The organism is Citrobacter braakii (assembly GCF_002075345.1).
In the GTDB taxonomy this organism is placed as follows: Bacteria; Pseudomonadota; Gammaproteobacteria; order Enterobacterales; family Enterobacteriaceae; genus Citrobacter; species Citrobacter braakii.
This window is the reverse complement of the sequence record NZ_NAEW01000010.1, coordinates 57,672-114,881: the sequence shown is the minus strand read 5'-3', so window position 1 is coordinate 114,881 and position 57,210 is coordinate 57,672. Positions and strand designations below refer to the sequence as shown.

The window sequence follows — 57,210 nt, the reverse complement described above, 5'->3', positions numbered from 1 at the left end:
GTAATCGGGTACGGATTGCCGTGCGGGATACGGGCCACGGCATCGATCCAAAAGTGATTGAACGGGTCGAATCCAATGAAATGCCGGGCAATAAAATTGGTCTGTTAAATGTGCATCATCGCGTTAAGCTGCTCTACGGCGAGGGCCTCCATATCCGCCGTCTGGAGCCAGGCACAGAGATTGCCTTTTATGTGCCTAATCAGCACTCGCCCGCAGCCGCACCGGCCACATTGTTGCTTTAACCAGGAGTGAAGTCGTGAAAGTCATCATTGTTGAAGATGAATTCCTGGCCCAACAGGAACTTAGCTGGCTGATAAAAGAGCACAGCCAGATGGAGATTGTCGGCACATTTGACGACGGTCTGGACGTGCTGAAATATCTCCAGCACAACCGCGTTGACGCCATTTTTCTGGATATCAATATTCCCTCGCTGGATGGCGTCCTGTTGGCGCAAAACATCAGCCAGTTCGCGCACAAGCCCTTTATTGTCTTTATTACCGCGTGGAAAGAGCACGCTGTTGAAGCCTTTGAACTGGAGGCTTTTGACTACATCCTGAAGCCGTATCAGGAATCACGCATCGTCGGCATGCTGCAAAAGCTGGAAGCAGCCTGGCAGCAACAGCAAACGGGAACCTCGCCTGCCAGTCAGGTGACCCGCGAAAACGATACGATCAATCTGATCAAAGATGAGCGGATCATCGTGACCCCGATCAACGACATCTACTACGCAGAAGCCCATGAAAAGATGACGTTTGTCTACACCCGGCGCGAATCGTACGTGATGCCGATGAACATCACTGAATTTTGCAGCAAATTGCCTGCTTTGCATTTCTTCCGCTGCCACCGCTCGTTCTGTGTGAATCTGAATAAAATCCGCGAGATCGAACCCTGGTTTAACAACACCTACATTTTGCGCTTAAAAGATCTGGAATTTGAAATCCCGGTGAGTCGGAGTAAAGTGAAAGAGTTCAGGCAGTTAATGCACTTATAGCGCAGAGAAAGAGCGATGAAAGAGCCAGGCCTCCCCGCAGACCAACAGTTTTTCGCCGATCTGTTCAGCGGCCTGGTATTGAACCCGCAGCGTCTTGGCCGCGTGTGGTTCGCGACCCATCCCCCCACGTTTCCGTCCGGCAGTTTGTGTATTGACCTTCCGCGCCTCGATATCGTGCTGCGTGGCGAATACAGTAATCAACTGGAAAAACAGCAGCATAGTCTACCTGAAGGCGACATGCTGTTTATCCCGGCGAAAGCGGCGAATTTGCCCGGCAGCGATAAACCCGTGATGCTACTGAGTCTGGTGTTTTCTCCGGCCTGGCTGGGGCTCTCTTTTTACGATAATCGAACGGCATCGCTGTTACGTCCTATCCGCCGTATTGAGTTACCACATCCGCAGCGCGGCGAAGGCGAGGCGATGCTCACCGCATTAACCCATTTAAGCCGCTCTCCTCAGGCCCAGGATATTATTCAGCCGCTGGTGCTTAGCCTGCTGCATCTGTGTCGTAGCGTGGTGAATACCCGCCCTGACACAGAGCGTCCGCGCGCTGAATTTCTCTATCACAGTATGTGTAACTGGGTGCAGGATAACTATGCCCAACCGCTGACCCGGGAAAGCGTAGCGCAGTTTTTTAATATCACGCCCAACCACCTGTCAAAAGTGTTTGCCCAGCACGGCACCATGGGGTTCATCGAGTACCTGCGGTGGGTCAGAATGGCGAAGGCGCGCATCATCTTACAGAAATACCATCTGTCGATTAGCGAAGTCGCACAGCGGTGCGGGTATCAGGACAGTAATTATTTCTGCCGCCTGTTCCGGCGTCAGTTTGGCCTGACGCCGGGAGAGTACAGCGTACGTTTTCAGTCAGCACGTTAAGTGAGACAACACCAACAGGTTAGTAATATCCGTTTGCATCGTTGTAAAATAACGGCATGTAGCTCCCCCTGCAGGCTTACTCAATAAAGTGAATATGCGATGAAAAACAGACGTGCACTCTCCCTGATGTGTTTTCAGATGCTGGAATCAGGTGCGGATCGTCAGACCGTGAAAAGAGCCCTTACCTCCCGCCGTGTTAAAGCTCGCCAGGCGGTGGTTCTGCTCTGTAAGCAAGAAATGACGCTCTTAAGAGCCGGGAAACTGCCGGTGCCAAACGCGCCACATTGATGATGTCGCTTTCCGGTCGCGTTCATCCAGCCTGCAACCAGATCGTCGCAGGCTGGAGAGCACTCTTTCAATGAAGCTTAAAACGTCAGTTCCGCCTCCAGCAACGCGAGAATACTGTCGGCATTTTCAGCGGCAAACAACGACTGGCGGAACGGCTTGTTCACCAGCTTACGCGCCAGCTGCGAGAAGACCTTCACGTGGTTAATGCCTTCATCAGCCCCCAGCGTCAGCATGATAACCAGTTCCACTTCGCCCATCTCTGACTGCCAGTCAACGGGATGAGCAAGCCGGGCAATACTGATGCTGGAATGGCGGATCCACTGGGACTTAGTGTGCGGAATAGCCACACCAAAACCGACAGCAGTGGTGACTATCTCTTCGCGCTGCCAGATATCTTCCTCCAGCTCAAACGGATGTTCAGTTCGCCCATTAACACCAAGATTGCCGCACAGAAACTGAATCACCTGCTCTTTGTTACTCAGAGATTCACCAACAAAGATGTTCTCCCGCGCCAGTAGCGGACGCACGTCTTTCTGCGGTGCAAACTGGTTTAGCAGATCTTCTATCTCTTGAGCGCTACGGCACTCACAAGCCCGTATGGCGAGTTCACGGCATGCCTGGCCCTCCAGTTGACGAAGCTGACTTTTCACCGCCGGAATACGTGGACTGCTCATGCTCAGCTCGTCGAGTCCTAAGCCCAGTAGCAGCGGTAAATAGCGTCCTTCGCCCCCCAGTTCGCCGCAAATGCCCACCCATTTACCGCGTTCGTGCGCCACGCGGACAATCTGCTGCAACATTCGCAGGAACGACGGCGTAATCGGGTTGTACAACGGCGAAACGCGCGGGTTATTACGATCGACGGCGTACAGGTACTGGGTCATGTCGTTTGAACCAATACTGAAGAAATCCACCTCATCGCAGAAATGGTCGATGATGTAACACACCGACGGCACTTCAACCATAATCCCCAATGAAATTGTCGGAGCATGGCGTAAACCGTCGGCTTTCAGTGCCACCAGCGCTTTTTGCAGTTCGCTTTTTACCCACAAAATCTGGTCAAGGCTGTGCACCATTGGGATCATCAGTTGCGCATTGCCGAAGGTTGCCGCACGTAAGATGGCGCGCAGTTGCGTGCGAAACAGTCCGGCAAACTCTGGATAAATTCGCACCGCGCGGTAGCCCAGGAACGGATTATCTTCCTGCGGAATATTGAGGTAACGGATATTTTTATCCCCCCCAATATCCATGGTGCGAAAGATAACCGGCTTGTCGCCCGCGGCCAATAAGACCTGCTGGTAGGCTTCAAACTGTTCCTGCTCGTCGGGAGCGCTGTCGCGGTCCATAAACAGCATTTCAGTACGAAACAGCCCAATCCCTTCCGCGCCATTGGCAAACGCCCCCGGCGCTTCCAGCGCGGTACCGATATTCGCTGCAACGTCAATACGCTGATTATCTTTGGTCAGCGCGGGCTGGGCGGCATCAAGCGCCTGCCGCCGCTGGCATTCATCGGCCAGCTTCTGCGCAATCGCGTAATAACCGCGAACCGCATCGTCTGGATTGATGGCCAGTACCCCACAGCGGGCATCCAGTACCGCATGCTGGCCTGCATAGCGGCTAATGGCCTCCAGCGGCAAGCCGCTAAGCACCGGTATAGCCGACGCGCGAGCGAGGATCAGGGTATGCGAGGTGCGCCCTGTTTTCTCCAGGATCATGCCTGACAGATGCTGCAAATTGAGGCTTAAAAACTGGCTGGGCGTCAAATCCTCAGCGACCAGAATCGTCGGCTTATTCAGCACCAGCGCATTGCGCGGACGTCTTTCAGGCCAGGTGATGTGCAGCAGCTGTTCGCTGATATCACGGATATCGCTAACGCGCTCGCGCAGGTAATCGCTACCGGAGGCCGACAGCTTGTCGCACACCTGCTCCATATTGGCGATAATCGCCGCCCCTAACCCCAGATGCTGCTCCAGCATTAAGCGACGAATATTCCCGGCAAACTCGTCGTCCTGAATCAGAGACAGATGGGCGCTGAGGATAGTTTTACTCTCACCCTCACGCTCGCGCAGTTGCTGATTGAGCTGTTCGGCAAGCGTCGCCAGACTATGCTCCAGCCGGGTATTGTCTTCCGCACTCGGCGCAATCGCGCGATAGCTTTCCAGATTATCGCTCTGCCAAAGCGTGAGCGAACCCGCCCCTACGCCCCCTGCAAGCACGGTGCCATAAAGAAGGTCTGGGTTGAGGCGAATCAGCGAACGCGGCAACGGATGCGCCGCCAGTTCCGCCGGCGTCGGCTGAACGCTGTCGCTGTCAATAAACCGGTGCAGGAGGTACTCCTCTAGCGCTCGTCGGGCCTGTTCTTCATCGCGACCGGTGATGGTTAAGCTACAACTGTCATTAAACAGCGTCCCGGTGCCAATCAGCGCCAGCGAGCTTTTCGCATCTGCCCTGGCATTCTGGCGATGGTTAAGAAATATCACCTCACTTTGCCACTGGCTGCACTGCTCTTTCAGCTCCCACGCCGGACGCGCATGTAGGCCATTGGGTAGCGGGCAAAGAAATTGAATCGTTAGCATAACAACTCCTGATTAGCGCGAAATCAGCACCTGAAATCCGTCAGATGAACCACGGTTTCGCACGTAAGATGTGAAAGAAGAGCCGACAACAACTGCTGCGTCTGGATGATGTCACGGCAGTCGGCAATCGATGCCGCGCAGTGTCCATGCCGCGTAGCTGGCCCCATGACAACCGTGGGGATCCCCGTGCCGCTTACGTGCACCGCCCCGCCGTCAGTGCCGCCGTTACTGAACATGTCAAGCTGCAGGGTAATGCCCGCATCGGTGGCCACGCTTTCAACCCACGCGGTCAGCTTTGGCGAGGCAATCAGCGATTTATCGCTTAACACCAGCATCGGGCCATTACCAATCTGCCGATGGTTGGCCGCACCATGATCAAAGTTTTTGGCCCAGCAGGCGGTATCCAGCACGATCGCCACATCCGGGGCGACCGCACGTGCTGCTGTTTGTCCTCCGCGCAGTCCCACTTCTTCACTGGAACTGGCCACCAGCCAGACCTCGCATGGGAGAATGGCGTTATGCCATTCGCGCAGCAGCGCCACCAGCAAATAACATCCAAGTCGATCATCAAAGGCTTTGCCCATGACTCGCTGGTGCGGCAAAACCTGAAACGTCGTGTCAAAGGTGACGCGATCGCCAGGGCGTACGCCGGCCTGAAGTACCTCGTCATAAGACCGCGCGCCAATGTCCACCTGCAGCGCACTGACGTCATTACCGCTGCGCTCTCCGTCGAGCAGACCGGGAATTTTGCTCTCTTCACGGGTGGTGATCCGCACTGGCTGCAATTGCCTGGCCGCCATACGCACATTGCCCACCGGCAATACATCGATCGCTCCTTCGCTGGAAATACTGCGCACGATAAATCCCACTTCATCCATATGCGCGCAGATCATTACCTTCGGACCGGTTGATTCATTCAGACGGATCAGCACCGATCCCAGGCCGTCAAAGCGCACCTCTTTATGCAAACGATCCGCCTCTTCAAGCAGGATCTGCCGCACTTCCTGTTCTGAAGAGGCGATCGCGTCCGCCTCACTCAGCGCCTTCAGTAGCGATAAGTCCATTACGCTTCTCCCGTGTGTAACAATGTCTTCGCCATGGTGTAGAGCACCTCGCCGCCGTCTGGCGTAACCAGCACCACATCCTCAATACGCACGCCTCCCTGCCCCGGCAGATAAATACCTGGCTCAACGGTGAGCAGCATGCCAGCCGCCAGAGGCGTCGCGTCGGTGGGGGAAAAACGGGGATTTTCATGCACCTCAATGCCGATAGCGTGTCCGGTATTGTGACCAAACTCATCGCCATAACCCGCCAGCGTAATGACCTGCCTGGCTGCGGCGTCAACCTCATGGCAACGCCGACCTGGTCGAATTGCTGCCACCGCCGCACGCTGCGCCGCCAGGACAATCTGATACACGGAAAACAGCGGGCTTTCTTCCGCTGGCTGGTTTGCGTCTGGGATGCGAAATGTTCTCGTCATATCCGAACAATAGCCCTGATACTGCGCGCCAAAATCCAGCGTGATGAACTCACCCGCCTCGACACGCTTGTCGCTGGCTTTACCGTGCGGCAGCGCGCCGCGCCAGCCGCTGGCGACAATGGTGTCAAAAGAGGGTTTGTCTGCACCGAGCGTGCGCATGTACCACTCCAGTTCAGCGGCGATTTCGCGCTCACTGAGACCAGGTTGAATAAAGCGGCGAATATGTTCAGCACTAAGGTCAGCTATCCGGCAGGCTTCGCGAATGCAGGCTATCTCCTGCGCCGTTTTTACCTGCCGGAGCACATCCGGCACGGCACTCACTAGTCGGGCACGCAGTTTGCCCGACCATCCATTCACCGTATTCCAGCTTACCTGCTCGCCTTCAAATCCCACCGTCTGCAGCTTTTCGTCAGCAATAATGTGATTCACCCGTGAATACAGCGTCTGCGCGCCATCAAGTAGATGGATCTGATAGCCCTGAGTACGCGTGGCAACATCGGTGTAGTAACGGGCGTCGACCAGAATATGCGCGCTTTGATGGCTGATAAACACAAACCCTGAACCGCTGGAGATCCCCATATGCGGCTGTTTATTCTGCCGCGATGACAGCAGCATCGCATCGAGATGTTGCGCCGTTAGCCAGTCACGCAGCGAGGCAAGTAAGCTCATGGTCACAATCCTTCTAATCAGAGGCTTTCAATCAGCAATTTGCCTTTGCGGTACATCATGTTGCGCAGGAACACCACCATCAGCGCCGTAATCACCGCACCTAACAGGATCCCCGCCATATAGACGCCGAGGTTAGTGACCAGCGGCCATGCCCAGATAGCCGATTCAGGGAACCACTGCACCGCCCCCAGCCAGACGGCAGCCGTCGATCCGACAATAGCGCCAACCATATAGGATGGAATTGCCGTGATGGGGCTTTCCAGCGCAAACGGGATTGCCCCTTCGCTGATGCCCATAAATGCGAGGAACATTGCCGTTTTCCCTTGCGGGTAGAGCTGTGCGCTGAACAGGCGTTTGCCGGTTAAGCGCCGATCGAGAAGCGTAGCCAACCCGAGGCCAATTGGAGGAATCACGATGGCAATAGAGCGTGCGGTTACCGGCAGAACGTGATCGGTAGTAAAGCTGAAGGCGACAAATCCTGCGGCTTTATTAATCGGACCGCCGAGGTCAATCGCCGTTGCCGCAGAAATCCCCATCGCGTACATCAGCGTGCCTTTCTCTCCAGCCGCCGTCAGCAGTGAACGAATTCCGCCGTTGATCCACCCGCCAAACGGCGTTATCACGTAATACATCGCCAACATGACGAAGATCGCGGAAAGAATGGGCAGTAAAAAGGTGGTTTTGAATGCCAGCAGGAAATCAGGCAACTGGATTTTTTGGTTCATCCACTTAACCAGATACCCGGCGACAATCGAGATAATCAGCGCGCCAATAAAGGTTGACGGGACGGGAGCACTGGTTGCCCATTGCAGCGTCGCTGGGTCAAAATTCAGTATCTGCGTGGGCTGAGTGGACATCAGTCCACCAATGAACCCAGCCGGAAACGCCAGCTTACCGCCGATAGAGTTGGCGACAAACGCGGCAAACATCGGAATAGCAAAACCAAACAGCACGCCGCCAAAAGATTGCGACAGCCAGGCAAACTTCAGTAATGAGAGATTAAAACCGCTGAATTTTCCGCTGTTCAGCGCATCCATGATGCCGGTGTCAGCAGGTATATCGAGCCAGCTATAGGCGATCAGTTGCGAGAAGGCGAGAATTACCCCGCCCATAATTAACGTCGGTACCATGCGCGAAATACCCGACATCACATGCTGCGGAAGTTCGCCCCAGAAGCTATTGTGGGAGGCCGGTGGATTTTTTATTGCCGCTGCCGCACCAGATGCACCAGGCACAACGGTTGCACTGCGTTTTTTAATGGCCATACGTAATTCCCTGTCGATGATTATTGTTGTTCAGCGGCAACCATCTCTTCGATCTCTTTGATGATGCCGGCTGCATTTTTTATCGCGTCCTGTAACGTAATTTCGTAAACGTCACGCGACTCAAAACGCTCGTTATCTTCCGGAGTAACGGCAACAGAATGGATGATCAATGTTGCCTCAGCGATATCCTGCGCCGTCAGGCGATTTTGAATTCCGTCCGCACCCTGGGTTTCAATTTTCACTTCATAACCCGCTTCAACCGCGGCTTCTTCCAGCGCCTGAGCCGCCATAAAGGTATGGGCCAGCCCCATTGGGCACGCGCAAACGGCAATCAGTTTTTTGCTCATAATCATTTCCTCGTAATAGTTAACGAGTGAAATTATGGTCCGGGGAAAGTAACGACCGTTATCAGACAAATAATGCTTTTACTGGACAAATAATCCCGCCATTCGGAAATGTGACGAAGGTCGGAAAGGCGGGCGGCAGGCATAAAAAACCGCGTAATAAACGCGGTTTTGCGGGATATATGTAAGCCGGATAAGCGCTGTGCACCGTCCGGCGTTGGCCTTACAAAATATGACCCAGCGTCTGGCGCAGATGCGCACCGGAACCAAGCAGGCCCGGGTTATCATGCACGATCAGATATACCGGAATATCCTGTACGTAGGCTTTAAAACGCCCCTTATCCTCAAAACCACCACGGAAACCCGAAGCTTTAAAGAAGTCGAGGAAGCGCGGTACGATGCCGCCAGCGATGTACACACCGCCAAACGTGCCCAGCGTTAACGCCAGATCGCCGCCAAAACGCCCCATGATGACGCAGAACAGCGACAGCGCGCGACGACAGTCGATACAGGAATCAGCCAGCGCACGCCCGGTGATATCCTTCGGCTGCAGATTTTCCGGCAGGCGCCCGTCTGATTTGACGATGGCGCGATACAGATTAACCAGCCCCGGACCTGACAGTACGCGCTCTGCGGAAACGTGACCAATTTCCGCACGCAGGACCTCAAGGATAATCCCTTCTTCTTCGCTGTTAGGCGCAAAATCCACGTGACCGCCTTCACCAGGCAGGCTCACCCAGCGTTTATCTACATGCACCAAATGCGCCACGCCGAGTCCGGTACCTGCGCCATAGACAGCAATCGGTTTACCTTCAACAGGTTCCGCACCGCCAAACTGGATCAAATGCTCTTTCTTCAGCATCGGGATCGCCATCGACACGGCGGTGAAATCATTGATGATTTCCAGATGGCTGAAGCCCAGATTTTTTTTCATCTCAGCAATAGAGAATGCCCAGGTATGGTTGGTCATTGCCACCCAGTCACCGGTTATCGGACAGGCAATGGCAATACAACCATCCTCGACGCTGACGCTATGCTCATCCAGGTATACGCGTACTACCGCCTCGAGGCTTGGGTAATCCAGCCCGGAATAGGTTTTTGCCTGCGAAATCTCGCCGCTGGCAATGTCGCACAGAGCAAGACGCGCGTTGGTGCCGCCAACATCACCTACTAAAGCATATTTTGTCATTCTTCCACTGCTCCGCTAAAGTCAGAATAAATCTTTGCCACACTGTAAATTCATGGGGGCATAACAACAACGCCCTGAAGGCTGATGCCCGTGGAAAATCGATCCAGATCACATAATTACTTTATCGTTTCAGCACCATTTGCAGCGATGCGGTTGCGCAGGCTGTGCAAACTATGTCTATGACTCTGTTTTAAGGAATAGAATATGCTTCATCCACGAGCCAGAACGATGCTCTTGCTATCAACTCCTGCGCTAATTATTGGTATTGCCTCCAGCCTGGTGTTGATCGTTGTGATGAAAGTGGCGTCCGTTTTACAGCAATTTTTGTGGGAACGCCTGCCCGTTAGCATCGGTATTGCCCAGGACTCTCCGCTGTGGATTATCGGCATGCTGACGCTCACGGGGATTATGGTCGGGTTAGTTATTCGCTACAGCCAGGGTCACGCGGGACCGGATCCTGCCTGTGAGCCGTTAATTGGAATGCCGGTCCCCACCTCAGCAATTCCGGGCTTGCTGGCAGCGCTCATCCTCGGCCTGGCGGGTGGCGTCAGTTTGGGTCCGGAACACCCGATCATGACCGTGAATATCGCACTGGCTGTGGCGCTCGGCAGCCGTATGTTTCCCCGCATTGCTAAGCTGGACTGGACCATCCTCGCCTCTGCCGGCACCATCGGCGCGCTATTTGGCACCCCCGTTGCCGCCGCGCTGGTCTTTTCACAAACGCTGAATAGCTCGGACAATGTTCCTTTGTGGGATCGCCTGTTTGCACCGTTAATGGCCGCCGCCGCGGGCTCGCTGACCACCAGTCTGTTTTTTCACCCCCATTTTTCACTGCCCATCGCGCACTACACGCAGATGCACGTGATCGATATCCTCAGCGGTGCGGTCGTTGCCGCCATCGCCATTGCCGCCGGGATGGTGGCTGTCTGGTGTCTGCCGCGTTTACACCATTTAATGCATCGATTGAAACACCCGGTCCTGATTCTTGGGGCTGGCGGCTTAATCCTCGGCATTTTAGGCGTTATCGGCGGACCGCTTACCTTGTTTAAAGGACTGGACGAAATGCAGCAAATGGCATTTAGCCAGACGCTGGGAGCATCGGATTATTTCATGCTCGCCGTGATCAAATTGGCGGCATTAGTGGTTGCAGCTGCGAGTGGTTTTCGCGGCGGGCGAATTTTCCCGGCAGTATTCGTTGGGGTCGCGCTTGGCCTGATGCTGCACGCCCACGTTGAAGCGGTGCCAGCGGCCATTACCGTCTCCTGCGCGATTCTTGGACTGGTGCTGGTCGTCACCCGTGACGCCTGGCTGAGCCTGTTTATGGCAGCAGTGGTGGTGCCAGATTCCACCCTGCTGCCGCTACTGTGCATCGTCATGCTGCCCGCCTGGCTGCTGCTGGCGGGCAAACCGATGATGATCGCCGAGCGTACCGATAAGTAGTTAGCCTCCGTTACGCGTTTCCAGCGCACGGGTCACCGTGCGCAATAGCTCAGGAAGATCGGCTTTCGGTAGCACCACCTCAATTAACGACAATCGTTGCGGATGGGACAAACGGGCCAGCACTTCTTCCAGTTGTACCGCCTGCTCCACACGCCAGCACTCCGCCTGACATTCACGACGAAACGCCTGCGGCACCTGCGTCCAGTTCCAGGCGGCGATATCGTTATAGCGCTGATTTGCCCCATGTATAGCCCGCTCCACGGTATAGCCGTCATTATTTAGCAGCAAAATAACGGGAGATTGCCCGTCTCTGAGCATAGAGCCCAGTTCCTGAATGGTGAGCTGCGCCGCACCATCGCCAATAATCAGGATCACCCGGCGGTCCGGGCAGGCGGTTTGCGCGCCAAATGCAGCCGGGAGCGCGTAGCCGATAGACCCCCACAGCGGCTGAACCAGCACCTCCGCTCCACCGGGTAGCATGAGCGCAGCCGCGCCAAATGCAGCGGTCCCCTGGTCGACGAGGATAATGTCATTGGGCGCCAGATACTGCTGCACCGTATGCCAGAAATTTTCCTGCGTCAGAGGTCCCTTCTCAACCTGAATACGCCTAACTGGCGGGCGTTCTGGCGGCAGTGAAAAGGACATCTCCAGACACAGCTCCCGCAAGGTGGTTACCGCCTGCTCCATCGGGACGTTAAACCAACGGTTTCCAATCCGTGAGGCATGTGGCTGCACCTCAATCGTGCGCTCCTGTGGTAACTGTTGCGTAAACCCGGCGGTCAAAGTGTCAACAAATTGTGTGCCAACACATACTATCGTGTCGGCATCTTCTATCGCCTGACGTACATAGTCGCTGCTGGCTCCAGCGCTGTAGGTGCCGACAAACGCCGGATGACGCTCATCGAATAGCCCTTTGCCCATCAACAACGTGGCGTGGGCCATCGGCGTTTCCGCCATCCAGCGTTGCAATACCGGCTGCAGGCCAAAGCGTTGCGCGAGAACGTCTGCCAGAAGCGCTACGCGCGGGCTGTCCAGTAACCGCTCGCGGGCATGGTAGCGAAACGCTTCTGCCACGCTGCTTTCTGGCTCGCTCAGAGGAACAATCAGGATGTCATTCGGCGGCGTGGTCCGCTGTTTTGCCACATCAGCAGGTAACATCAGATAGCCCGGTCTGCGTTCGATGAGCATTGTTCGCAGCACGCGGTCAATTTCATAACAGGCGTTTTGTTCATCCAGCACTGCGCTGGCCGTCGTCACCGCCTGCTGCATACGATAAAAATGCTGAAAATCACCGTCCCCAAGGGTGTGATGCATCAACTCCCCGCGACGTTGGGCACCACGACAGGGCGCGCCAACAATATGCAAAACAGGAACATATTCCGCATAGCTTCCCGCGATACCGTTAATCGCGCTTAACTCACCCACGCCAAACGTGGTGAGCAGCGCCCCCACCCCGGATACCCGGGCATAGCCATCCGCAGCATAAGCCGCATTCAACTCGTTCGCACACCCGACCCAACGTACGCTGGGATGTTCAATCACGTGGTCAAGAAACTGCAAATTATAATCGCCAGGCACACCAAAGAGATGGCCAACACCACAGCCTGCCAGCCTGTCCAGCAGATAATCAGCAACGGAATACGGGGTTTGCATGACAGCTTTCCTTCTGACGGTAACCTCATGTTGAGTATCGAAGAACTGTGATGACTGTCCAGGAAAGTCGCTGTGAAGGGGGTGGAAAGCAAGATGTACAGTTTTCATCCCTAAATTTAATTGCAGCTGGCCTTGTGTAAACGTATACACTCAAAGTCACACCTTATCTGACAGGAGGCTATATGGCTTATCAGGCTGCTGAAAATCGTTATCAGACAATGGAGTACCGCCGCTGCGGTCAGAGCGGCCTCAAGCTCCCGATTGTATCACTGGGGTTGTGGCACAATTTTGGTGATACCACGCAGGTCGAGAACAGTCGGGCGCTGTTACAGCGTGCATTCGATCTGGGGATCACCCATTTTGATCTGGCGAATAACTATGGTCCACCGCCGGGTTCAGCGGAGCGAAATTTTGGTCGCATCCTGCAGGAAGATTTTTTACCGTGGCGAGATGAGCTGATCATCTCCACCAAAGCGGGTTACACCATGTGGGAAGGCCCTTATGGGGACTGGGGTTCACGCAAATACCTGATTGCCAGCCTCGATCAAAGCCTGAAGCGTCTGGGGCTGGAGTATGTCGATATCTTCTACCACCATCGCCCCGACCCTGAAACACCGCTCAGAGAAACCATGCGTGCACTGGATCATATCGTCCGTCAGGGCAAAGCGCTGTACGTAGGCCTCTCTAACTATCCGGCTGAACTTGCCCGGCAAGCGATTGAAATACTCGACGATTTAGGTACGCCATGCCTTATTCATCAGCCCAAATATTCTATGTTTGAGCGTTGGGTCGAAGAGAGCCTGCTGTCGCTTTTACAGGAAAAAGGCGTCGGTAGTATCGCCTTCTCACCGCTGGCTGGCGGGCAGTTAACCGACCGCTATCTGAACGGTATTCCTGCGGATTCTCGCGCCGCAAGCACCAGCCGTTTTCTGAATCCGGACCAGATCACCCCACAAAAACTGGAAAAAGTTCGAGCGCTGAACGCACTGGCAGAGCGACGGGGACAAAAGCTGTCTCAGATGGCGCTCGCGTGGGTTCTCCGGGAAGACAAGGTCACGTCTGTGCTGATTGGTGCCAGTAAACCGGCGCAAATTGAAGATGCCGTCGGCATGCTGGCAAACCGTCACTTTACGCCTGAAGAGTGCGCGGAGATTGATGCCATTCTGAGTCGGTTGAAATAAAGACACATTTATTAACAAAAAGTGCTCTCACTTGCGATTTAAGAGTTGTGGCGATGAAACGGGGCTTTACTGCCCCGTAATATTACGTTAACAGGCCGGCTACGGCTCGATCGTGAAGGAGAGAAAACATGTTCAGGTCACTGATTCTGGCGGCAGTCTTAATGGCTTTTACACCGCTGGCCGCGAACGCTGGCGAAATCACCCTGCTGCCATCAATAAAATTGCAAATTGGCGATCGCGATAATTACGGTAACTACTGGGATGGCGGCCGCTGGCGCGACCGGGATTACTGGCACCATAACTATGAGTGGCGCAAAAATCGCTGGTGGCGTCATGACAACGGCTACCATCGTGGCTGGGATAAACGCAAAGCTTATGAACGCGGCTACCGAGAAGGCTGGAATGACCGTGACGACCATCGCGGTCGTGGGCGCGGCGGTCACGGGCATCGTCATTAAGAAAAGGAACCTGTGGTAACAGAGAATTTTTAACAATGGCAAAGGGTTCCGTTCACCGTATGTTCATTGTTTCTCTGAACCCCTCATTCCCGTAACGGGCAAGGGAGGCTCACCGTCTCCCTTGCCACCCAGGCTTCCGGCAGGAAAAATCGTCACTTCGTGATCCATTCGCCTTATGTCGTCTTCCTTCGGATCGCTTCAGTACGCTGACTTTCAGTTCAATCCGTTTCGCTTTAATAAAAAATACCTTTGCAGCTAATCAATCCTTAAGTGACCAGCATTAACCTGCAGGCTGCTTTTTTATGGTCAAATCCTGCGCTTTTTATTTTTCACTATTTGCCCTTGAGCAAAAATCTCCTGAACGTATCTTATCCTCAAGAGAATTCACGTCAGGATTAACTTATGAATGCTAATTTTAAGAATGAAATTCAGACATTCGGTCGATCGCTATTATTACCGATCGCCGTACTGGCGCCTGTGGGGATGGTCATGGGAATTAGCGCTGCGTTAGGGCAGAGCTATATGATTGATAAACTCCCCTTTCTGGGCAATGAAATTTTCAGAGCAATTCTCTCTTCTCTGGGATTAATCAGCAGCGTCGTTTTTAATAATATTCCTTTACTGTTCGCGATGGGTGTCGCCTACGGTATGTCTAAAAAAGAAAAAGGGATTGCTGTATTTGCGTCCGTCGTGGCTTACCTGACTCTGCTTATCGCCATGCATGTGCATCTTAAGCTGGCGGGTACGCTGGCGAAAGAGGATATGGCTTTGGTCGGACAGGGAATGGTATTAGGTATTCAGACGCTGAAAATCGAAGCGCTGGGCGGCATTATTGCCGGGCTGCTGGCAGCTAAAATAACCGACCGTTTTTACCGGCTGCAATTACCTCTCGCTTTCGCCTTTTTCAGCGGTAAAAAATCCGTCGCGATCTTAGCCATTGCTTTTTCCATTCCCGTCGGCTTGATCATTCCTTTTATCTGGGATCTGTTTACCGCAGGTATGCGCGCCATATCAACAATAATGATGGCACCCAACATTGGTGCAGGTATCTATATGACGCTCAATCGCCTGCTGATCCCGTTTGGCCTGCACCACGTCCTCAGTTCCACCGTGCGTTTCACCGCGGCAGGCGGTACGTACCTGATTGACGGGCAGACCTATGTCGGTATTTTACCCGCTATCAATAAAATCCTGTTTGAGCTTGGTCCCACCCATCCGGCCTGGAAAGAGTATATGCCGACGCTCACCAGCTATCTTGCCTCATCACAAATGCTCACGACGCTGTTCCGCGTTCCGGCGATTGGTCTGGCGATGTACCACATGGCCTATTTCAAGAATAAGAAATTTGCCAAAGGGATGATCCTGACCGTGGTGCTGACCGCCATGCTGGGGAATATTACCGAACCGCTGGAGTTCTCCTTCCTGTTTATCGCGCCAAAACTCTTTATTATCTATGCGGTACTCTGTGGCTTATTGACCATTCCACTGCAATTACTGGAAGTCTCCATCGGCTATATTCGCGGCACTATTTTTGATTTTGGTATTTTCGGTTTGATGTATGAACACACCCAATGGATTAATTTAATTATCCTCGGCGTGATTAACTTTGTTGTCTTCTATTTCGTCTTCCGCTTTGCGATCGGTAAATTTGATATTAAGACCCCAGGCCGCGAGAGTGAAATCGCTGACAGCACCTTACTGAACAATAAAGAGTACGACAAAGTCGCCGAACTGGTGATTCAGGGGCTGGGCGGGACAGAAAATATCAAGCGCGTTGAAAACTGCGTTTCACGGTTACGTATTGATTTGAAAGATCAGAAAAAAATGGACATGGCCATTCTTAAAGAATCTGGCTCGCTGGGAACCTTTATCCCCTCCAGCAACCATGTTCATGTGGTATTCGGCCCACACGTAGAATTTGTCCGTAACGCGGTAGACGACCGCCTCGTCGGTGCGAAATAAATTCAAGGAGATAGTAATGCGTGCACTGTATGATTCAAAAAGCAAAACGATCGACGATCGAGGAATGAAATCTCTGCTCGCGCAGCCAGCGCGGGTACAGTCATGGCTCGATGTTGAAGCCGCCCTGGCTCAGGCTCAGGCCGGACACGGCATGATCCCCGCCAGCGCTGCAGTCAATATTACCGCTAACTGCCACGTGGATAAGATTGACCTGACGGAAATGGAACGCCTGCTGCGCGAGATTGGTCACGGCTTCGTTCCGGTCATCAAAGTGCTGGTCAAAGCCTGTGACAGTGAAAGCGGAAAATACGTGCATTACGGCGTCACCACGCAGAATATTCAGCAAACAGCACAGCTTTATCTGGCAAAGCAGTTCGATACCATCATGCAGGGTTTTGTGGACGATATTCTGCGTAACCTGGCAAAGATGGCATCTGACCATAAAGCAACGATTATGGCCGGACGTACCCACGGTAAGCACGCGCTACCCATAACCTGGGGCTATAAAGCCGCCGTGTGGATTGATGAGTTACTGAGCGCCCAGCAGCGCATGCGGGAAGCGGAAAAACGCGTCTTTACCGTGATGATGGGGGGAGCCGTGGGCGCCTTCCACGCAACCGGTGAAACCGGCCGCCGGGTTCAGGATAGCGTTGCCCAAAAGCTGGGAATGCATTCAATGGCGATTCCCTCCCGCAACTCGCGCATTTACCGCACTGAATACATTAGTAATTTGTGCCTGCTGGCGACGACGTTACACAAAATAGCCGAAGAGGTTTATCAGACCTCAAGCGAAGAGTTTGCCGAAGTTTCAGAAGCCTTTACTAAAGGCACCGTTGGCAGCAGCACCATGCCGCAAAAAGTGAATCCTAAACTGGCGAAGGGGATCATCGCCAACGCGCAGAAATTGTACTCAGTAATGACCTCCTGCCTGTATGTCAGCCCACGTCCCTTCGAAGCAGACAGCTCCGCTTACTTTATCTTTGACGGTAATATCCAGGAGAGTATGGAGCTAATGGCTGAGATTGTGATGCGAGCCGAAGAGTTGACGCGAACGCTAGTCATCAATCCTGGGCGTATGCGCCAGAATGTGCAGTTAACGCATGGTCTTATTAATAGCGAAAAAATCATGATGCAGCTGGTGGAAAGGCTGGGCAAAGATGCCGCACATGAACGCGTCTACCAACTGGCAATGCGCAGCACGCATGAAGGCATCCCCTACGCTGATGTGCTGCGTGATGACCCTCTTATTCGCCAGCACTTTAGCGACTCAGAAATTAATACGCTGCTGGATCCTGCTCACTACATCGGCCTTTGCGTAGAAATCGCCGAGGAAACGGCCGCTCGCGTATGGGAGAAAGACAATGGCTGATCCCCTGCTTTCTCTGGCAAGTGAACGCATTGTCACCCCGAATGGAATCGAAAGCGGCTATCTGCATATTGAAAGCGGACGTATTTCTGGCCTCGACAGTACGCCACGCGGAAAAATCGTCGATTATCGCCATGCCATGCTGATGCCCGGTTTTGTGGATATTCACGTTCACGGCTGGGGGAGAGGGTCGTTTGCCTGGAGAGGTGAACGCCGTTCTTTGCAGGCGATGAGCCGGGATCTGGTTAACGCCGGGGTTACCGCGTGGCTTGCAACATCAGCCACCCAGCCGGAAACGTTCTTGCTGGAGAGTCTTTCCACCGCCGCGGACTGGATTGCAGACGCAAAAGCGGAAGATGGTGCCGAAGCGGTGGGTATTCATATGGAAGGCCCCTTTATTAACCCTGCATACAGCGGAATGCAGAGCAAGGACGCAATCCAACCACCCGATATCGAAGGGTTCAAACGCTATCAGCACGCCGCGAGGGGAAATATCCGTCTGATGACGCTCGCACCCGAACTGCCGGGCGCCCTGGCGCTAATCCGCTATTTACGCCAGTCAGGCGTCACCGTGTCAGCCGGTCATACCGACGCCACCTTTGATGAAACCACCCTCGCCATTGAAGCCGGTTTAACCCACTTTACCCATGCCTTTAGCGCCATGCGCGGGCTGCATCACCGGGAGCCTGGCGTGGTGGGGGCGCTGATGTACCATCAGAATACGTATGCCGAAGTGGCAAAGCAGAGCGGGATTACGTTGCGACCAGAAGTGTTCGACATTCTTTATCGGTTGAAAAAAGATCGCCGGTTGGTCATGGTCAGCGATTGTCTGGGATATGTGGATTTTCCCGAAGGATCAGAATTCCACCATTACCTGCGCCAGGAGACGTTTCGTATTCACAATCATTGTCTTGAAATCACCGACCACAGCGGAAAGACCCGAACGGTTTCACCCACGGAGTGGTCCGAAGTGTGCAAACTGGAGATGAGCTTTCTGGACTCCGTGAAAAATGTGGTCGACAGGCTGGAAAACGGCTGGGTTTCAGCCGCGCAGATTGCCTGCCTTAATCCGGCAATCCTGGCTGGTGTTGACGCGAGAAAAGGCAGCCTGACGTCAGGAAAAGATGCCGATATTCTCGTGTTGGGTGCAGAGTTAAACCTGGAAGCCGTCTGGTGTCGCGGCGTTTCGCAACCTCTGGCTAAATAAAAATATCACTGTAATGCGTATCAAGAAAAATTTTTAACGCCTCCTGGCTCATTCCCTGAACCTGCTGAATAAAGTCCTCAGCAGGTATTTTTTTGCGCGCGGAGGGAAGTCCATTTTCGCGTAATAACAGGAGATCGTCCTGCGTGAGCCAGAAATTCACTTTGACATAATCCAGCCCGGCGTAGCGGAGATGACTCGATATCTTGTTTGTAAAGGTAATCAGCAGGTCGAATTCGAGCTGCTGAAGCCGCGCAATCTCATTGATGTTGATGCAGGCGGGGATTTCAATATGGAAGCGGGAGAAAAGCATCTCTTTAAAATAGCCGACCTTACTCTCTGACGAGTTCGTCACAATAATGACCCGCTTTTTCTTATCGCCAACAACCCGATTTTTGAGCGCATACTTTTTGATAATCAGCACCAGGGTTGCCAGGTGAATAGCAGAAAAGGTCGTTTGCCAGTTATGTTCAATCTCTTTCACCGCATACTGGACATGTTCCCATAGCTCAGGATAGCGTCGCTGGACATCATGGAGCTTTTTATCATCGAACCAGAGATGAAATTTATTCTGGATGATGGCGGCATAGATAAAATTATAAATCTCCGCAAACCAGGCGTGCTGATTGTGAATGGTGTTTTCCAGACATCCGGCTAAAGCGTGACAGGTGCGCTTAACGTAAGAGACCAGCCGGGCGTCGTATAATGTGAAGGGGCGATGAGTAAACGTCAGTGAAGCAATCAGCAGATCCAGACAGATATTTTCATCCGCATCAGGCAATACGGCATAAGGAAAGGTTGTCAAAAACTCAGCCGCCGAACTCTCCGTAATTCTGTGTCCCCTGCGGATACGGTGCAGGGCAAGGCTAAGATAGACCAATAAGTATTTTCTGCCGTTATATCCCAGGGCGATGACTGGACTGATTTTATCTTCGTAATAGTCTGCCGCCTGGTTTATCTCTGCAGCACACTCATGAAGAAACTGTTCGGCAATTGAACGGCCTGTCGGCTCATTGGCCTGGTGGGCGATTAGTCGGTGATCCTCACCAATTTCGACCGTTTTTAGTATCGTCATGCACGCCGCCAGCCGCAGCTGGAACTCATCCCCCGCAAGCCGGGAGCCCTTACGCGGGATACTTTGCACAATCAGATCGCGTTCCTGCACCAGGCTCATCATGACGGGATTATCATTTTTTACCGTTCCCGCACTGACATAAAATTTTTTGTAATAATCATTTTTATTCACCACATCGTGCAAACAGAGCGCCACAAAGAGATCCTTCACCCTCTCTTCTGCCGTAGTAATATAGCGATTAAACTGGACGCGCGCTAAAAACTGTCGGTATTCGCTGTAGCCAATCCGGGTGGTAATAAACTGATTATCCTGATGTAGCTGGACATTTTCTGGCAGAAGTTCATTGAGCTCTTTCATTGTCCGTTTTAGCGTGGAGAGCGTTTTACCGAAACGCTCGACGGCCTCTTCAACGGGGAGCGGACTGTTGTCCTGGAGATATTTCAGGAAAGAGAGATCAAAGTGATTCATGAACGCCTGCCAGTTAATTATGCAGGGCACATAATAGAGGAAAACCTCAATTAAAACCGTGACCCGTCGCGAGTCACGGTTGATTATAGCCCCATCGCCGTGCCTGCCAGTAGCCAGAGATTGAGCGCCACGACCAGTATCACAATGACCCAGCCAATCTGTTTAACGCAACGACGATTGACCAGATCCCCCATCAGCTTACTGTCGCTGGTGAAGATCAGCAGCGGCACCAGCGCCAGCGCGATACCAAAACTGAGCAACACCTGACTCATCACCAGAATACGGGTCGGATCCAATCCCATCAGAATCACAATAAATGATGGCATCATGGTGACGGTACGGCGTACCCATAGCGGAATGTGAAAACGGATAAACCCTTGCATCACCACCTGCCCCGCCAGCGTACCGACCACGGTAGAAGAGAGTCCCGCAGCCACCAGGCTTAAACCAAACACCGTCGCTGCCGCGTGACTCAACAACGGTTCAAGGGTCAGATACGCCTGATCGAGATCGGCAATACCGGTATGCCCGCTAAAATGAAATGCGGCGGCAGCCGTCGCCATCATCGCCAGATTGACAAATCCGGCAATCGTCATGGCGATAGCCACATCCCATTTAGTGGCCGCATAGCGCTGTTGGCGTGTTCCGCCGTGCAAATGCTGAGTTAAGGAAGAGTGCAGATAAATGACGTGCGGCATGATAGTCGCACCGAGCACCCCAGCGGCCAGGAACACCGCTTCGGAATTAGGCAGGCTTGGGATCACCATTCCCTTACTAAGCTGCGCGAAGTTCGGTTGGGAAAAAACCAGCTCCACAATGTAAGCCGCGGCCACAAACAGCAGCAGGCCGCCAATCACCTTTTCCAGCGGTTTTTGACCGCGACGCTGCAGCATCAGAATTAAGAACGTCGCGATACCGGTGAGTACGGCCCCTTGCAATAAGGAGACGCCGAGGATCAGTTTGAAGCCAATCGCAGCGCCAATAAATTCAGCAAGGTCTGTTGCCATAGCGATAATTTCTGCCTGCACCCAGTAGAACCACACCACCGGGCGAGGATAATGATCGCGAATTTGCTCCGCCAGGTTTTTACCCGTAGCAATACCGAGTTTTGCCGACAGCACCTGAATCAGCATCGCCATCAGGTTTGCCCAGACCACCACCCACAGCAATTGATAACCAAAGCTGGCCCCTGCCTGGATATTGGTGGCGAAGTTACCCGGATCGATATAACCGATCGCCGCGATGAACGCAGGTCCCATTAATGCGAGCTTCAACTTGCGCGCTGCCCGCCCACTGCTACTCTCAACGCGATCGTTAGTCATTTTAATGCCTCAGAAACATAGCCTTTGCTATGTTTCAAGCTACGCCTACTGAGAATGATTATCAAATTCATTTTGATGGGTGACGTTGATTTCTCTGATAGCGTTTGTCTATGGATCGATAAGGATTCTGGAAATACCGGCGAGATGTTTAATTATTGTTATGAGAATAGCACAATGACATAACTTTTCACTTCCATACTAAACATAACGGAAGTGTATCACCGATCACTAATTTTGAATCTCGTCACAGGTCCTTATTATAGTGTGTGTTTGATCTCGTTTTCTTTATGGTTGTTACATAGAATGTGCACGAAAACTAAACCTGCCTCATATTTGGAGCAAATATGGACCGCGTTCTTCATTTTGTCCTGGCCCTTGCCGTGGTTGCGGTACTCGCACTGCTGGTAAGCAGTGACCGTAAAAAAATCCGCATTCGTTATGTTATTCAATTGCTTGTTATCGAAGTGTTACTGGCATGGTTCTTCCTGAACTCTGATGTCGGTCTGGGCTTCGTGAGAGGCTTCTCCGAGATGTTTGAGAAACTGCTCGGGTTTGCTAATGAAGGGACTAACTTTGTCTTCGGTAGCATGAACGATAAAGGCCTGGCATTCTTCTTCCTGAAAGTGCTTTGCCCGATCGTCTTCATCTCCGCCCTGATCGGTATTTTGCAGCATATCCGCGTACTGCCGGTAATCATCCGCGCGATTGGTTTCCTGTTATCCAAAGTAAACGGTATGGGCAAACTGGAATCCTTCAATGCCGTCAGCTCTCTGATCCTGGGTCAGTCTGAGAACTTTATCGCCTATAAAGATATTCTCGGCAAAATGTCTCGCAACCGTATGTACACCATGGCAGCAACGGCGATGTCGACCGTTTCCATGTCTATCGTCGGCGCGTACATGACCATGCTTGAGCCGAAATACGTGGTTGCGGCGCTGGTTCTGAACATGTTCAGCACCTTTATCGTGCTGTCGCTGATCAACCCTTACCGCGTTGATGCCAGCGAAGAAAATATCCAGATGTCTAACCTGCACGAAGGCCAGAGTTTCTTCGAAATGCTGGGTGAATACATTCTGGCTGGTTTCAAAGTGGCAATTATCGTTGCGGCGATGCTGATTGGTTTCATCGCGCTGATCGCTGCCCTGAACGCCCTGTTCGCCACCGTGACCGGTTGGTTTGGCTACAGCATCTCCTTCCAGGGCATCCTGGGTTACATCTTCTACCCGGTTGCATGGGTAATGGGTGTGCCGTCCAGCGAAGCGCTGCAGGTGGGCAGTATCATGGCGACTAAACTGGTTTCCAACGAGTTCGTTGCGATGATGGATCTGCAGAAAATCGCCGCTACGCTCTCCCCGCGCGCAGAAGGCATCCTGTCCGTGTTCCTGGTTTCCTTCGCTAACTTCTCTTCCATCGGTATTATCGCCGGTGCGATTAAAGGCCTGAACGAAGAGCAAGGTAACGTGGTTTCTCGCTTTGGTCTGAAGCTGGTGTACGGCTCTACGCTGGTGAGCGTACTGTCTGCATCTATCGCCGCACTGGTGCTGTAAGCGTAAGACAACATCGCAGTGATAAGACCGGGGAGATTCATATTCTCCCCGGTTTTTTTATGCCTGCGATTCAGCAAACCAAAGAGATAAAGAGTAAGAACTGGCAGGATGCAGAAACAAAAAACCCCCGCTTTTCAGCGAGGGTTTAAATTTTGGTGGAGCTAAGCGGGATCGAACCGCTGACCTCTTGCATGCCATGCAAGCGCTCTCCCAGCTGAGCTATAGCCCCACGATGCTTTTACGTACGTACCAAATTCATTGGGATTAAATTTGGTGGAGCTAAGCGGGATCGAACCGCTGACCTCTTGCATGCCATGCAAGCGCTCTCCCAGCTGAGCTATAGCCCCATTACGTAAAGCTTGTCGAGTTGACGGGCGGCATCATATGAATTCCCTTCGCGTGTGTCAACGGCAAAATTAACTCATAGAATTCAATCGCTGAAAAAGCAGTCAAATGAAGAACATTGCGTAACAACTCGCATTCAGTAGTTAAACGCGTCACGGTTTCTACTAAAATGGTGCTATAAAATGAACCACTAATTAACCCCACGACTATTCAGGGAATCGTTATGTTCAAGGAACGGATGACGCCAGAAGAACTTGCTAATCTGACCGGATACAGCCGACAGACCATCAATAAATGGGTGCGCAAAGAAGGTTGGGCGACATCACCAAAACCAGGCGTTCAGGGCGGTAAAGCCCGGCTGGTTCACGTCACCGAACAAGTTCGTGAATACATTCGCAGCGCTGAACGTTCAGCCGAAGGTTTATCAGATAACTTATCGTTATCCGGCGATACCTCTGTTGAAGCGCTGCTGATTAGGCTCGCTAAAGAAATGACGCCGACAGAACAGAAAATGTTTACCTCACTGATCCTGCGTGAAGGCATTACGGGTTTATTACAGCGTTTAGGGATCCGCGAAAACAAATAATATGAAAAAATTACGCAGCAAAATGACGACCGAAGAGCTGGCGGAATGTCTCGGGGTTGCCAAACAAACCGTCAATCGTTGGATCAGAGAACAAAACTGGACTACCGAAAAGTTTCCCGGCGTTAAAGGTGGTCGTGCCAGACTGATTCATATTGACTCCAGCGTCCGCGCGTTTCTGCTCAATATTCCCGCTTTTCGCAAAGTTCCTGAAGTTTATCAGGCTGAAGAACCGCTGGCAGAATACACCCATGTAGTACGCAGCCACGCGTGTCGCCAGATAATTAGCGCACTGGACAACATGTCCCCAACGGAACAAGAAAAGCTGGCGATGTATATTTCGCGCGAAGGTATTCGCACTTTTCTTACTCGTTTGGGTATTGATGAGTCTGAATAACAGGCAAAAAAAACGGCAGGATACGCTCCTGCCGTTGTTTCATCGGTCAATCAGTCTTATTGCTGGCTTTCACGCTCAGCAATAAACGCCAGCGCTTTATTAATACGCTCAATGCTGCGGGATTTACCAATCGCATGCACCGTAACGTCTAACGCCGGGGACTGACCCGCGCCGGTAACGGCTACGCGCAGCGGCATCCCGACTTTACCCATGCCAACTTCCAGCTCATCAGCCGTTGCCTGAATCGCATGGTGCACGTTTTCTGCCGTCCACTCGCTAATCGCTGCCAGCTTGTCGCGAACCACTTCCAGCGGCTGACGTGCAACCGGGCGCAGGTGTTTCTTCGCTGCATCAGCGTCGAACTCGGCAAAGTCTTCGTAGAAGTAGCGGCAGCTCTGCGCCATCTCTTTCAGCGTTTTGCAGCGCTCACCGAGCAGTTTAACCAGCTCTGACAGCTGCGGGCCTACGCGGGTATCGATATTTTCCTGCTCAATGTGCCATTGCAGATGGGTTGCTACATATTCCGGCGCCAGCGCATTAATATAGTGATGGTTCAGCCACTGCAGTTTTTCAGTGTTAAACGCACTCGCAGACTTGCTCACCGCACCGAGGGAGAACAGTTTGATCATCTCTTCACGGGTGAAAATTTCCTGATCGCCACTGGACCAGCCCAGACGCACCAGATAGTTCAGCAGCGCTTCCGGCAGGTAACCGTCGTCGCGGTATTGCATAACGCTGACCGCACCGTGACGTTTGGAGAGTTTTTTACCATCGTCACCGTTGATCATTGATACGTGTGCGTAAACTGGCACCGGCGCGTTCAGCGCTTTCAGGATATTGATCTGACGCGGAGTGTTGTTGATATGGTCTTCACCACGAATAACGTGGGTGATTTCCATATCCCAGTCGTCGACAACAACGCAGAAGTTGTAGGTCGGGGAACCGTCGGTACGGCGAATGATCAAATCATCCAGCTCCTGGTTGCTGAATTCGATCGGCCCACGGATCTGGTCGTCAAAAATAACGGAACCGTCCTGCGGGTTGGCAAAACGTACTACGCAAGGTTCATCAGCAGCATGATGCTCGTGGCCGTGGCGGCATCGGCCGTCGTAACGCGGCTTCTCACCGTTCGCCATCTGCTCTTCGCGCAGCGCGTCCAGACGCTCTTTAGAGCAGTAGCATTTATATGCAGTGCCTGCTTCCAGCATTTCATCAATCACCGCGTTGTAGCGATCAAAACGTTTGGTCTGGAAGTACGGGCCTTCATCCCATTCCAGATTCAGCCAGTTCATGCCATCCATAATGGCTTCAATAGCTTCCGGAGTGGAGCGTTCGAGATCGGTGTCTTCAATACGCAGCACAAACTCACCGCCATGGTTGCGTGCAAAAAGCCAGGAATAAAGAGCAGTACGCGCACCGCCGACGTGCAGGTAGCCTGTCGGGCTTGGCGCGAAGCGAGTTTTGATTTTCATGAAATGGCCTTACGTTTATAAAGATGCCGACAACCGGCAAATCCAGGGAAGATTATCAGGCTCGTATTCTATCACCGTGGTCTGATTCCTCAATGTTGTTCAGGTTGGAACATTACGCTTTGCCATTTTCGTATACAAATCATGCCGCACGGATTGTTTTGCGATCGTTTTGTTTAAATTTACGACGAACGAACAATTTCTTTAGAAAATGCGTTGACTCATTTTCAACTCTCCCTATAATGCGACTCCACACAGCGGGGGTGATTAGCTCAGCTGGGAGAGCACCTCCCTTACAAGGAGGGGGTCGGCGGTTCGAACCCGTCATCACCCACCAACTACTTTATGTGGTCTCCGCCGTGTAAAACAAGAAATTGAGAAGTGGGTGATTAGCTCAGCTGGGAGAGCACCTCCCTTACAAGGAGGGGGTCGGCGGTTCGATCCCGTCATCACCCACCACTTTCTCGCCAGCTGGATTTCTTGTTAAAATGTGAAGTACCGAAGTGGGTGATTAGCTCAGCTGGGAGAGCACCTCCCTTACAAGGAGGGGGTCGGCGGTTCGATCCCGTCATCACCCACCACTTCGGGTCGTTAGCTCAGTTGGTAGAGCAGTTGACTTTTAATCAATTGGTCGCAGGTTCGAATCCTGCACGACCCACCAATGTAAAAAGGCGCCCTAAAGGCGCCTTTTTGCTATCTGCAATTTATAAGATTCGAACCTGCAGCAGGTCGAGTCGAACGTAGTGAGACAACGGAGCCGTTTACGGCGACGGCCCGAAGGGCGAGCGAAGCGAGTCATCCTGCACGACCCACCAATGTAAAAAGGCGCCCTAAAGGCGCCTTTTTGCTATGCAGAGAAGAACCATTTCCCCTCTGATAACCATCAGCGTGAGCGTTATAACTGATACAACGGATCGCGGGCGCGGGCTGCGGTTAATTCACTGGCCTGCATACGTACCACATCCCACAGCGCCTGAGCAGCGGTTGATAAAGAGCGGTTTTTACGTCGGGCCAGCATCAGTTGCCGTTCAACAACCGGCGTCAGGCGCTTAACCTGCAAGTGACTGCCCTGCGGTAAGGGGAGCGCCAGCGCGGGCAGCACGCTGATGCCAATCCCCGCCTCAACCATCGGAAACAGCGTGGCGGGATGGCCAATCTCCTGAACGATATTGGCATCAATGGAAAAATGGGCCAGCGCAGCGTCGATCAGCGGTCGACTACCGGAAGCATAATCCTGTAGCACTAGGCGTTCGTGATACAAATCCTGCCAGTTCACCCACTCTCGTTGGGCTAACGGATGATCCTGGCGACACAGCAGCAGGAACGGTTCGGACAGCACGGCTTCACACTGCAAATCGGTGACTGCGCCGGGATCAATCACAATGCCAAAATCCACTTCTCCCTGGCGAATACTCTCCAGCACCCACTGCTGTGGCCGGTCGTGCAGCACAAAATCGATAGCCGGATAAAGCTGATTACTCTGGGCAATACACTGCGGAATAAGATGAGCAGAGATCGTCTGGCTGGCGGCAACCCGCACCGTGCCGGTTAACTGCGTTCCTACCTGTCCGGCTTCGCGCAGCGTGCTGTGCAATTCATCCAGAATACGTTCCAGCCGCGCCGCCAACTGGTGTCCGGCCTCCGTCAGCACCACTTCCCGCGTCGTTCTGTCCAATAACCGCACACCCGTCTGCCCTTCCAGCTCTTTTACACTATGGCTGACCGCCGACTGGCTTAAGCCGATGATATCCCCCGCCCGGCTAAAGCTTTTGGCTTGAGCGACGGTGACAAAGATACGCAACTGACGCAGAGAGTAATTCATCTATTCGATTCATATATGGATGCAATAAATCAATTTTATTTCTCAAACGGAAAAAAGCAAAATGTTGCTACCGAATTTCAGGAGTCTTTATGAAACTTTTTCGTATTCTTGATCCTTTCACGATAACGCTGATTACCGTTGTTTTGCTGGCGTCCTTTTTCCCGGCCGAAGGTGGTTTTGTGCCTTTCTTTGAAGGCTTAACCACCGCCGCCATTGCCCTGCTGTTTTTTATGCACGGGGCGAAACTCTCGCGTGAAGCCATTATTGCCGGTGGTAGCCACTGGCGTTTGCATCTGTGGGTGATGTGCAGCACGTTTGTTGTCTTCCCGGTTTTCGGCGTTCTGTTCGCCTGGTGGGCGCCGGTCAACGTAGACCCGATGCTGTACACCGGTTTCCTGTACCTGTGTATTTTGCCTGCCACTGTGCAGTCGGCCATCGCTTTTACGTCGCTGGCGGGCGGTAACGTTGCCGCCGCCGTTTGTTCTGCTTCGGCCTCCAGCCTGCTGGGTATTTTTCTCTCGCCGCTGCTGGTAGGGCTGGTGATGAATATGCACGGCGCAGAAGGCAGCCTGGAGCAGGTGGGAAAAATCATGTTGCAGCTGCTGCTGCCGTTCGTGCTGGGTCACCTTTCACGCCCGTGGATTGGAAACTGGGTTTCTCGACATAAAAAATGGATCGCGAAAACGGATCAATCCTCTATTTTGCTGGTGGTGTACTCCGCCTTCAGTGAAGCCGTCGTTAACGGGATCTGGCACAAAGTGGGGGTGGGTTCACTGCTGTTTATCGTGGTGGTCAGCATCATACTGCTGGCAATCGTGATTGGCATAAATGTCTTTGTTGCGCGCAAATGCGGCTTTAACAAAGCTGATGAAATCACCATTGTATTCTGCGGTTCGAAAAAGAGCCTGGCGAACGGGATCCCAATGGCAAATATTTTGTTCCCAACTTCGGTGATTGGGATGATGGTGCTGCCGTTGATGATCTTCCATCAAATACAGCTAATGGTGTGCGCCGTGCTGGCGCGTCGCTACAAGCAACAGACGGACGCATTGCAGGCGCAACAGAAAAGCCGCGCCGCGAAGGCTTAAAGAGGACGTTTCAGGGGCTGCACCAGTTGCGTCAGCCCCTCAGTTTTAATCAGCAGCGTGATTTGCATCAGCTCGCCAAGCTTGCCCGGCGGGAATTCATCCTTACGGGCAAACCACAGCAGATACTCTTCCGGGACATCAATCAACCGACGCCCTTTATATTTGCCAAAGGGCATCACAGTATTGGCGATGTCAACCAGCTGCTCTTTTTCCATCTCAGGCACCCAATAAGCGGATCATTTCAGCTTCATCGATCACGGCAATACCCAGTTCCTGTGCTTTTGCCAGTTTCGAACCCGCCGCTTCACCGGCAATCACCAGATCGGTTTTCTTCGACACGCTACCGGCCACTTTTGCACCTAACTCGGTCAGCTTCGCTTTGGCGTCATCGCGCGACATCAGGCTCAGGCTCCCGGTCAGCACCACTGTTTTACCTGCGAAGGGGCTGTCGATTTCTTCAGCGTTGATGACCACCGGCGCTGGCCAGTGGATCCCCTGCGCCAGCAGTTGAACAATTACCTCGCGGTTGCTCTCCTCGGCGAAGAAATTAAACACGTGCGTCGCCACCACAATGCCGACATCCGGCACTTTTTGCAGCTCTTCAATGGAAGCGGCTTCCAGCGCGTCGAGCGTGCCAAAATACGCCGCCAGACCTGCAGCCGTGGCTTCGCCGACTTCACGAATGCCTAGCGCATAGAGGAAACGGGCAAACGTGGTTTCTTTCGCTTTTTCCAGCGCGTTGACCACGTTTTGCGCCGACTTCGGCCCCATACGATCAAGCCCCGTCAGTTTACCGGCGGTCAGGGTGAAAAGATCCGCCGGCGTGTGGACATACTCTTTCTCGACCAGTTGATCGATAATTTTGTCGCCCATACCGTCAACGTCGAGCGCGCGGCGGGAAACAAAGTGTTTCAGCGATTCCTTACGCTGTGCTCCACAGATTAAACCGCCGGTGCAGCGAGTGATCGCTTCGCCTTCCACACGTTCAACATCAGAGTTGCAAACCGGACAATGCGCTGGAAACACAATTTCGCGGGTATCTTCCGGGCGTTCAGAAAGCACGACGTTCACCACCTGCGGGATGACATCGCCCGCACGGCGAATGACGACTTTATCGCCAATACGCAACCCCAGACGCTCGATTTCATCAGCGTTATGCAGCGTTGCGTTACTGACCAGCACCCCGGCAACCTGGACCGGCTCAAGGCGAGCGACGGGCGTAATCGCCCCGGTACGTCCAACCTGAAACTCAACATCGCGTACAAAAGTCATCTGCTCCTGCGCCGGGAACTTAAAGGCCACAGCCCAGCGCGGCGCGCGGGCAACAAAGCCCAGTTGCTCCTGCAACGCCATGGAGTTGACTTTGATCACCACGCCATCGATATCAAATCCCAGCGTTGGTCGGTCTTCTTCAACCTTGTGATAGTAAGCAAGTACTTCCTCCGGGGAGTCGCAAAGCGCCACTCTGTCGCTTACCGGCAGGCCCCACTCTTTAAATTGCAGCAGGCGGCCCAGATGGGTATCTGGCAGCGTGCCGCCTTCCAACACACCAACGCCATAGCAGAAGAAAGTAAGCGGTCGCTTCGCTGTGATACGCGGATCGAGTTGGCGCAATGAACCGGCCGCTGCGTTACGCGGGTTAGCAAACACTTTGTTGCCAGTGCGGCGGGCCTCTTCGTTAATTTTTTCAAATCCGGCCTGTGGCAGGAACACTTCACCGCGCACTTCCAGACGTGAAGGGATGTTTTCGCCACGCAGTTTTAACGGGATTGCGCGAATGGTGCGCACGTTAGAGGTAATATCCTCACCCGTGGTGCCATCACCACGCGTTGCAGCGCTGACCAGCACACCGTTTTCATACAGGATACTCACCGCCAGGCCGTCCAGTTTCAGTTCACAGCACCAGGTCAGTTTATCGGTACTCTTTAGCCTGTCCTGCACGCGCTTGTTGAAAGCGAGAAAACTCTCTTCATCAAACACGTTATCCAGCGACAGCATCGGCACTTCATGGCGAATCTGGCTGAACGCGGTTAACGGCGCTGCGCCAACGCGTTGGGTTGGCGAGTCGGGGGTAACAAGGTCCGGATGCTGCGCTTCCAGCTCGCGCAGTTCGCGCATCAGGCGATCGTATTCCGCATCGGGAATTTCCGGCGCGTCCATCACATGGTAGAGATACTCATGATGGCGAAGCGTGGTTCGCAGTTCTGTCAGTTGTTGTTCGATTGATTCCATATCGCACCATCAATGATAAAAAACCCCCGACAGGCGGGGGTTTAGAAAGGAAATGTCACGCCAGAGGAAAATCAGGCGCGAGATTCTTTAACTTCGCGGATGCGGTCCTGATACTCGCGCAGTTTCTGCGGCGTCATCATGCGACGTTGATCGTCGAGCACCACACCACCCACTTCATCGGCAATGTGCTGTGCAGACTGCAGCATCAGCTTAAAGTTTTGCAGCTCGTCCCCGTAGGACGGAACCTGCATAAAAATAGTCACGCCAGGGGTGCTGAAGTCGCCCGTCATTTCTGGGTCAAACGTTCCCGGATTAACCATATTAGCGAGGCTGAACAGCGACGGACCGCTGCCATCCGGGCTCAAATGACGATGGAAAATATTCATATCGCCAAATTTGAAACCGGCCTGCTGAATGCTGTTGAGCAGCACTTCCCCGTTGAGCTCGCTACCATGATGAGCCGCAACGTTCATAATGATGACCGCTTCTTTACGCTGCGGTTTTTCAGCAACAGGCGCTTCTTCTACTACCGGCTCAGGCTGCGGTTGATGTTCAACGACAGGCTCTGCTGGCTGGAAGGTCTGCGGCGCAGGTTGCGGTGCTTGCTGAGCAGGTTGCTGAACCTGCGGGGCAACAGGTTGCTGCACAGGTGGCTGCTGAACAGGCTGATGTTGCACCGGCTGCTGCGGTTGTACAGGCTGCTGCGGCTGCTGAACATGCGGCGGCGGTACCGGCGCTTGTGCAGGCTGCTGCGCAGGCTGACGCGGCTGAGCAGACGCATAAGGCGGCTGGTACTGGTGTTGCGGCGACTGAGGAGGAACACCATGTTCCTGCGCATTACCGGGAGCATGATTCACACGATGAACGCGAACTTCACCCACGCCTTCGTCTTCCTCGACGTTGTCGTCGAACGAATCCTCGTCTTCACGTTTAGACTTCATGCGTTTCAGTGGGCGATCGCGGAATATAGAAGACCGCTCTTTACGGCTAGTCCAAAAACCATGTACCAGTAAAGCGATTATGGCGATCGCGCCAACAATGATTAATATCAGACGCAAATCCTGCATCATTATATTCTCTGTTGTTCTAACACCTTGCCACCACGGCAAACATTTACTCACTAAGAGTATTTGTCGATTACGCCAAGTGCAAGTGTACTCTTGGCTTTCACGGCATAAAGATGAACAAAATTGTGCTTTTTGCTGTTTTTTCGAACATTTCCGAACAGCTTAACGCTCAACAACCCGGTAAGATACGCACAGTTTACCAGAGCTTATATAACAAGGAGTACGTCCTGACCATGGTTTCATCATCTGCAGTTGTACCTCGCAGCGGCCTTTATTACTTTTCTCAGGGATGGAAGCTCATCACCCAACCGGGCATTCGTCGTTTTGTTATTCTGCCTTTGCTGGTGAATATCCTGCTGATGGGCGGCGCATTCTGGTGGTTATTTACACAACTCGGTAACTGGGTTCCCGCGCTGATGAGTCACGTCCCTGACTGGCTTCAGTGGCTCAGCTATTTACTGTGGCCGATTGTGACCATTTCCGTGCTGTTGGTGTTCGGCTACCTGTTCTCCACTATCGCCAACTGGATCGCCGCACCGTTTAACGGTCTGCTGGCTGAACAGCTGGAAGCGCGCTTAACGGGCGCAACACCGCCCGACACCGGCATTCTCGGCATTATGAAAGACGTTCCGCGCATTATGAAACGCGAATGGCAAAAGCTGGCGTGGTATCTCCCGCGCGCCTTTGTGTTGCTGATTCTCTATTTTATTCCAGGCATTGGGCAGACCGTCGCCCCGGTCCTGTGGTTCCTATTCAGCGCGTGGATGCTGGCTATTCAGTACTGCGATTATCCTTTTGATAACCATAAGGTGCCTTTTAAGGAGATGCGCGTCGCGCTGCGCACGCGCAAGGTGACCAATATGCAGTTTGGCGCGTTGACCAGCCTGTTCACCATGATTCCGGTGCTCAATCTGTTCATCATGCCGGTAGCGGTTTGTGGTGCCACGGCGATGTGGGTAGACTGCTATCGTGCTAAGCATGCGTTATGGAAGTAATGCAAAAATGTGTAAAAGCGGGCTGGCTTATGCCCGCTCTTATTCCATACTGCTACGCATTATTTCTCATCAGCATATAGATATGCGAATTCCTTACTTCCCCATACTTTCTCAACAGGTATGCTGAAGCGGTATCCCAATTTCATACAGTTAAGGACAGGCCATGAGTAAGATTTTTGAAGATAACTCGCTGACTATCGGTCATACGCCGCTGGTTCGACTGAACCGTATCGGTAACGGACGCATTCTGGCGAAGGTGGAATCACGCAACCCAAGCTTTAGCGTCAAATGCCGTATCGGTGCCAATATGATTTGGGATGCCGAAAAACGTGGTGTACTGAAACCGGGCGTTGAGCTGGTAGAACCGACCAGCGGCAACACGGGGATTGCGCTGGCCTATGTTGCCGCCGCCCGTGGTTACAAACTGACTCTGACCATGCCGGAAACCATGAGCATTGAGCGCCGCAAGCTTTTAAAAGCGCTGGGCGCGAACCTGGTGCTGACTGAAGGCGCAAAAGGTATGAAGGGCGCAATTCAGAAAGCGGAAGAAATCGTAGCCAGCGATCCGGAAAAATTCCTGCTGCTGCAGCAGTTCAGCAACCCGGCGAACCCGGAAATTCACGAAAAAACCACCGGCCCGGAAATCTGGGAAGATACCGATGGCCAGGTTGATGTCTTTATTTCCGGCGTTGGCACCGGCGGCACGCTAACTGGCGTGACCCGTTACATTAAAGGCACTAAAGGCAAAACCGACCTGATCACCGTCGCGGTAGAACCTACTGACTCCCCTGTTATCGCCCAGGCATTGGCGGGTGAAGAACTCAAACCTGGCCCGCATAAAATTCAGGGTATTGGCGCGGGCTTCATTCCTGGCAACCTTGATCTGAAGCTTATCGATAAAGTCGTTGCCATTACAAATGATGAAGCTATTTCTACCGCGCGCCGCCTGATGGAAGAAGAAGGTATTCTGGCAGGGATCTCTTCTGGCGCAGCCGTGGCTGCCGCGCTTAAGCTCCAGGAAGATGAATCCTTTACCAATAAGAATATTGTGGTTATCCTACCGTCATCGGGTGAGCGTTATCTGAGCACTGCACTGTTTGCCGATCTCTTCACAGAGAAAGAACTGCAACAGTAATGCCAGCATGTTAAAAACGCGTAAAAAAGCACCCTTTGGGGTGCTTTTTTGTGGCCTGCTTCAAATTTTCAACTCTCCTGGCATTGATTCAACCCGCCGGAACTGGTATTTAACCAAACTAATTATTTTGATGCGCGAAATTAATCGTTACAGGAAAAGCGCTAGCTGAATCGATTTTATGATTTGGTTCAACTCTTCCTTTCGCGGCATAATGTTTAATGACGAACGAAACGTCAGCGGCAAGAAGTTGCCAGCAACGGATTGCACCGAACTCCTTTTGTGTCGCGTCCAGTTTACGCCGATGCTAACAATACAGGCTAAAGTTGAACCGCCAGGCTAGACTTTAGTTCCACAACACTAAACCTATAAGTTGGGGAAATATAATGTTCCAGCAAGAAGTTACCATTACCGCTCCGAACGGTCTGCATACTCGCCCTGCTGCTCAGTTTGTTAAAGAAGCAAAAGGCTTTACTTCTGAAATTACTGTGACTTCCAACGGCAAAAGCGCTAGCGCCAAAAGCCTGTTTAAACTGCAGACTCTGGGCCTGACTCAGGGTACCGTTGTCACCCTGTCCGCAGAAGGTGAAGACGAGCAGAAAGCAGTTGAGCATCTGGTTAAACTGATGGCTGAACTCGAGTAAGTTCAACGAGTTCTTTTAAATATCAGTCACAAGTAAGGTAGGGTTATGATTTCAGGCATTTTAGCATCCCCGGGTATCGCTTTCGGTAAAGCATTGCTGCTGAAAGAAGACGAGATCGTCATTGACCGGAAAAAAATTTCTGCCGACAAGGTTGATCAGGAAGTTGAACGTTTTCTGAGCGGTCGTGCCAAGGCATCTGCGCAACTGGAAGCGATCAAAACCAAAGCTGGTGAAACGTTCGGTGAAGAAAAAGAAGCCATCTTTGAAGGGCATATCATGCTGCTCGAAGATGAGGAGCTGGAGCAGGAAATCATAGCCCTGATTAAAGATAAGCACATGACGGCTGATGCAGCTGCGCATGAAGTTATCGAAGGTCAGGCCACAGCCCTTGAAGAGCTGGATGATGAATACCTGAAAGAACGTGCGGCTGACGTACGTGACATCGGTAAACGCCTGCTGCGTAACATCCTGGGTCTGGCTATTATCGACCTGAGCGCTATTCAGGAAGAAGTTATCCTGGTAGCCGCAGACCTGACCCCGTCAGAAACCGCACAGCTGAACCTGAACAAGGTGCTGGGTTTCATCACCGACGCGGGCGGACGGACTTCCCATACTTCTATCATGGCGCGTTCTCTGGAACTGCCAGCCATCGTAGGTACGGGTAGCGTCACCTCTCAGGTTAAAAACGACGACTATCTGATTCTGGATGCCGTAAACAACCAGGTTTACGTCAATCCGACCAATGAAGTTATTGAGCAACTGCGCGCCGTTCAGGAGCAGGTTGCTACCGAAAAAGCGGAACTCGCTAAGCTGAAAGATCTCCCGGCTATCACGCTGGACGGACATCAGGTAGAAGTTTGCGCCAACATCGGTACCGTTCGTGACGTTGAAGGCGCTGAGCGTAATGGCGCCGAAGGTGTTGGTCTGTACCGCACCGAATTCCTGTTCATGGACCGTGAATCGCTGCCGACTGAAGAAGAACAGTTTGCCGCGTATAAAGCCGTTGCTGAAGCCTGTGGCTCTCAGGCGGTCATCGTCCGTACCATGGACATCGGCGGCGATAAAGAGCTGCCGTACATGAACTTCCCGAAAGAAGAGAACCCGTTCCTGGGCTGGCGTGCCGTACGTATCGCCATGGATCGTAAAGAGATCCTGCGGGATCAGGTTCGCGCAATCCTGCGCGCCTCTGCTTTCGGCAAACTGCGCATCATGTTCCCAATGATCATCTCTGTTGAAGAAGTGCGCGCACTACGCAAAGAGATCGAAATCTACAAACAGGAACTGCGCGACGAAGGTAAAGCATTTGACGAAAGCATTGAGATTGGCGTGATGGTGGAAACACCGGCAGCGGCAACAATTGCGCGTCATTTAGCCAAAGAAGTTGATTTTTTTAGTATCGGCACCAATGATTTAACGCAGTACACCCTGGCAGTTGACCGTGGTAATGATATGATTTCACACCTTTACCAACCGATGTCGCCATCTGTGCTGACGCTGATCAAGCAAGTTATTGATGCTTCTCATGCGGAAGGCAAATGGACTGGCATGTGTGGTGAGCTTGCAGGCGACGAACGTGCTACACTTCTGTTGCTGGGGATGGGTCTGGACGAATTCTCTATGAGCGCCATTTCTATCCCGCGCATTAAGAAGATTATCCGTAACACGAACTTCGAAGATGCGAAGGTGTTAGCAGAGCAGGCTCTTGCTCAACCGACAACGGACGAGTTAATGACGCTGGTTAACAAGTTCATTGAAGAAAAAACAATCTGCTAATCCACGAGATGCGGCCCAATTTACTGCTTAGGAGAAGATCATGGGTTTGTTCGATAAACTGAAATCTCTGGTTTCTGATGATAAGAAAGACACCGGAACTATTGAGATTGTTGCTCCGCTCTCTGGCGAGATCGTCAACATCGAAGACGTGCCGGATGTAGTTTTTGCTGAAAAAATCGTTGGTGATGGCATCGCTATCAAACCAACCGGTAACAAAATGGTCGCCCCTGTTGATGGCACCATCGGCAAAATCTTTGAAACCAACCACGCTTTCTCTATCGAATCCGACAGCGGCATTGAGCTGTTTGTTCACTTCGGTATTGATACCGTTGAACTGAAAGGCGAAGGCTTTAAGCGCATCGCTGAAGAAGGTCAGCGCGTCAAAGTGGGCGACCCGGTTATTGAATTCGATCTGCCGCTGCTGGAAGAAAAAGCCAAGTCTACCCTGACTCCGGTTGTTATCTCCAACATGGACGAAATCAAAGAGCTGATCAAACTGTCCGGTAGCGTGACAGTGGGTGAAACTCCGGTTATCCGCATCAAGAAGTAATTCTTGCTGCTGAGAAGAATGGCGCCTGATGGCGCCATTTTTTTTATCTGGCAGACCTCAAAATCTGCCGGATAGCGCTAAATTTGTGAGGTGACTGGTCGGTAACACGCCTCGCGCATCAGGATTTTCATCCCTTCCGGCCCGCTTTCCAGCATCCGTCGCTCCGAATCCGCCACTAACAGTTCACAATTGTAGCCACCCGCGATGCCAAACATGGCCCGCGCCACACAGATATCTTCCAGCGCCGTTGCCCCGCTGGTGTCAAAATGTCCAACCATACGCCCATTCTGGCGAACCACCAGCCGGTAACTCTTCATCGCGCCTCCCCTGCCGGTGGCAGAATTAACTCATCACAACCGCACAGATTGGTCCATTTCATCACTTCCAGTACGCGCTGTGCTGCATCGTGCGTCGCGGTTGTCAGCGCTTTACCCAGCACAATACCGCTCACCAGTTCAGCACAAAACAGATCGCCAGTTCCCTTCAGATCCGTTTTAACCCGTGGATGAGCGAACACCTCAACCGTTTCAGCCGTCACTACCGCCACGTTAATAATATCTTCGCTATCCCCCGGCGCGCTGGTGATCACCACCCATTTCAGCGTTTCGGTAAGCAGCGATTGCGCCGCCGTGATGGCTTCATCAAGCGTACGACACGGCTTTCCGCTCAGCATTTGCAGTTCAAACACGTTCGGCGTCAGTCCCTGAGCCAGCGGCAGCAGGTGCTGACGGTAGGCCTGCGGAATTTCAGCTTTTACATACATACCGCTGTCCGTATCGCCAATCACCGGGTCGACCAAAATGCACACTGTCGGATGCGTAGCCCGCACCGTTTTCAGCCACTGTGCTAACAGAGCGATTTGCTCTGCACTGCCCATATAGCCTGTAGTCACCGCCTTCAGCTCGCGCAAAGCATCACGCTCATTCAAGGCGCGGAGATACCCGCTAAACCAGTCGGCCGGAATAACGCCGCCGTAAAATGTTTCATAATGCGGGGTATTGCTGAACAGCACCGTTGGCACTGCCGTCACGCGTAATCCCTGCGCTTTAATGGCCGGAACGGCGATGCTATTGCCTACGCTGCCATAGACCACCTGTGACTGGACGGCGACGATATCGGTCTGTAACGCCCGATGCTTGTCGCCGAAGAGCACTGACTGAATATCACTCCCCTGCTCCATAAATTTCTCCTCTCGCTGGACAGCGGGCTTACGCCTCACTATTATCGTCATATGCTAAAATTCATTTTGTCATAGGTCAATAATGATCGACGGAAAAACCGCTAACGAAATTTTTGACAGTATTCGTCAACATGTCGCTACAGGCACGTTGGCAGCAGGAGAAACGTTGCCGCCGGTGCGAGAACTGGCAACAGCATTGAACGTTAACCGTAATACTGTCGCGGCGGCTTATAAACGCCTGGTCACCTCCGGGCTGGCACAAAGCCAGGGACGTAACGGCACGGTAATCAAGGGGATTTCAGCCCCCGTTGCGCTGGAAGGTGGCAATCCGGATACCGCGCTTATCGATCTTTCCGGCGGTAATCCAGCCCCCGCGCGTCTTCCCGACCTCAGCCGTTATTTCGCGCAAATAAATAAGAATCCTCGTTTGTACGGTGATGCCGCTGTATCACCCGGCCTTGAGGCGTGGGCCGCGCAATGGATGCAAGATGCGATGCCAGCCACGGGAGAAATTGATATCACCAGCGGCGCCATTGATGCCATTGAGCGCCTACTGTGCGCCCATTTACTGCCTGGCGACAGCGTTGTGGTAGAAGATCCATGCTTTTTGAGCAGCATCAACATGCTACGTTATGCCGGATTCTCCGCCAGTCCGGTCAACGTTGACAGCGAAGGCATGCAGCCAGACATGCTGGAAATCGCGCTACAGAAAGGCGCGCGGGCGGTGATTCTGACGCCGCGCGCCCATAATCCGACAGGATGCAGTCTGAGCGCATCCCGCGCGGCGCAATTGCAGGAAATCCTGGCCCGCTATCCCCAGACGCTGGTGATCGTCGACGACCACTTTGCGCTGCTGTCCGCATGCCGTTGGTATCCGGTGATTGCGAAGGAAACCACGCACTGGGCGATTGTCCGCTCAATGTCGAAAACTTTAGGCCCGGATTTACGCCTGGCCATCGTTGCCAGCGATCCACTCACTTCCGCGAAACTGCGTTTACGGCTCAACGCCGGCAGTCAGTGGGTCAGCCATCTGCTGCAGGATCTGGCCTGCGCCTGCCTGAGTGACGAGACTTATCAACACACGCTGGCGCAAACTCAGCAGTTTTACGCCGCCCAGCAGCAAAAGCTGGCAGCGGCTCTGCGGCTTCATGGCATTACGCTGCCCGACAGCGACGGTCTTAATCTGTGGCTGCCGCTAGAAGATAACAGCCAGGCGATCGCTTTTGCGCTGGCAAAGTCCGGCTGGCTGGTACGTGAAGGCGAAGTGTTTGGCGTCAATACGCCTGCGCATGGCTTGCGCATTACGCTGTCAACATTAGCAGACAGCGACATTGATAAGCTGGCGACTGATATCCATCAGGCGCTAAAGCGCTAACAGGAGAGAAAAAGTGCGAGTTCATTTTGTTATTCATGAGTCTTTCGAATCTGCTGGCGCGTACCTGCCGTGGGCCGAATCACGCGGCTATACCATCAGTTGGTCGCGCGTTTACGCCGGAGAAACTGTTCCCGCTAATGCCGATGGCTTCGATATGCTGGTGGTATTTGGTGGGCCGCAGTCACCCCGCACCACACTCGCAGAGTGCCCATACTTTGACTCTCAGGCAGAGCAGCATCTGATAAATCAGGCGATTGCGGCACGAAAAATCGTGGTGGGGATCTGTTTGGGGTCGCAGTTAATCGGCGAAGCACTGGGCGCGAAGGTGTGCCAAAGCCCGGAAAAAGAGATTGGTCACTATCCGATCGCCCTGACCGAGGCAGGCCAACAGCATCCGTTGTTCAGCCATTTCGGCTCACCGCTCAACGTGGGTCACTGGCACAATGACATGCCGGGATTAACCGACCAGGCGACAATTCTTGCCACAAGCGAGGGATGTCCGCGACAAATCGTACAATACGGTAATTTCGTCTATGGTTTTCAGTGCCATATGGAGTTTACCGCCGAAGCGGTCGAAGGATTAATTCAGCACTCTGCGCAAGAACTGGCCGAAGCGAAAGGGAAACGCTTTATTCGCGCTGTTGAAGAGATGCGCACCTGGGATTACCAGCAGATGAATGAGACGCTGTGGCAATTCCTTGATAAGTTGGTAGAAAAACGTAACGATTGAACAGTGCGGGCCGGAGAAGACGCTTTGCGTCGTCATCCGGCGATCCTGCCGTACGGTTGCCTGCTAGCGCTACGCTTATCAGGCCGACAAATTAAATACCTAATCCCTGGCTGAAATGCTCTTCGCCAAAGACCCCGGTGGAAAGGTAGCGATCGCCGCGATCGCAGATGATCGCCACCACCACCGCCCCCGGTGTCGCGCGCGCCACGCGTAACGCGCCCGCAACCGCGCCGCCAGAACTCACTCCGCAAAAAATCCCTTCGCGAACGGCCAGTTCACGCATGGTGTTTTCCGCATCGTTCTGATGAATATCCAGCACCTCATCCACCAGCGAGGCGTTGAAAATGCCCGGCATATATTCCGCAGGCCAGCGACGAATGCCCGGAATACTACTGCCTTCTTCCGGCTGCAGGCCAACGATGGTGACGGGTTTGTCCTGTTCACGCAGAAAACGCGATACGCCGGTAATGGTGCCTGTCGTCCCCATGCTGGAGACGAAATGGGTAATACGGCCTGACGTCTGCTGCCAGATTTCGGGTCCGGTAGTCGTGTAGTGCGCATACGGGTTATCAGGATTATTAAACTGATCGAGAAGTTTACCTTCTCCGCGCTGCGCCATCTCAAGGGCTAAATCACGCGCCCCTTCCATCCCCTGCTCTTTGGTCACCAGAACCAGTTCAGCCCCGTAAGCACGCATCGCCGCACGTCGCTCCTGGCTCATGTTGTCTGGCATCAGGAGCTTCATGCGGTAGCCTTTCAGCGCGGCAATCATCGCCAGCGCAATACCCGTATTACCGCTGGTGGCCTCAATCAGCACGTCGCCAGGCTGAATTTCCCCGCGCTTTTCCGCTTCAACGATCATCGACAACGCCGCGCGGTCTTTCACCGAACCTGCGGGATTATTGCCTTCCAGCTTGACCCAAATTTCACTGCCGTTATCCGCCGTCAGACGTTGTAATTTCACCAGAGGCGTATTGCCAATTGTTTGTTCTAATGTGTTCACGTTTTCAGCTCAATAAAATGCCGGGTGGCGCTGCGCTTACCCGGCTTACAGGTCATGCACCACCCGTTAAGCCCGGTAAGCGCAGCGCCACCGGATGATAACTATACGAATTAACCTATCAGGCACTTTGCGCCAGGGCAAGTTCCTCTTCACGCGTTTCAATACGCTGGTCGCCATTATACAAACGCGCATTTTGCAGCCCAACAAACAGACGTTCGCCGCGGTTCGGGGAATCATCGCCCTGCATAATCACCGTCAGCGGTTCGTTATACCACCCCAAGGGTTGCACAACTAATTGGGTGTAGTGTCCTTTCGGGCTGGCTTCCAGCACCTGTACCGGCAACGGCGAATCCAGACTGGTACGACGGCTGACGTCCACTTCCCACGGACGCAGGAACAGATCCACCGGGCCCTGATAGCCAGGCGTATAGCCCAGCGGCCAGCGATGTGCGCCCACGTGGAATTGTCCACCGCGAATCGTCCCTTGCAGGCGGTTAACTTCACCCATAAATTCCAGGACAAAACGGGTAGCCGGTTCGCGCCATACCTGATCGGGCGCATCGGCCTGCTCGATATGACCCTGGCTCATCACCACCACGCGGTCTGCGACTTCCGTCGCTTCTTCCTGATCGTGGGTAACAAACACGCTGGTGAACTTCAGCTCTTCATGCAACTGACGCAGCCAGCGACGCAGTTCTTTACGCACCTGAGCATCGAGCGCGCCAAACGGCTCGTCGAGCAACAAGATCTGCGGCTCTACCGCCAGCGCACGCGCCAACGCCACGCGCTGCTTTTGCCCACCGGAAAGCTGTGCCGGGAAACGGTCCGCCAGATGAGCCAGTTGAACCATCTCCAGCAGTTTGATCACCTTTGCTTTGATCGTCGCCGCATTCGGGCGCTCCCGCCGTGGCAGAACAGTCAGACCAAAAGCGATATTGTCGAAAACGGTCATATGACGAAACAGCGCATAGTGCTGAAACACGAACCCCACCTTACGGTCGCGGGCGTGCAAACGACTGACATCAGTGCCGTGGAAACGGATATGCCCGCTGGACTGATGCTCCAGCCCGGCGATGATGCGCAGCAGCGTGGTTTTGCCCGATCCGGAAGGCCCCAACAGAGCGACCATCTGACCTGAAGGAATATCCAGCGAGATATCGTTCAGCACCTGGGTGCGACCAAAAGACTTCTTAATATTGGCAATCTCAATGCTCATGATTTTCCTCCTGCTGCGCGCGTTTCTCCTGGTTTTCCAGGCGCCATTGCAACATGCTCTTCAAAAACAGGGTAATAATCGCCATCAGCGTTAATAGCGCCGCGGCGGTAAAGGAGCCGACTGTGTTGTAGTCCTGCTCCAGTAATTCAATCTGTAACGGCAAAGACAAGGTTTCACCGCGAATCGAGCCAGAAACCACCGATACCGCGCCGAACTCGCCAATCGCACGGGCGTTGGTCAGCACCACACCGTACAACAATGCCCAACGGATATTCGGCAGCGTAACGCGACGGAACATTTGCCAGCCGGAGGCGCCAAGCAGAACCGCCGCCTCATCTTCATGGCTGCCCTGGCTTAACATCACCGGCACCAGTTCGCGCACCACAAACGGACAGGTCACAAACACCGTTACCAGCACCATTCCCGGCCAGGCAAACATAATTTGCAGGTTGTGTTCATCCAGCCATCCGCCAAGCGGGCCGTTAGAGCCGTAAAACAGCAGATAGACCAGGCCGGCGACCACCGGTGAAACGGCAAACGGAATATCCAGTAACGTGAGCAACAACTGGCGTCCAGGGAAGTTAAATCGGGTCACCAGCCAGGCCAGTAACACGCCAAACACCAGGTTCACCGGCACCGCAATCAGCGCAATCAGCACCGTCAGCCAGATGGCGTGCAGCATGTCCGGATCAGCCAGGTTGTGTAATACCGGCATCAACCCCTTGCTGAACGCCTGCACGAAGATGTAAACCATCGGCACCAGCAAAATAAAGGCGGATACCAGCATGCCCGTGCCGATCAGAAACCATTTCCCCCAGTTGATGCGGGGTGCGCCATAACGTTTCAATTGGGTAATGTCTGCCATCAGTGACCTACCACGCGTCGACCAAAGCGACTTTGCAGGGTGTTAATTGAAAACAGCAGCAGCAACGAAGCCCCGAGGATCACAGATGCAATCGCGCTGGCGGCCGGGTAGTCAAACTCCTGCAAACGAACAAAAATCATCAGCGAGGTCACTTCCGTTTTCCATGCGATGTTTCCGGCGATAAAGATAACAGCGCCAAACTCACCGAGGCTGCGGGTAAACGAGAGCGCAACGCCCGCGACTAGCGCGGGAGACAGCTCCGGCAGTACCACTTTACGAAAGCTCTGCCAGCGCGTAGCGCCGAGCGTTTCCGCCGCTTCTTCATACTCCGGACCTAACTCTTCCAGCACCGGCTGCACGGTACGCACCACGAATGGAATGCTGGTAAAAGCCATCGCCACCGCAATGCCAAGCCAGGTGTAGGTCACTTTAATATCCAGCTTCGCCAGCCACTCGCCGTAGAAACCATTGACCGAAAACAGCGATGCCAGCGTCAGACCTGCTACCGCCGTAGGCAACGCAAACGGCAGATCCATCAGCGCATCCAGCAGCGTACGGCCCGGAAAGCGATAGCGGGTTAAGATCCACGCCATCAGCAAACCAAACACGCCGTTAAAAATCGACGCCACAAGCGCCGACAGCAGCGTCACTTTATAAGCCGCCACCACCTGCGGGTTGGTAATCACATCCCAGTATTGCGCCCAGCTCATTTGCGCCAATTGCATCACCAGCGCGCTAAGCGGCAGCAGCAAAATCAGGCAGACAAACAGTAAGCTGGTGCCCAAACTTAAGGTAAAGCCGGGCAGTACGCGTCGGGAAGAAACAGCAAACATTTACTTACGCCCCGCCGCCAACAGTTTGTCCAACTCACCGCCGCTGACAAAGTGCGTTTTCATTACCTCAGGCCACGAGCCAAACCTGTCTTCCACGCGGAAAAGTTCGGTCTGCGGGAATTTATCCTGCAGTTTGTCCATCACCTGCGGATTATTCACGCGGTAGTAGAAATCGGTAATGATGGTTTGCGCCTGCGGGCTGTACAGCCAGTTCAGGTAAGCTTTTGCCGCTTTTTCAGTACCGTTAGCCTGCACATTTTTATCTACCCAGGCCACCGGGAACTCCGCCAGAATGTTGACCTTCGGCACCACCACTTCGAAGCCCTGGTCTTCATACTGTTTACGGATGTTGTTCACTTCTGATTCAAAGGTGATCAGCACATCGCCCAGGCCGCGTTCCACGAATGTGGTGGTTGCCCCGCGACCGCCGGTATCAAACACTTCCACGTTTTTCAGAAACTGGGTCATGAACTGTTCAGTTTTGGCTTTATCCCCACCATCCGCTTTATCTGCCGCGCCCCACGCAGCCAGATAGGTATAACGCGCGTTACCGGAGGTTTTCGGATTCGGGAAAATCAGTTTCACGTCCGGGCGAACCAGGTCGTTCCATTCGTGGATATTCTTCGGGTTACCCTTACGCACCAAAAATGCCATGGTGGAATAGAATGGCGAACTGTTATTCGGTAGACGGCTTTGCCAGTCGGTCGGGATCAGCTTGCCTTTGTCATGCAGGATCTGTACATCGGTCACCTGGTTATAGGTCACCACATCGGCTTTCAGCCCCTGCAGAATCGCCAGCGCCTGTTTTGATGACCCGGCATGAGATTGTTTAATCGTCAGTTTATCACCGCCGTTATCCTTCGCCCATTGCTGTTCAAACGGCGGGTTAAGGGCGGCAAACAGCTCGCGAGAGACATCGTATGAACTGTTCAGCAGCTCCGTTGCCTGCGCCTGACCCACCAGCAGCAGCATTGCTGCCAGCGTCAGGGTTCTTTTTTTCAGTAAGTTAACGGCCATTGCGCACCCTTATAAATTTAATGACTTTCTTATGGTCATCATATTTATAACCAGTGCTAAAGGAGTAACGGTTTTATATACCGTTTGATGATTTGAAAGTTGAAAAGAGAATAAGGGTACCTCCTCCCCAGCGCACGGGGAGGAGACCGGCATCAATCAGACGCCGACGCTAACGCTTTCAGGCAGGGTGCTGCCGCCATCAATCACGTTTTGCGTGCCAGTCAAGTAACTGGACTCATCCGACGCCAGGAATGCCGCCAGTTCACCAACCTCAAGTGGGCAGGCCAAGCGGCGCATCGGGATCGCTTTTGCCATTTCGACTAATACGGATTCAGGATCCTCCGGATTAGACTGACGAGCGATATTTTCCGCCATCGGCGTACGAACGTAGCCCGGGCAAATAGCATTAACGCGAATGCCGGACTGCGCGTATTCCACCGCCAGAGATTTGGTCAAACCGATGATTGCGGCTTTCGACAGCGCGTAGGCCGTTTCGCCCGGATCGGCAACCATATCGCCGGTCACAGATGACATCATCACGATGCGCCCGTCTTTGCGCGCAATCATCTCCGGCAGAACGGCTTTCGTCACGTTCCAGACACCTTTAATGTTGATATCAATGTGGAAATCGCGATCTTCATCGCTCATATCAAGGAAGTTGCCGAGGCGACATACGCCCGCATTGTTGACCAGAATATCGATTTTGCCTTCAATCTTCTTCGCGCGTTTTACCGCTTCCGTGACCGACGCAAAATCTCTGACGTCAGCGTGTACGGCGGTGCAACGGTGCCCGCGCCCAGCCAACTCATCCGCCAGTTTTTCAATCTCATCGGAGATATCCAGCAGGATTAAGTTCGCGCCATGGCGGGCAAATGTTCTGGCGATCCCTTCGCCAATACCCTGAGATGCGCCCGTAATCAATGCTGTTTTGCCCGTGAGTTTTCCCATTTCAATATTCTCCTTTTGAATATGAAGCATTCGCTTCATTCACGCAGAAGATACAGCAATAACAAATAAGTGCTGAGGAATAGCTCACTAAATCAGGTTAATCTCATGTAAAAAAAGTCCCCGGCATTGCGGGGACCCAACAGTAAACATGCTCTGACCAGGTTAACAGAAGACTTACAGCCGTTTTTCCAGCAAATGTGCTCTCATCAACTCCGATGCCATCTGCGCATCCCCTTTTTTAATATGAAGCAGTATTTCCCTCTGTTTTGCCGCCGTATCAAGAAAATACTGACGATCGTTCGCAGGTAACGACTCCCTTGTTTTCTCAAAATAAGTAATGAGGACATCAGAGAAAACCTGCAGCACCCGGTTGCCACTCGCCTGTAGCAAGAGCAAATGAAAATCTCTATCGTGACGATCGGCCACCTGGGGGTTATCCGCATTCTCTTCAATAAGCCTTAGCTCATTTTCAAGTTTGGAGAGCATCGCCGGAAAAATTCTACGCGTTGCCAGAGGAATAATCGCGCACTCAATCAGGATCCTTGCCTCTGTAAATTCTGTGATATCAAACCCAGACAAATCAAACTGCATTAACAACTGGTGATTTATGTTGTGCTGTTCCAAATTCTTCAAGACGCTGCCACGACGAGGAGATCGTTCCAACATTCCCATCTGTACCAGTGTGCTGAGCGCCTGACGAACTTTATATCTTGATGTATTAAAACGAACGGCAAGCTCAGTTTCAGTTTCAATGCGACCATCAGCATTGCGGTTAGCATCATCAAGCAGATAATTTTTAATACTTTCAAACAGTTCGTTTTTGTTATCCATAAACACTCTCGGATTAAAGTGCTGCAAAACTGATGAGTATAAATAATCTAATAAGTTAGATTGCTTAATATACTGTTATGGTAAGATTATAGCCCCTATTATTCAAATTATACCAAGCCATTTGTTAATAAAAAGGAATTAATTATGGTGTTATTCGTAACTCAGTTTGCGATAGTACTTATATGTATCGGTATAGGTGGGCGTTTTGGTGGGATTGGCCTGGGGGCTGCTGGCGGGTTAGGACTCGCTATCCTGACTTTTGGTTTTGGACTCCCTCCCGACTCACCTCCTTTCACTGTTATTTCTATTATCCTTGCGGTTATCACTTGCATCACAATCCTCCAGGCGGCTGGCGGGCTTGATTTATTCGTTACGATGGCAGAACGGATCCTCAGAAAGTGGCCGGGCGCGATCACTTTCCTCGGCCCCGCAGTCGCTTACCTTTTTACTGCTATCTGCGGAACAGGATATGTTGCCTTTTCGGTTTATCCAGTCATTGCTGAAATTGCAGCAGATGCCAGGGTACGGCCAGAGAGGGCCATGTCGATGTCAGTAATCGCTGCCAATTTTGGGCTTATTGCCAGCCCGGTCAGTGCGGTCGTTACAGGGACAATTGCTGTCCTTGCTGGATTACATGTCTCTGCTTTAGATATCTTGTTAGTCACCGTTCCCGGAACGTTCCTTGGCTGCGTTGTCGGCTGCCTGTTCGTCTTTAAAAGAGGTCATGAGCTTAAAAATGATCCGGAATTCCAACGCAGGGTTGCTGAAGGTGAGTTTGAATCAGTAAAAGCTGAAGAGCGAACAGCCAATATAGTGACAAAAGAGGCGAAGAGAGGATTGCTGATTTTCCTTACCGGTATCATTCTGGTCGTACTTATGGGTTCAATTCCTGAATTACGTCCTGAGTGGAATAACGGTACCGGAATGGAGCGTATGAGTATCCCTACCACGCTGCAAATAGTTATGCTGACAACAGCATGTATTATTATGATGGTATGTCGAATTTCTCCGTCAAAACTCGATTCAGGTTCTGTTTTTAAAGCTGGTCTTGTGGGTGTTGTCGCCATATTTGGTCTGTCATGGATGATGAACTCCTTTTTTGAGGCATGGCACGAATTATTTAACACGGCTTTCCACGGTTTCCAGAATCCAGTCTTGTTCGGCATTATTGTTTTTGGTCTTTCAGCCGTAATTTATAGCCCCGCAGCGACTGCTGTAGCGCTACTCCCCGCTGGCGTGTTAATGGGATATCCGGCAGAAACCCTGGTCGCCCTGCTCCCGCTGACTTGTGGATCATTCATTATTCCAGGGGGGGCACAGATTGGCTGTGTGGCGTTTGATCGTACCGGGACAACTAGAATTGGCAAGTATGTGGTTAATCACAGCTACATGCTACCTGGTCTTGTCACCGTTGTAGCATCAACTCTTTTTTGCTTCCTTTTTTCCAAAATGCTGATGTAGTGAGAGAGCAATTTAATTGTGGTAAACCTTTTCTTCATGGCATCCTCCCTGAATGAATTCAGAGAGGATGCCTGGTACTCACTTCTGAATAGCACCACTGCAATTTTCCATAGAATGTACTTTACAGAACAACCTGAGCAATGAGATAAGCAAAAATTACCTGAGAGATAACCATCACAAAGCCCGGACGAATATAGCTATGGTTGACAACAAAGCGTCCAATCTTTGTGGTACCTGTTCGATCAAATGCAACACAGCCGATTTGATTTGCTCCAGGTATAATAAAGTCACCACAGGTACAAGCAAAAATAGCGATAAGAAACGGGGCTGGAATACCTAAGGTAACACCGAGTGGCATGATGGCGGCTACCGTCGCCGCCGGGCTCATAATGACCAGCGAGAACAAGAATACAACCACACCAAATAGCATTGGTGCATCATTGACAATACCACCAAAAACCTTAATCAGTTCTGGCTGATAGGCATCAAAAAACGTCGCCGTCATCCATGAAACACCGAGTATTGCTACCACTCCCATCAAACCTGCACGGAAGACTGAGCCGCTATTCAAGGTACTACTTGGTACTTTACTGACAATCATAATAAACAACGCGGCTGTCAACATGACCATCTGAATAACCATTGGGGTTGACAGTCTTTTTCCATCCCAGGAAGGGAGTAACTCAGTAAAAGAACCTAAAATAAGTACCAGTACCACACCAATCGCAAAGATAACGACACCTTTTTTAGCGCCAGCTGAAGCAACAAATTCTTTTTTCTGCTCAGTATGCATGAACTCATATTCGCCAGCAGCAACTCTCCTCTGGAATTCCGGATCATCCTCCAGCTCTTTTCCGCGTTTATAAACAGAAAAGCTGGTAACAATAGCTGCCATAAAGAATGATGGGAGAGCAATCGTCAGTATTTGCCCAAGGCTAATCCCGGCATATTCATGCAGAATAGCCAGCATCCCCGCGGTTGCCGCACTCATCGGACTGGCAGCAACCGCGACACTGGCCGCAATAACCGTTGCGGACAACGCTCGCTCCGGACGGACCTTTGCTTCAGCAGCTACTTCAGCGACAACCGGATACAAAGAGAAAGCAACGTAAGTAGTCCCACAGAATAACGTAAATATGGAAGTTAATATGGGGGCAACAAAAGTAATTGCCTGTGGTTTTTTACGGAGTAATTTTTCAGCCACGCGCACAAGATAATCAAGCCCACCAGCGGCCTGTAATACGCTGACAGCGCCAATCACACAAATAATAATTAGCATTGCAGTAATAGATGGTGCGGAGGGTTTTAGTCCAAAACCCAGAACTAATATTGCAACACCAAGTCCTCCACCAGCACCCAGCCCCATTCCGCCATAACGCCCGCCTATACCAATACAGGCGAGTACAATAAATAATTGTATAAAAAATAAAGCATCCATTTTTCACCTCAAAGCGTCTCCCGGATATTGCATCCGGGAGATATTAATTACTATGCTCGGGATTAGTTTAAATATGATTTAGCAATTTCAATCTGTTTTTTAACAGCATCAGTCCCTGTGCCACCATAAGACATTCTTGATTTAATACATGCTTCAAGAGATATACTCTCATAAATATCATTTTCGATTTTATCATCAAATGTGTGGAATTCATCCAGAGTAAGCTCTTCCAACATTTTTCTATGTTTTATACAGTAATTAACAGCACTGCCAACAATATGGTGAGCTTCTCTAAAAGGAATGCCTTTACGAACCAGGTAGTCAGCCATATCGGTTGCGTTTGAAAATCCTCTTGCCGCTGCGCTACGAGTATTATCTGAAAGAATAACCATTTTTTCGAGCATCGGCGCCATAATTTTCAGACTGGTCTGTAAGGTATCCATAGAGTCATAGACCTGCTCTTTATCCTCACTCATATCAGTATTATAGGCCAGAGGGATACCTTTCATAATGGTTAACATCGCCATTAGATTTCCGTACATACGCCCCCCTTTGCCGCGCATTTTTTCAGCCACGTCGGGGTTTTTCTTCTGTGGCATGATGCTGGAACCGGTACAGAAATCATCTGAAAGCTCAATAAATTTAAAATCCTGACTTGAGAATAAAACCAGTTCTTCTGACAAACGGGTAAGATGCATAAAGCACATAGCAGCGGCGGCAGTGAATTCAACCATATGGTCACGATCGCTGACAGAATCAATACTGTTTTCAGTCGGTTTGTCAAAGCCAAGCTCTTTAGCCGTGAAATCACGATCAATGGGGAAAGTAGTACCGGCAAGGGCTGCTGAACCTAAAGGGCATTCCCCCATGCGTTGATAAAGGTCTGCAAAACGAGTCCAGTCACGGCGTAACATCCAATAATATGCCATTATCCAGTGCGACAGCAGAATAGGCTGACCGGTCTGTAAATGAGTATAGCCAGGCATGATCGCATTAATGTTATTTTCAGCTTTGCTGATAATAACTTTTTGTAGATGAACGATATCCTGCTGAATTTCACGAATAGTCGATCTCATGTGCATTTTCGAATCGACAGTCGTCTGGTCATTACGACTGCGGCCGGTATGTAGCTTCCCGCCTACAGGACCAATTATTTCTGTCATACGTCTTTCTATCGCCATATGAATATCTTCATCAACGGTATCAAAAACGAATTGCCCTTCCTCAATCTCTTTATTGACCTGCCTTAACCCGCCAATAATCGCATTCGCTTCATCCTGCGTGATAATCCCCTGACGACCCAGCATAGTGGCGTGAGCAATACTCCCCTGAATATCAAAAGGGCAGAGACGTTGTTCCAGCATAATGGTCGCATTATAAGATTCGACCAGTTTATTTGTAGGCATATCAAAACGCCCACCCCATAATTTTGTAGACATAAAACCTCCAATGACCCTTTGTTGCAAAATAGTTAAATATGAATTCCATTATTTTTCGGTCATTTTCAGATTACAAGACAGTCATTTTAATTGTCAACAAATGAAGGCATTAAATCAATTTATAGCGAAATTAATTACACTTATTATTTATTTTGTTTTCATAAATTGCATTAAAAAATCTGATCTTCATCACATTTAAATTATGATTTAATTCAAATATATTCAGAATTTTTAAAGTAATAAATTGGTATTAATAGTTTATTAATTCTAAATGATTCCATTTAATACCGTTGTCATAACCGAGAAACTGGCAGATAAATAATAATGAACGTGGGAGGTGATTTTTCAGGATGAGCGTCAACGCGAGTGCATCATCAGCATGGCGGACGTTGGGTGATTCGGGGGAGAGCTATATTGTGCCAGATGGCGGCATCAGCGCCATCTGGCATCAAAAAATTACAGAGCCAGCAAACGATCCAGCGATGGCGCGAAATAATAGCCGCCGGTCACCGGTTTAGTGAAGCGCAGCATCGCATCGCGCTTGCCGTCAGTGTCGCCAAACATGCTCAGCAGTTGCTGCTCGATGTTGTGCAAACGGGCGCAATAGGCACAGAAATAGAGGCCGTGCGTACCGCTGGCGGTACCGTATGGCAGGCTTTGGCGCACAATTTTCAGTCCTTTACCATCTTCTTTGAGATCGACGCGGCTCAGGTGAGAAGTAACCGGACGGTCATCACCGTCGATCTCTTCGTTGGCTTCCTTGGTACGCCCAATCATCATTTCCTGGTCATGAATGCTCATGCGGTTAAGCTGCTTCAGGTTATGTTCCCAACGCTGCACAAACACATAGCTGCCACCAGCATCCACGCCATCTTTAATAACCGCGACTTCACGGCGCGTTTCAACGCCAGCCGGGTTTTCCGTTCCGTCAACAAAGCCGCTGAGATCGCGCTCTTCAACCCAACGGAAACCGTGGATCTCTTCTTTGACTTCAATACAGTCGCCAAAGGCTTCCATTGCCGCCTGTGCAACGGAGAAATTCACGTCATGACGCAAAGAGAGAATATGAATCAGCACATCATACTGGGTGGCTGGCGCAAGACCTTTACCGTAAGGGATAAAGTCTTTTAACTCTTCTGCGCCAACGCCGCCGCTCAGTGTACGCCAGGTGTTGTTGCCAAAAGCAACAACCGCGCCCAGATGCGCATCCGGGAACTTCGCTTCAAAGGTCGCCAGCTTATCGGCGAAGGTTTTGCTGGCCCCACGCAGGGCCTCAACGTCGCCTTTAACATTGGCTTCAATCCAAATCGCCGCACGGCAATGTTCTGGCAAAATGCCACTCTGAACCTGAGACATTGTTCCTCCTGAAAAAAAAGATGCCACGACATCGTGGCATTGATGGGCGCTATTCTACCTGTTTTTTTAACAAGCCGATTTGTTCAGACGCAAATTAACGCCGCCAGATAATTTTGCTTACTTTCCATGCTTTCAACGTATCGTCAGACGGCATTAAGCCCTCAGGCCCGCTCCACTCACCGGAAAAGACGTAGCTAATATGTTGACTTCCTTCAGCTTTGCATTCAACGCCCGCGCTGTCATCGCCAGTCGCCTTCTGACAATTACCAAAGGCTTTAGTGTAAAGGTCGCTAAACGGTGTACCGATTTCGACACCTGCAGAAGAGGGAATATCGCTGTCGACTACATCAATACGGCTAATCGTTCCCTGATTGCCATTGATGACCATCGCCAGCTTGTCATCTTTCATCGCTTCATAAAAGCGCACCACATTACCGTTATCGGTCTTCATCCCGCTACGCAGGCGGTAATCACCGTCCAGCGCATCAGCAATGGTTTTTTCATCCAGCGGCGTAGCGCCAGTCAACGCTCCGACGCCCTGCTCAGTGACCTGCGTTGAAGAACCAAACCAGTTCCACGGATTGGCGGCAGACCAGTTCACCGATGACAACGTTGAACACCCGGTCAATAGCAGCGGCATCGCGCATAAAGTCAAACGCAGTGATTTCATTTCACTTCCTTCCTTATTTATCAACGTTGCTTGGAGTCCGGTTTCGCCAAAAAGTGCCGTTATTCTTTCTCGAGGGAAAAACAGGCGCGCAGACGTTGATTAGTTAACAGCCAGATCAGCGCAACGACATCCGCCACCAGCAGCGCCAGCCCGACGCCGTTGACCGGATCGCCTGCCAGCCACATCACCGGCTGCCAGCACAGCAGCACCAGTTGAGCGAGGATCAGTAACCCGCGCAGCCAGCGCCATACCACCGGAAACGCAAAGCGTCGCCCGCTGAGTAAAAATGCCAATACCGCAGGAACGCCGGGAAGCAAACCCAGCCAGAAAGCGTCGTGATCGGGATAAAACAGATTCAGCAGCGTGTTGCCTTGCTCACGGGAAGAACCGGCAATCACAAACAGAACCCAGGTGCGCGCCTGCAGCAGCAGCACGCACCAGAAGAGAAAAGGCAGGCGCAGACGCCCATGAGCGTCATAGTCGGCCGGATGAAACTCAGTACTCTTCATCTTCGATCAAACGCTTGCCCAGATTGAGTACATCCGCATGTTCATAACCCAGACGTTCATACATACCCTGTACGACGTCATTATCGTCACGCACCATGATTTGAATCTTCGGACAACCGCGGGCAATGAGCTTTTTCTCCAGCCGGTTGAGCAGCGCATTGGCAATGCCGCGACCGCGAAACTCAGGATGCACGCCCAGGTAATAGGCCGAGCCGCGATGCCCGTCATATCCGCCCATCACCGTACCGACCACCTCGCCATTCACTTCAGCGACCAGGAACAAGCTGACGTCATGATTGACTTTACGCTCAATGTCCATTTCAGGGTCGTTCCATGGACGCAGCAAATCACAGCGCTCCCAGAGGGTGATCACCTCTTCGAAATCTTCCTGGCGAAAAACGCGTATTTCCATGGTATTGGGTACCTTTTCAGGACGTTAAAAAGCGATTATGGCGCGAACGGCTGATTTAGCCAATATCTGACGCGAAGCGGCGGAAAAAATGGCATAATACGGAATTGTCACGTATTGAAATGAAAAGTAAAACAATTCTTATCCCGATCCGTCGCAACGGACAACGCGATACGATATAACGTTTAGAACCTTTTTTTACAACTCAGGCCGTATGAGCACTTTTAAACCACTAAAAACACTCACATCGCGCCGCCAGGTGTTGAAAGCCGGGCTGGCCGCCCTAACGCTGTCAGGCATGTCGCAAGCCATCGCTAAAGAAGAAGCGCTTAAGACCAGCAATGGACACAGCAAACCGAAAGCGAAAAAAGCCGGCGCTAAGCGCGTTGTTGTCCTTGATCCGGGTCACGGAGGGATTGATACCGGCGCAATTGGTCGCAATGGGTCGAAGGAAAAGCACGTGGTACTGGCGATTGCCAAAAACGTGCGCTCGATTCTACGCAACCAGGGGATTGATGCGCGCCTGACGCGCTCCGGCGATACATTTATTCCGCTTTACGATCGCGTCGAGATCGCTCATAAGCATGGCGCTGACCTGTTCATGTCGATCCACGCCGACGGTTTTACCAATCCGAGCGCTGCAGGTGCGTCGGTCTTTGCGTTGTCCAATCGCGGTGCCAGTAGCGCCATGGCGAAGTATCTGTCCGATCGTGAAAACCGGGCCGATGAAGTGGCCGGGAAGAAGACCACCGATAAAGACCATTTGCTGCAGCAGGTGCTGTTCGATCTGGTGCAAACGGATACCATTAAAAACAGCCTGACGTTAGGCTCGCATATTCTCAAGAAGATCAAGCCGGTACATCGTCTTCACAGTCGCAGCACGGAACAAGCCGCCTTCGTGGTGCTAAAATCACCATCAATTCCGTCGGTACTGGTCGAAACCTCGTTCATTACCAACCCGGAAGAAGAACGTCTGCTAGGCACGGCGGCATTTCGCCAGAAAATCGCCACCGCTATCGCCAATGGCATCATCAGCTATTTCCACTGGTTTGATAACCAGAAAGCACACTCGAAGAAACGTTAACCATGAAGCCCGATGCACAGCGCGTAAAACAGTTCCTGCTCAGCCTGCAAGATGATATTTGCCAGCAGTTATCCGCCGTAGACGGCGCCGAGTTTGTTGAGGATAACTGGCAACGTGAAGCAGGCGGTGGCGGGCGCAGCCGGGTGCTGCGTAACGGCGGTATTTTCGAGCAAGCGGGCGTCAACTTCTCCCACGTTCACGGCGAGGCAATGCCGGCCTCGGCTACCGCCCATCGCCCCGAGCTTGCGGGACGCAGCTTTGAGGCCATGGGCGTCTCGCTGGTGGTACATCCGCAGAATCCCTACATTCCGACCAGTCATGCCAACGTGCGATTTTTTATCGCGGAAAAACCGGGCACTGACCCGGTCTGGTGGTTTGGCGGCGGCTTTGACTTAACGCCCTACTACGGCTTTGATGAGGATGCGGTTCACTGGCACCGCACGGCGCGAGATCTGTGCCAGCCGTTCGGCGAAGACGTTTATCCCCGTTACAAGAAGTGGTGCGATGACTACTTCTTCCTCAAGCATCGCAACGAACAGCGCGGCATTGGCGGGCTGTTTTTCGATGATTTGAATACGCCGGATTTCGACCACGGCTTCGCCTTTATGCAGGCGGTAGGTCAAGGCTATACCGAAGCGTATCTGCCCATCGTTGAGCGCCGCAAAGCAATGAGCTGGGGCGAACGTGAACGCAATTTTCAGCTTTACCGTCGCGGACGCTATGTGGAATTTAACCTGGTGTGGGATCGCGGCACGTTATTCGGTCTGCAGACCGGCGGCCGTACGGAATCGATTCTGATGTCGATGCCGCCGCTGGTGCGCTGGGAGTATGACTGGCAGCCGGAAGCGAACAGCCCGGAAGCCGCCCTTAGCGAGTTTATTCAGGTTCGCGACTGGGTGTAACCCCAGACAATACCAGCCCCCAGGCCGGATAAAACGCATTTGCGTCGCATCCGGCACATTCATCGCATCATGCCCACTGGCGCATGCGCTGATGCAGCGTCAATGAAGGTTTTTCCGCAAACAGCTGCTGGTAGTCGGTGGCAAACTGCCCTAAATGCCAGAATCCCCACTGCATGGCGGCGTCTTTCACCGTCGTACTCTGCGACCACGGGCTTATCAGCTCCCGACGTACGGCGTTCAGGCGAATCCGTTTTAACCAGGCATTCGGACCGATACCAAGGATCGCGTGAAAGGCGTTTTGCAACGTCCGACGGCTGACGTGCAGTTGATTACACAGATCGAGCACGGTCAGCGGTTCTGACATATTTTCCAGCACATATTCGCGCGCACGCGATAGCAAGCGACGATAGCTCTGATGGCTGATGCTCTCAGCCGTGATAATCGGCTGCGCTTCTTCCAGCATAGTGCCCATCGCCAGCAGCAGGTTATCGCC

General features: G+C 52.2%; 55 protein-coding genes, 6 tRNA genes and 1 other RNA gene (2 of these 62 running past the window's edge). 29 read left to right on the top strand and 33 right to left on the bottom strand.

Translation table 11 applies throughout. The features are described from left to right. From BZK42_RS19605 to BZK42_RS19590, 4 genes are all read left to right on the top strand, one after another. Positions 1–242: the final stretch of a sensor histidine kinase gene (locus BZK42_RS19605; RefSeq protein WP_029139619.1), read on the top strand. It extends 1,456 nt beyond the left edge of the window; the window shows 242 of its 1,698 coding nt (coding positions 1,457–1,698); its start codon lies off the left edge, out of view; its stop codon occupies positions 240–242. Between the two features lie 14 nt (positions 243–256). Beyond that, positions 257–991 (top strand): two-component system response regulator YpdB, encoded by a 735-nt coding sequence (ypdB, locus tag BZK42_RS19600; RefSeq protein WP_080859867.1) that lies wholly within the window; start codon positions 257–259, stop codon positions 989–991. A gap of 15 nt (positions 992–1,006) precedes the next feature. Next, positions 1,007–1,870: an AraC family transcriptional regulator gene (locus BZK42_RS19595; protein ID WP_080859865.1), complete on the top strand. Its 864-nt coding sequence runs from the start codon at positions 1,007–1,009 to the stop codon at positions 1,868–1,870. A gap of 99 nt (positions 1,871–1,969) precedes the next feature. After that, positions 1,970–2,158 carry a hypothetical protein gene (locus BZK42_RS19590; protein WP_032931709.1) on the top strand — a complete coding sequence of 63 codons (189 nt, stop codon included), beginning with the start codon at positions 1,970–1,972 and terminating at the stop codon, positions 2,156–2,158. A gap of 77 nt (positions 2,159–2,235) precedes the next feature. Here the strand turns inward: BZK42_RS19590 and ptsP are convergent, their stop codons facing one another. The 6 genes from ptsP to glk form a co-directional block, all read right to left on the bottom strand. Beyond that, on the bottom strand, positions 2,236–4,731 hold the full coding sequence (gene ptsP, locus BZK42_RS19585) for a phosphoenolpyruvate--protein phosphotransferase (protein ID WP_080859863.1): 2,496 nt from the start codon (positions 4,729–4,731) through the stop codon (positions 2,236–2,238). A gap of 23 nt (positions 4,732–4,754) precedes the next feature. Next, complete coding sequence (gene ypdE / locus BZK42_RS19580; RefSeq protein WP_080859861.1) at positions 4,755–5,795, bottom strand: aminopeptidase; 1,041 nt, start codon at positions 5,793–5,795, stop codon at positions 4,755–4,757. Then, complete coding sequence (ypdF, locus tag BZK42_RS19575) at positions 5,795–6,880, bottom strand: aminopeptidase (RefSeq protein WP_080859859.1); 1,086 nt, start codon at positions 6,878–6,880, stop codon at positions 5,795–5,797. The genes ypdE and ypdF overlap by 1 nt, the downstream gene beginning before the upstream one ends. Before the next feature lie 17 nt (positions 6,881–6,897). Continuing rightward, the gene (locus BZK42_RS19570) at positions 6,898–8,145 is read right to left on the bottom strand and encodes a PTS fructose transporter subunit IIC (protein WP_047499810.1); all 1,248 of its coding nucleotides are present in this window, start codon (positions 8,143–8,145) and stop codon (positions 6,898–6,900) included. A gap of 20 nt (positions 8,146–8,165) precedes the next feature. Then, entirely contained in the window at positions 8,166–8,492 is a 327-nt protein-coding gene (locus BZK42_RS19565) for a PTS fructose transporter subunit IIB (RefSeq protein WP_003028254.1), read from the bottom strand. Between the two features lie 220 nt (positions 8,493–8,712). Then, complete coding sequence (glk, locus tag BZK42_RS19560; protein ID WP_016153902.1) at positions 8,713–9,678, bottom strand: glucokinase; 966 nt, start codon at positions 9,676–9,678, stop codon at positions 8,713–8,715. Positions 9,679–9,882: 204 nt separating this feature from the next. Between glk and BZK42_RS19555 the strand changes: the two genes are divergently transcribed. Beyond that, positions 9,883–11,118: an ion channel protein gene (locus BZK42_RS19555; RefSeq protein ID WP_053389666.1), complete on the top strand. Its 1,236-nt coding sequence runs from the start codon at positions 9,883–9,885 to the stop codon at positions 11,116–11,118. On the opposite strand, the gene BZK42_RS19550 is transcribed toward BZK42_RS19555, so the two are convergent. Continuing rightward, positions 11,119–12,771 carry an alpha-keto acid decarboxylase family protein gene (locus BZK42_RS19550; RefSeq protein ID WP_046275538.1) on the bottom strand — a complete coding sequence of 551 codons (1,653 nt, stop codon included), beginning with the start codon at positions 12,769–12,771 and terminating at the stop codon, positions 11,119–11,121. Positions 12,772–12,953: 182 nt separating this feature from the next. On the opposite strand from BZK42_RS19550, the gene mgrA reads away from it, so the two are divergent. From mgrA to BZK42_RS19525, 5 genes are all read left to right on the top strand, one after another. Further along, the gene (gene mgrA / locus BZK42_RS19545) at positions 12,954–13,952 is read left to right on the top strand and encodes an L-glyceraldehyde 3-phosphate reductase (protein WP_016153905.1); all 999 of its coding nucleotides are present in this window, start codon (positions 12,954–12,956) and stop codon (positions 13,950–13,952) included. A gap of 128 nt (positions 13,953–14,080) precedes the next feature. Then, positions 14,081–14,410: a DUF2502 domain-containing protein YpeC gene (ypeC, locus tag BZK42_RS19540; protein WP_016153906.1), complete on the top strand. Its 330-nt coding sequence runs from the start codon at positions 14,081–14,083 to the stop codon at positions 14,408–14,410. Positions 14,411–14,812: 402 nt separating this feature from the next. Then, positions 14,813–16,372, top strand: coding sequence for a PTS transporter subunit EIIC (locus tag BZK42_RS19535; protein ID WP_080859857.1), 1,560 nt, complete (start codon positions 14,813–14,815; stop codon positions 16,370–16,372). 16 nt (positions 16,373–16,388) lie between these two features. Further along, entirely contained in the window at positions 16,389–17,741 is a 1,353-nt protein-coding gene (locus tag BZK42_RS19530) for a class-II fumarase/aspartase family protein (protein ID WP_080859855.1), read from the top strand. Then, positions 17,734–18,945, top strand: coding sequence for an N-acetylglucosamine-6-phosphate deacetylase (locus tag BZK42_RS19525; RefSeq protein ID WP_080859853.1), 1,212 nt, complete (start codon positions 17,734–17,736; stop codon positions 18,943–18,945). Before BZK42_RS19530 ends, BZK42_RS19525 begins: the two co-directional genes overlap by 8 nt. Here the strand turns inward: BZK42_RS19525 and BZK42_RS19520 are convergent. From BZK42_RS19520 to BZK42_RS29720, 3 genes are all read right to left on the bottom strand, one after another. Beyond that, positions 18,938–20,485 carry a BglG family transcription antiterminator gene (locus tag BZK42_RS19520; protein WP_080859852.1) on the bottom strand — a complete coding sequence of 516 codons (1,548 nt, stop codon included), beginning with the start codon at positions 20,483–20,485 and terminating at the stop codon, positions 18,938–18,940. The genes BZK42_RS19525 and BZK42_RS19520 overlap by 8 nt on opposite strands. Before the next feature lie 83 nt (positions 20,486–20,568). After that, positions 20,569–21,807 carry an Nramp family divalent metal transporter gene (locus tag BZK42_RS19515; protein ID WP_016153911.1) on the bottom strand — a complete coding sequence of 413 codons (1,239 nt, stop codon included), beginning with the start codon at positions 21,805–21,807 and terminating at the stop codon, positions 20,569–20,571. Further along, a complete protein-coding gene (locus BZK42_RS29720; protein WP_418135078.1) occupies positions 21,804–21,878 on the bottom strand; it encodes a hypothetical protein in 75 nt (24 codons plus the stop codon). The genes BZK42_RS19515 and BZK42_RS29720 overlap by 4 nt, the downstream gene beginning before the upstream one ends. Positions 21,879–22,151: 273 nt before the next feature. On the opposite strand from BZK42_RS29720, the gene nupC reads away from it, so the two are divergent. After that, positions 22,152–23,354, top strand: coding sequence for a nucleoside permease NupC (gene nupC, locus BZK42_RS19510; RefSeq protein WP_016153912.1), 1,203 nt, complete (start codon positions 22,152–22,154; stop codon positions 23,352–23,354). 153 nt (positions 23,355–23,507) lie between these two features. Here the strand turns inward: nupC and BZK42_RS19505 are convergent. Continuing rightward, positions 23,508–23,583 (bottom strand) — tRNA-Ala (locus BZK42_RS19505). Positions 23,584–23,625: 42 nt separating this feature from the next. Beyond that, positions 23,626–23,701 (bottom strand) — tRNA-Ala (locus BZK42_RS19500). Positions 23,702–23,922: 221 nt separating this feature from the next. On the opposite strand from BZK42_RS19500, the gene BZK42_RS19490 reads away from it, so the two are divergent. After that, positions 23,923–24,285, top strand: a complete 363-nt coding sequence (locus BZK42_RS19490) for a YfeC-like transcriptional regulator (protein WP_016153913.1) — start codon at positions 23,923–23,925, stop codon at positions 24,283–24,285. A 1-nt stretch (position 24,286) separates the two neighbouring features. Further along, positions 24,287–24,679, top strand: a complete 393-nt coding sequence (locus BZK42_RS19485; protein ID WP_016153914.1) for a MerR family transcriptional regulator — start codon at positions 24,287–24,289, stop codon at positions 24,677–24,679. Between the two features lie 56 nt (positions 24,680–24,735). Here the strand turns inward: BZK42_RS19485 and gltX are convergent, their stop codons facing one another. Then, positions 24,736–26,151: a glutamate--tRNA ligase gene (gltX, locus tag BZK42_RS19480; protein ID WP_005130009.1), complete on the bottom strand. Its 1,416-nt coding sequence runs from the start codon at positions 26,149–26,151 to the stop codon at positions 24,736–24,738. A 258-nt stretch (positions 26,152–26,409) separates the two neighbouring features. Between gltX and BZK42_RS19475 the strand changes: the two genes are divergently transcribed. From BZK42_RS19475 to BZK42_RS19455, 5 genes are all read left to right on the top strand, one after another. Beyond that, positions 26,410–26,485, top strand: a tRNA-Val gene (locus BZK42_RS19475). A gap of 46 nt (positions 26,486–26,531) precedes the next feature. After that, positions 26,532–26,607, top strand: a tRNA-Val gene (locus tag BZK42_RS19470). 46 nt (positions 26,608–26,653) lie between these two features. Next, positions 26,654–26,729 (top strand) — tRNA-Val (locus BZK42_RS19465). 4 nt (positions 26,730–26,733) lie between these two features. Beyond that, a tRNA-Lys gene (locus BZK42_RS19460) sits at positions 26,734–26,809 on the top strand. A 29-nt stretch (positions 26,810–26,838) separates the two neighbouring features. Then, positions 26,839–26,963, top strand: a non-coding RNA gene (locus BZK42_RS19455) — RtT sRNA. Between the two features lie 80 nt (positions 26,964–27,043). On the opposite strand, the gene BZK42_RS19450 is transcribed toward BZK42_RS19455, so the two are convergent. Continuing rightward, positions 27,044–27,970: a LysR family transcriptional regulator gene (locus BZK42_RS19450; RefSeq protein WP_016153919.1), complete on the bottom strand. Its 927-nt coding sequence runs from the start codon at positions 27,968–27,970 to the stop codon at positions 27,044–27,046. 89 nt (positions 27,971–28,059) lie between these two features. Between BZK42_RS19450 and BZK42_RS19445 the strand changes: the two genes are divergently transcribed. Further along, positions 28,060–29,058: a bile acid:sodium symporter family protein gene (locus BZK42_RS19445; protein WP_080859851.1), complete on the top strand. Its 999-nt coding sequence runs from the start codon at positions 28,060–28,062 to the stop codon at positions 29,056–29,058. On the opposite strand, the gene BZK42_RS19440 is transcribed toward BZK42_RS19445, so the two are convergent. The 3 genes from BZK42_RS19440 to zipA all read right to left on the bottom strand — a co-directional run bounded on the left by BZK42_RS19440 (position 29,055) and on the right by zipA (position 32,360). Beyond that, positions 29,055–29,273 (bottom strand): DUF3820 family protein, encoded by a 219-nt coding sequence (locus tag BZK42_RS19440; RefSeq protein ID WP_016153921.1) that lies wholly within the window; start codon positions 29,271–29,273, stop codon positions 29,055–29,057. The genes BZK42_RS19445 and BZK42_RS19440 overlap by 4 nt on opposite strands. Position 29,274: 1 nt before the next feature. Beyond that, positions 29,275–31,290, bottom strand: coding sequence for an NAD-dependent DNA ligase LigA (gene ligA, locus BZK42_RS19435; protein WP_080859849.1), 2,016 nt, complete (start codon positions 31,288–31,290; stop codon positions 29,275–29,277). Between the two features lie 71 nt (positions 31,291–31,361). Beyond that, positions 31,362–32,360: a cell division protein ZipA gene (gene zipA / locus BZK42_RS19430; protein WP_016153923.1), complete on the bottom strand. Its 999-nt coding sequence runs from the start codon at positions 32,358–32,360 to the stop codon at positions 31,362–31,364. 230 nt (positions 32,361–32,590) lie between these two features. Between zipA and cysZ the strand changes: the two genes are divergently transcribed. From cysZ to crr, 5 genes are all read left to right on the top strand, one after another. Beyond that, positions 32,591–33,352 (top strand): sulfate transporter CysZ, encoded by a 762-nt coding sequence (gene cysZ / locus BZK42_RS19425; protein ID WP_016153924.1) that lies wholly within the window; start codon positions 32,591–32,593, stop codon positions 33,350–33,352. 163 nt (positions 33,353–33,515) lie between these two features. After that, positions 33,516–34,487, top strand: coding sequence for a cysteine synthase A (gene cysK, locus BZK42_RS19420; RefSeq protein WP_005121957.1), 972 nt, complete (start codon positions 33,516–33,518; stop codon positions 34,485–34,487). A gap of 383 nt (positions 34,488–34,870) precedes the next feature. Continuing rightward, a complete protein-coding gene (gene ptsH, locus BZK42_RS19415; protein WP_002913505.1) occupies positions 34,871–35,128 on the top strand; it encodes a phosphocarrier protein Hpr in 258 nt (85 codons plus the stop codon). A 45-nt stretch (positions 35,129–35,173) separates the two neighbouring features. Beyond that, entirely contained in the window at positions 35,174–36,901 is a 1,728-nt protein-coding gene (ptsI, locus tag BZK42_RS19410) for a phosphoenolpyruvate-protein phosphotransferase PtsI (protein ID WP_016153925.1), read from the top strand. Between the two features lie 40 nt (positions 36,902–36,941). Continuing rightward, a complete protein-coding gene (crr, locus tag BZK42_RS19405; protein WP_000522253.1) occupies positions 36,942–37,451 on the top strand; it encodes a PTS glucose transporter subunit IIA in 510 nt (169 codons plus the stop codon). Positions 37,452–37,528: 77 nt separating this feature from the next. Here the strand turns inward: crr and BZK42_RS19400 are convergent, their stop codons facing one another. After that, positions 37,529–37,768: a hypothetical protein gene (locus tag BZK42_RS19400; RefSeq protein WP_016153926.1), complete on the bottom strand. Its 240-nt coding sequence runs from the start codon at positions 37,766–37,768 to the stop codon at positions 37,529–37,531. Continuing rightward, complete coding sequence (gene pdxK, locus BZK42_RS19395) at positions 37,765–38,631, bottom strand: pyridoxine/pyridoxal/pyridoxamine kinase (RefSeq protein ID WP_047499829.1); 867 nt, start codon at positions 38,629–38,631, stop codon at positions 37,765–37,767. The genes BZK42_RS19400 and pdxK overlap by 4 nt, the downstream gene beginning before the upstream one ends. Positions 38,632–38,713: 82 nt before the next feature. Between pdxK and ptsJ the strand changes: the two genes are divergently transcribed. Continuing rightward, the gene (gene ptsJ, locus BZK42_RS19390; RefSeq protein ID WP_080859847.1) at positions 38,714–40,006 is read left to right on the top strand and encodes a MocR-like B6 salvage transcription factor PtsJ; all 1,293 of its coding nucleotides are present in this window, start codon (positions 38,714–38,716) and stop codon (positions 40,004–40,006) included. A 13-nt stretch (positions 40,007–40,019) separates the two neighbouring features. Then, the gene (locus tag BZK42_RS19385) at positions 40,020–40,736 is read left to right on the top strand and encodes a type 1 glutamine amidotransferase (protein WP_047358216.1); all 717 of its coding nucleotides are present in this window, start codon (positions 40,020–40,022) and stop codon (positions 40,734–40,736) included. 91 nt (positions 40,737–40,827) lie between these two features. On the opposite strand, the gene cysM is transcribed toward BZK42_RS19385, so the two are convergent. From cysM to BZK42_RS19350, 7 genes are all read right to left on the bottom strand, one after another. After that, positions 40,828–41,739, bottom strand: coding sequence for a cysteine synthase CysM (gene cysM, locus BZK42_RS19380; protein ID WP_016153930.1), 912 nt, complete (start codon positions 41,737–41,739; stop codon positions 40,828–40,830). A 118-nt stretch (positions 41,740–41,857) separates the two neighbouring features. Beyond that, positions 41,858–42,955: a sulfate/thiosulfate ABC transporter ATP-binding protein CysA gene (gene cysA / locus BZK42_RS19375; RefSeq protein ID WP_049282272.1), complete on the bottom strand. Its 1,098-nt coding sequence runs from the start codon at positions 42,953–42,955 to the stop codon at positions 41,858–41,860. Beyond that, a complete protein-coding gene (gene cysW, locus BZK42_RS19370) occupies positions 42,945–43,820 on the bottom strand; it encodes a sulfate/thiosulfate ABC transporter permease CysW (RefSeq protein ID WP_016153932.1) in 876 nt (291 codons plus the stop codon). Before cysW ends, cysA begins: the two co-directional genes overlap by 11 nt. Next, complete coding sequence (cysT, locus tag BZK42_RS19365; protein ID WP_080859845.1) at positions 43,820–44,653, bottom strand: sulfate/thiosulfate ABC transporter permease CysT; 834 nt, start codon at positions 44,651–44,653, stop codon at positions 43,820–43,822. The genes cysW and cysT overlap by 1 nt, the downstream gene beginning before the upstream one ends. Beyond that, positions 44,654–45,670 carry a sulfate ABC transporter substrate-binding protein gene (locus BZK42_RS19360; RefSeq protein ID WP_047358217.1) on the bottom strand — a complete coding sequence of 339 codons (1,017 nt, stop codon included), beginning with the start codon at positions 45,668–45,670 and terminating at the stop codon, positions 44,654–44,656. It lies immediately after the preceding gene. Positions 45,671–45,826: 156 nt separating this feature from the next. Beyond that, on the bottom strand, positions 45,827–46,618 hold the full coding sequence (gene ucpA / locus BZK42_RS19355) for an SDR family oxidoreductase UcpA (protein WP_016153934.1): 792 nt from the start codon (positions 46,616–46,618) through the stop codon (positions 45,827–45,829). A 174-nt stretch (positions 46,619–46,792) separates the two neighbouring features. Beyond that, on the bottom strand, positions 46,793–47,449 hold the full coding sequence (locus BZK42_RS19350) for a FadR/GntR family transcriptional regulator (RefSeq protein WP_016153935.1): 657 nt from the start codon (positions 47,447–47,449) through the stop codon (positions 46,793–46,795). A gap of 144 nt (positions 47,450–47,593) precedes the next feature. Between BZK42_RS19350 and BZK42_RS19345 the strand changes: the two genes are divergently transcribed. Beyond that, positions 47,594–48,910: an anaerobic C4-dicarboxylate transporter family protein gene (locus BZK42_RS19345; protein WP_016153936.1), complete on the top strand. Its 1,317-nt coding sequence runs from the start codon at positions 47,594–47,596 to the stop codon at positions 48,908–48,910. A 121-nt stretch (positions 48,911–49,031) separates the two neighbouring features. On the opposite strand, the gene BZK42_RS19340 is transcribed toward BZK42_RS19345, so the two are convergent. The 6 genes from BZK42_RS19340 to BZK42_RS19315 form a co-directional block, all read right to left on the bottom strand. After that, complete coding sequence (locus tag BZK42_RS19340; protein ID WP_016153937.1) at positions 49,032–50,348, bottom strand: anaerobic C4-dicarboxylate transporter family protein; 1,317 nt, start codon at positions 50,346–50,348, stop codon at positions 49,032–49,034. A gap of 62 nt (positions 50,349–50,410) precedes the next feature. Next, positions 50,411–51,787, bottom strand: a complete 1,377-nt coding sequence (gene argH / locus BZK42_RS19335; protein ID WP_019077352.1) for an argininosuccinate lyase — start codon at positions 51,785–51,787, stop codon at positions 50,411–50,413. A gap of 456 nt (positions 51,788–52,243) precedes the next feature. Then, the gene (yfeX, locus tag BZK42_RS19330; protein ID WP_016153939.1) at positions 52,244–53,143 is read right to left on the bottom strand and encodes a porphyrinogen peroxidase; all 900 of its coding nucleotides are present in this window, start codon (positions 53,141–53,143) and stop codon (positions 52,244–52,246) included. A 94-nt stretch (positions 53,144–53,237) separates the two neighbouring features. Continuing rightward, on the bottom strand, positions 53,238–53,813 hold the full coding sequence (locus tag BZK42_RS19325; protein WP_016153940.1) for an RpoE-regulated lipoprotein: 576 nt from the start codon (positions 53,811–53,813) through the stop codon (positions 53,238–53,240). 59 nt (positions 53,814–53,872) lie between these two features. Continuing rightward, positions 53,873–54,322, bottom strand: a complete 450-nt coding sequence (locus BZK42_RS19320) for a DUF2919 domain-containing protein (protein ID WP_016157098.1) — start codon at positions 54,320–54,322, stop codon at positions 53,873–53,875. Further along, positions 54,309–54,734, bottom strand: coding sequence for a GNAT family acetyltransferase (locus BZK42_RS19315; protein ID WP_003038048.1), 426 nt, complete (start codon positions 54,732–54,734; stop codon positions 54,309–54,311). Before BZK42_RS19315 ends, BZK42_RS19320 begins: the two co-directional genes overlap by 14 nt. 211 nt (positions 54,735–54,945) lie before the next feature. On the opposite strand from BZK42_RS19315, the gene amiA reads away from it, so the two are divergent. Next, entirely contained in the window at positions 54,946–55,815 is an 870-nt protein-coding gene (amiA, locus tag BZK42_RS19310; protein ID WP_016153942.1) for an N-acetylmuramoyl-L-alanine amidase AmiA, read from the top strand. Between the two features lie 2 nt (positions 55,816–55,817). After that, positions 55,818–56,717 carry an oxygen-dependent coproporphyrinogen oxidase gene (gene hemF, locus BZK42_RS19305; RefSeq protein WP_019077353.1) on the top strand — a complete coding sequence of 300 codons (900 nt, stop codon included), beginning with the start codon at positions 55,818–55,820 and terminating at the stop codon, positions 56,715–56,717. Between the two features lie 67 nt (positions 56,718–56,784). Here hemF and eutR read toward each other — a convergent pair whose 3' ends face one another. Beyond that, positions 56,785–57,210, bottom strand: the final stretch of a protein-coding gene (eutR, locus tag BZK42_RS19300; RefSeq protein ID WP_019077354.1) for an HTH-type transcriptional regulator EutR. It continues 627 nt past the right edge of the window; the window shows 426 of its 1,053 coding nt (coding positions 628–1,053); the start codon falls outside the window, past its right edge; the stop codon is at positions 56,785–56,787.

Coding starts and splice junctions, on each gene's coding strand:
- BZK42_RS19595 (WP_080859865.1), top strand. CDS start 1,007: ATGAAAGAGCCAGGCCTCCCCGCAGACCAACAGTTTTTCGCCGATCTG.
- BZK42_RS19590 (WP_032931709.1), top strand. CDS start 1,970: ATGAAAAACAGACGTGCACTCTCCCTGATGTGTTTTCAGATGCTGGAA.
- ptsP (WP_080859863.1), bottom strand. CDS start 4,731: ATGCTAACGATTCAATTTCTTTGCCCGCTACCCAATGGCCTACATGCG.
- ypdE (WP_080859861.1), bottom strand. CDS start 5,795: ATGGACTTATCGCTACTGAAGGCGCTGAGTGAGGCGGACGCGATCGCC.
- ypdF (WP_080859859.1), bottom strand. CDS start 6,880: ATGAGCTTACTTGCCTCGCTGCGTGACTGGCTAACGGCGCAACATCTC.
- BZK42_RS19570 (WP_047499810.1), bottom strand. CDS start 8,145: ATGGCCATTAAAAAACGCAGTGCAACCGTTGTGCCTGGTGCATCTGGT.
- BZK42_RS19565 (WP_003028254.1), bottom strand. CDS start 8,492: ATGAGCAAAAAACTGATTGCCGTTTGCGCGTGCCCAATGGGGCTGGCC.
- glk (WP_016153902.1), bottom strand. CDS start 9,678: ATGACAAAATATGCTTTAGTAGGTGATGTTGGCGGCACCAACGCGCGT.
- BZK42_RS19555 (WP_053389666.1), top strand. CDS start 9,883: ATGCTTCATCCACGAGCCAGAACGATGCTCTTGCTATCAACTCCTGCG.
- BZK42_RS19550 (WP_046275538.1), bottom strand. CDS start 12,771: ATGCAAACCCCGTATTCCGTTGCTGATTATCTGCTGGACAGGCTGGCA.
- mgrA (WP_016153905.1), top strand. CDS start 12,954: ATGGCTTATCAGGCTGCTGAAAATCGTTATCAGACAATGGAGTACCGC.
- ypeC (WP_016153906.1), top strand. CDS start 14,081: ATGTTCAGGTCACTGATTCTGGCGGCAGTCTTAATGGCTTTTACACCG.
- BZK42_RS19535 (WP_080859857.1), top strand. CDS start 14,813: ATGAATGCTAATTTTAAGAATGAAATTCAGACATTCGGTCGATCGCTA.
- BZK42_RS19530 (WP_080859855.1), top strand. CDS start 16,389: ATGCGTGCACTGTATGATTCAAAAAGCAAAACGATCGACGATCGAGGA.
- BZK42_RS19525 (WP_080859853.1), top strand. CDS start 17,734: ATGGCTGATCCCCTGCTTTCTCTGGCAAGTGAACGCATTGTCACCCCG.
- BZK42_RS19520 (WP_080859852.1), bottom strand. CDS start 20,485: ATGAATCACTTTGATCTCTCTTTCCTGAAATATCTCCAGGACAACAGT.
- BZK42_RS19515 (WP_016153911.1), bottom strand. CDS start 21,807: ATGACTAACGATCGCGTTGAGAGTAGCAGTGGGCGGGCAGCGCGCAAG.
- nupC (WP_016153912.1), top strand. CDS start 22,152: ATGGACCGCGTTCTTCATTTTGTCCTGGCCCTTGCCGTGGTTGCGGTA.
- BZK42_RS19490 (WP_016153913.1), top strand. CDS start 23,923: ATGTTCAAGGAACGGATGACGCCAGAAGAACTTGCTAATCTGACCGGA.
- BZK42_RS19485 (WP_016153914.1), top strand. CDS start 24,287: ATGAAAAAATTACGCAGCAAAATGACGACCGAAGAGCTGGCGGAATGT.
- gltX (WP_005130009.1), bottom strand. CDS start 26,151: ATGAAAATCAAAACTCGCTTCGCGCCAAGCCCGACAGGCTACCTGCAC.
- BZK42_RS19450 (WP_016153919.1), bottom strand. CDS start 27,970: ATGAATTACTCTCTGCGTCAGTTGCGTATCTTTGTCACCGTCGCTCAA.
- BZK42_RS19445 (WP_080859851.1), top strand. CDS start 28,060: ATGAAACTTTTTCGTATTCTTGATCCTTTCACGATAACGCTGATTACC.
- BZK42_RS19440 (WP_016153921.1), bottom strand. CDS start 29,273: ATGGAAAAAGAGCAGCTGGTTGACATCGCCAATACTGTGATGCCCTTT.
- ligA (WP_080859849.1), bottom strand. CDS start 31,290: ATGGAATCAATCGAACAACAACTGACAGAACTGCGAACCACGCTTCGC.
- zipA (WP_016153923.1), bottom strand. CDS start 32,360: ATGATGCAGGATTTGCGTCTGATATTAATCATTGTTGGCGCGATCGCC.
- cysZ (WP_016153924.1), top strand. CDS start 32,591: ATGGTTTCATCATCTGCAGTTGTACCTCGCAGCGGCCTTTATTACTTT.
- cysK (WP_005121957.1), top strand. CDS start 33,516: ATGAGTAAGATTTTTGAAGATAACTCGCTGACTATCGGTCATACGCCG.
- ptsH (WP_002913505.1), top strand. CDS start 34,871: ATGTTCCAGCAAGAAGTTACCATTACCGCTCCGAACGGTCTGCATACT.
- ptsI (WP_016153925.1), top strand. CDS start 35,174: ATGATTTCAGGCATTTTAGCATCCCCGGGTATCGCTTTCGGTAAAGCA.
- crr (WP_000522253.1), top strand. CDS start 36,942: ATGGGTTTGTTCGATAAACTGAAATCTCTGGTTTCTGATGATAAGAAA.
- BZK42_RS19400 (WP_016153926.1), bottom strand. CDS start 37,768: ATGAAGAGTTACCGGCTGGTGGTTCGCCAGAATGGGCGTATGGTTGGA.
- pdxK (WP_047499829.1), bottom strand. CDS start 38,631: ATGGAGCAGGGGAGTGATATTCAGTCAGTGCTCTTCGGCGACAAGCAT.
- ptsJ (WP_080859847.1), top strand. CDS start 38,714: ATGATCGACGGAAAAACCGCTAACGAAATTTTTGACAGTATTCGTCAA.
- cysA (WP_049282272.1), bottom strand. CDS start 42,955: ATGAGCATTGAGATTGCCAATATTAAGAAGTCTTTTGGTCGCACCCAG.
- cysW (WP_016153932.1), bottom strand. CDS start 43,820: ATGGCAGACATTACCCAATTGAAACGTTATGGCGCACCCCGCATCAAC.
- cysT (WP_080859845.1), bottom strand. CDS start 44,653: ATGTTTGCTGTTTCTTCCCGACGCGTACTGCCCGGCTTTACCTTAAGT.
- BZK42_RS19360 (WP_047358217.1), bottom strand. CDS start 45,670: ATGGCCGTTAACTTACTGAAAAAAAGAACCCTGACGCTGGCAGCAATG.
- ucpA (WP_016153934.1), bottom strand. CDS start 46,618: ATGGGAAAACTCACGGGCAAAACAGCATTGATTACGGGCGCATCTCAG.
- BZK42_RS19350 (WP_016153935.1), bottom strand. CDS start 47,449: ATGGATAACAAAAACGAACTGTTTGAAAGTATTAAAAATTATCTGCTT.
- BZK42_RS19345 (WP_016153936.1), top strand. CDS start 47,594: ATGGTGTTATTCGTAACTCAGTTTGCGATAGTACTTATATGTATCGGT.
- BZK42_RS19340 (WP_016153937.1), bottom strand. CDS start 50,348: ATGGATGCTTTATTTTTTATACAATTATTTATTGTACTCGCCTGTATT.
- argH (WP_019077352.1), bottom strand. CDS start 51,787: ATGTCTACAAAATTATGGGGTGGGCGTTTTGATATGCCTACAAATAAA.
- yfeX (WP_016153939.1), bottom strand. CDS start 53,143: ATGTCTCAGGTTCAGAGTGGCATTTTGCCAGAACATTGCCGTGCGGCG.
- BZK42_RS19325 (WP_016153940.1), bottom strand. CDS start 53,813: ATGAAATCACTGCGTTTGACTTTATGCGCGATGCCGCTGCTATTGACC.
- BZK42_RS19320 (WP_016157098.1), bottom strand. CDS start 54,322: ATGAAGAGTACTGAGTTTCATCCGGCCGACTATGACGCTCATGGGCGT.
- BZK42_RS19315 (WP_003038048.1), bottom strand. CDS start 54,734: ATGGAAATACGCGTTTTTCGCCAGGAAGATTTCGAAGAGGTGATCACC.
- amiA (WP_016153942.1), top strand. CDS start 54,946: ATGAGCACTTTTAAACCACTAAAAACACTCACATCGCGCCGCCAGGTG.
- hemF (WP_019077353.1), top strand. CDS start 55,818: ATGAAGCCCGATGCACAGCGCGTAAAACAGTTCCTGCTCAGCCTGCAA.